We start from the raw sequence: 44,061 nt of genomic DNA, 5'->3' as shown, positions 1-44,061 counted from the left end.
GCCGCACCCCTCCCACCTCCAGCACGACCCCGTCCGCCCGGACGGCAACGGCCCGCACCCCGGGATAGGCGGACGGCTCGGGGGCCACGCCGCCCCTCCCCCACACGTACCGCGCCTCGTGCTCGGCGCCGCCCTCATCGGCGTACCGCCGGCTCGCGGGCACCGAGGGCAGGTTGCGCCAGCCGCCGACCCGCGCCGCGACCCGTGGCCGGCCCGGCGCGTCCCGTACCGCCTCGGCCAGCGCGGCGGCCAGCGCCGCGTACCCCGCACCGTCCGGTGCCGCCTCGGCGGCCTCAGGGGCGGTGGGCTCACCAGTCGGCTCGCCGGTCAACTCGCCGGTCAACCTCGCGAGATGCCGCTCGTAGAACCCGGTGTCCATGCGCGCCCCGCAGAAGTCGGGATGCCGCAGCGAGCGCACCAGCAGGTCCCGGTTGGTGACCGGCCCGTGCACCGTCGCCGTCTCCAGGGCGCGGGCCAGCTTCCGGATCGCGCCCTCGCGGGTGGGCGCCCAGGCGATGACCTTCGCGAGCATCGGGTCGTAGTGGACCCCGATCTCGCTGCCGTCGGCGACTCCGGCGTCCACCCGGACATCGCCGGGCACCTCCAGCCGCCACAGCCTGCCCGTCTGCGGCTGCCAGTCCCGCGCCGGGTCCTCCGCGTACAGCCGGGCCTCCACGGCGTGGCCCCGCGCGGGCGGCGGTCCCCCGGGCGGGAGGGGAGCGCCTTCCGCGACGGCGATCTGGTGCGCGACCAGGTCGATGCCGTGGACGCACTCCGTCACCGGGTGTTCGACCTGGAGCCGGGTGTTCATCTCCAGGAAGAGGGGTCCGCCCTCGGGCGGGACGAGGAATTCCACGGTTCCCGCGCCCACGTAGGCCACCGCGCGGGCCGCGGCCACGGCAGCGTCCTCCAGTGTGCGCAGCACCTGGCCGCTCAGCCCCGGCGCGGGCGCCTCCTCGACGACCTTCTGGTGGCGCCGCTGCAGGGAGCAGTCCCGGGTGCCCAGCGCCCATACGGCACCGTGCGCGTCGGCGAGCACCTGGACCTCGACATGCCGGGCCCGTTCGATGTACGGCTCGACGAACACCTCGCCGTCCCCGAAGGCCGAGGCGGCTTCCGCGCCCGCCGCGGCCAGTTCACCCTCGAGCGCGGCGAGTTCGCGGACGACCCGCATGCCGCGCCCGCCACCGCCCGCAGCCGCCTTGACCAGCACGGGCAGGTCGGACTCCCGGATCCGGTCCGGGTCGAGGGGCGCCGGCAGCGGCACCCCGGCCTCGCCCAGCAGCTTCTTGGCGGCGGTCTTGGACGCCATGGCCTCGATCGCGGCGGGCGGCGGGCCGATCCACACCAGCCCGGCGTGCTGGACGGCGCGGGCGAAGCCGGCGTTCTCGGAGAGGAAGCCGTAGCCGGGGTGCACGGCATCCGCGCCGGCGGCCACCGCCGCCTCGACCACCAAGTCCCCGCGCAGATAGGTGTCGGCGGGTGCGCTGCCCGGCAGCCGTACGGCGGCGTCGGCCTCGCGGACGTGCGGCGCGTCGGCATCGGCGTCGGAGTGCACGGCGACGGTGGCGATGCCCAGTTCGCGGCAGGTGCGGAAGATGCGCCGGGCGATCTCACCGCGGTTGGCGACCAGAACGGAACGGATCATTCGCTGCTCCCTCTCCCACTGCGCGCGGACACAGCGGCTCACATCCGGAAGATGCCGAAGCCGCCGCGGGCTCCGGACACCGGCGCGGTGTGGATGGCGGACAGGCAGATGCCGAGAACGGTGCGGGTGTCGCGCGGGTCGATGACGCCGTCGTCGTAGAGCCGTCCCGACAGGAACATCGGCAGCGACTCGCTCTCGATCTGCTGCTCGACCATGGCCCGCAGTCCGGCGTCGGCCTCCTCGTCGAAGGGCTTGCCCTTGGCGGCGGCCGACTCGCGCATCACGATCGACAGCACACCGGCGAGCTGCTGCGGGCCCATGACGGCCGACTTGGCGCTCGGCCAGGCGAACAGGAAGCGAGGGTCGAAGGCGCGACCGCACATTCCGTAGTGGCCCGCGCCGTAGCTGGCGCCCAGCAGCACCGACAGATGCGGCACCTTCGAATTGGAGACGGCGTTGATCATCATCGAGCCGTGTTTGACGATGCCGCCCTGCTCGTACTCCTTGCCGACCATGTAGCCGGTGGTGTTGTGGAGGAAGAGGAGGGGGATGTCGCGCTGGTTGGCGAGCTGGATGAACTGGGTCGCCTTCTGCGACTCCTCGCTGAACAGCACCCCCTGTGCGTTGGCGAGGATGCCGACGGGGTAGCCGTGCAGCCGCGCCCATCCGGTCACCAGGCTGGTCCCGTACAGCGGTTTGAACGCGTCGAACTCCGAGCCGTCCACGATCCGGGCGATCACCTCGCGCGGGTCGAACGGCACCTTCAGCTCGCCGGGCACGATGCCCAGCAGCTCCTCGGGGTCGTACAGCGGCTCCCGTACGGTCTCCGGGTCCGGGTCGGGGTGGGCCTTGCGCCAGTTGAGGCGGGCGACGACGCGGCGGGCCCGGCGCAGCGCGTCGGGCTCGTCCAGCGCGTAGTGGTCGGCGAGCCCTGAGGTGCGGGCGTGCATGCCGGCGCCGCCCAGCTCCTCGTCGTCGGCCTCCTCACCGGTGGCCATCTTCACCAGCGGCGGGCCGCCGAGGAACACCTTGGCGCGCTCCTCGACCATGATCACGTGGTCCGACATACCGGGTATGTAGGCGCCGCCTGCCGTGGAGTTGCCGAACACGACGGCGATGGTCGGAATGCCCGCCTCCGAGAGCCGGGTGAGGTCACGGAAGAGGGCGCCGCCCGGGATGAAGATCTCCTTCTGGCTGGGCAGATCGGCCCCGCCGCTCTCCACCAGATTGACGCAGGGCAGCCGGTTCGCGTACGCGATCTCGTTGGCCCGCAGCGCCTTCTTCAGCGTCCACGGGTTGCTGGCGCCGCCGCGTACGGTCGGGTCGTTCGCGGTGATCAGGCACTCGACGCCCTCGATGACGCCGATGCCGGTCACCAGCGAGGCGCCGGTGGTGTAGTCGCTGCCCCAGGCGGCGAGCGGGGACAGCTCCAGGAAGGGGGTGTCAGCGTCGAGAAGCAGCTCGATGCGTTCACGGGCCAGGAGTTTGCCGCGCTCGCGGTGGCGGGCCACGTACTTCTCTCCGCCGCCCGCGAGGGCCTTGGCGTGCTCGATCTCCAATTGTTCGAGCTTGCCGAGCATGGCGGCGCGGTTGTCCGCGTACTCCGGGGCCTGCACATCGAGGGCGCTGGGGAGGGCACTGCTGGGGGTGCCGGCAGGGGCGCTCATGGCAGGAAGACCTCCGGTATGTCGAGGTGGCGCGCGCGCAGCCACTCGCCGAGCGCCTTGGCCTGCGGGTCGAACCGGTGCTGCGAGGCCACCCCTGCGCCGAGGATGCCGTCGATCACGAAGTTGAGGGCTGCGAGGTTGGGGAGGTGGTGCCGGGTGACGTCCAGCTGCCGTGTCTCCGGGAGGAGTTCGCGGAGCCGGTCGACGGTGAGCGTGTCGCACAGCCATGCGTGGATGTCCGGGTCGGCGTCCCGCGCCCAGACGCCGATGTTGGCGCTCCCGCCCTTGTCCCCGCTCCGCGCCCCGGCGACGAGGCCGAGCGGGGCGCGCCGGGTCCGCGGGCTCTCCCGCTGTCGCGGAGCTCGGGGTACAGGGCGCGCAGGCTCCCGGTTCGGGGAGGGGGCGGGGCCGGAAAAAGAGACGTCCACCCGCGTACCGTCCGGCAGCACCGCGACGTGCGGCACCGCCTCAGCGGACACGTACGCCGCCTCGAACACCCCGTACGGCGCCCCTCGCGACGGCGGTGCCGTCACATGGAAGCCCGGGTAACTCGCCAGCGCCAGCTCGACAGCCGGGCCCGAGACGGCGCGGCCCACCACGCTCTCGTCCGGGTCCCGTACCACCAGCCGCAGCAGGGCGCCGGCCTCCTCCTGGACATCCGCGTCCATACGGTCCGTACGCACCAGGCTCCAGCTCACCTCCCGCGGACGCCGCACCCCGGGCCGCGCCAGGGCGGCCTCCATCTGTTCCTGTACGAGCGCCGCCTTGGCCGGCACGTCGAGCCCGGTCAGTACGAAGGTGACCTCGTTGCGGAAGCCGCCGAGCCGGGTGAGGCCCACCTTGAGCGTGCCGGGCCGCGGCTCGCCCCGCACGCCCTCGATACGGACCCGGTCGGGGCCCGCCTGGCTGAGCCGTACGGAATCCAGCCGGGCGGTCACATCGGGGCCCGGATAGCGCGGGCCCGCGGTCTCGTAGAGGAGCTGCGCCGTGACGGTGCCGACGGTCACGGCGCCGCCGGTTCCCGGGTGCTTGGTCACCACCGACGAGCCGTCTGCGGCGATCTCCGCCAGCGGGAAGCCCGGGTGGCGTACGTCGATGCCGTCCCGCACGAAGAAGGCGTAGTTGCCGCCCGTCGCCTGGGCCCCGCACTCCAGCACATGCCCGGCGACCACGGCACCGGCGAGCCGGTCCCAGTCGTCGTCCGCCCACCCGAAGTGCGCGGCGGCGCACCCGCTGACCAGCGCGGCGTCGGCCACCCGCCCGGTGACCACCACATCGGCACCGGCCCGCAGACACGCGGCGATCCCGGCGCCGCCCAGATACGCGTCGGCGGTCAGCACCCCCTCGCCCCAATTCCCCTCGCCCAGCAGATCGTCACCCTCGACATGCGCGACCCGCGCGGGCACGCCGACCCGCTCGCTCAACTCCCGTACGGCGTCGGCGAGCCCGGCCGGGTTGAGCCCGCCCGCGTTGGTGACCAGCGCGACGCCGCGCTCGCGGGCCAGGCCCAGTCCGTCCTCCAACTGCCGCAGAAACGTGCCGGCGTAGCCGCGCGCCGGGTCCTTCAGCCGGTCGCGGCCGAGGATGAGCATGGTGAGCTCGGCGAGGTAGTCGCCGGTCAGTACGTCCAGCGGGCCGCCGGTCAGCATCTCGGTCAGCGCGGTGAAGCGGTCGCCGTAGAAACCGGAGGCGTTGCCGATCCGCAGGGGCTCGCGCGGAGCACTGTCCGGGGTGCTCACGCCTCGTCCTCCAGCACCCTCCGGCCTGGGGGCACCCCCGGCCGAAGGCTGGGGGAGGGTGCGCGGCCCACCCCGGGCGGGCCCGCGAACGCCTGCGCGATGCCCAACCAGCGCTCGGCGTCGGGCCCTTCGGCCCGCAGTCCGGTGTCGTCGCGGTGCACCCGCTGGGTGACCAGCAGGCAGAAGTCCAGGGCGCTGCCGGTCACGCTCTGCGCCGCGCCCTCGGGCCCGTGTGCCCACACCTGGCCGCCGGGCCCGGTCACCTCCACCCGGAAGGGTTCGGCCGGCGGCTCCAGCCCGCGTACGGCGTACGCGAAGTCCCTGGCCCGCACGCCGATCCGTACAACGTGCCGCAGGCGGTCCGTCGGCTCGCGTACGACGCCGAGCGCTTCCGCGACATCCGTGCCGTGCGCCCAGGTCTCCATGATCCGCGCGGTCGCCATGCTCGCCGCGCTCATCGCCGTCCCGTACCAGGGCAGCCGGACGCCAGGCGCGAGTCCGGCCAGCGCCGCCTCCAGCGCCTCGCGTCCAGCCCGCCATCGCCGCAGCAACTCGTCCGGCGGCAGCCGGGCGCCGTCCTCGGCGCCCTCGTCGATGAAACTCCCCGCATCGGGGCGGGCCAGCTGCGCCTCGGCCTCCCGCCGGAAGCCTTCGGGGTCCGTCGCCGCGTGCAGCGCGCGCTGGTCCGTCCAGGCCAGGTGTGCGATCTGGTGCGCGACGGTCCAGCCGGCCGCGGGCGTCGGCGCCCCCCACGCGGTGTGCGGCAGGCCGGCGACCAGCCCCTCCACCTCCGCACTCTCGGCCCGCAGCTCCGCCAGCACCTCGCCGAGCACGCCCTGTGATACGGCCAACTCCCCGCCCTCCCTGTGTCCGTGGGCATGAGAGTGACAGCGCGGGCAAAAACAAGCAAGCGCGCTTGCATGACTTTTTCCCTCGCGGGTGGGCGGTGGTACGGCGATCATGGCCGAATGACGACCGAACGTGTGGGCCAGGAAGCGCTGCTTGCGTTGGCCGAGGGGCACCACGCCCGGACAGTGCGCCCGCTGGGCAGTTCGGAGGCTGCCGGGCACGCGGTGAAGGCATACGCCATCGAGGCGCCGGGCCGTACGGTGACCGAACAAGACGCGCGGGCCGCGCTGCGGATCGCGGCGGACCATCTGGCGTCGGCGCGGTTGCGGGGCTCGCTGGGGCTTTCCGTGCTGCTGCTGCACGCGGGCGGAGACGGCGACTATGTGCTGGTGCACACCTGGATCGAGGGCTACATGTCCGACCTCGCGGTCTTCACCGGACCGGCCGGCGACCTCGGCCAACTGCGGCCCGGCCGCTCAGGGCTCGCCCCGTGCGTGTGGGAGGCGGCAGTGCTGGCCCACGAGCGGGACGCGTTCACCCGGCATGTGCTGGATGGCACCTCGTCCCTGGAGGAGCGGCTGGCCGCCTGGCACGCGGACGTGCTCGAGGGCGAGGTGCGCTGAGCGGGCGGTGCGCTGAGAGAGCGCGGCGGCTTCCGGAGTTCCGGGGGCTACCCCTCCTCCGCCCCCTCCATCAACGCCTTGGCGCCGAGAACCTCGCGTTCCATGTCGGGCCGCAGGGTGCGCCGCAGCACCGGCTCGACCAGCAGGCGGAGGCCCGGCGGGAAGCCCATCTCGATCGTCCGCACCACCCGCGTCACGTCGCCCTCCGGCGTGCAGACGAAGCTCGCCGCGAAGCTGGACACCCGCCGCACGAGGCCGTTGTGCGGCGGAGGCGCGTAGCGGACGTGGACGGCCTCCCCCGGAGTGAGCTCCATCCGGGAGACCACTTTCGGCGCCGGGCCCGGAAGTCCCGGCAGCCGTGAGCGGAACTTGAACTCGGTGACGTTCTCCTCCCGGCGCACCCAGTCGATATGTCCCAGCTTGGCGTCGACCCGGGCGTACCGCTCCGGGTCCATCACCAGCCCCAGGAACGCGTCGGGGGTGCACCGTACGGTCTGCTCCACCGTCACTCGGATCATGAGGGAAACGGTATTGAATCCTCCCCTTCATAGTGAAGGGGATTCCTGGCTCAGGCTGCCTCTGGGAGCAGCGCTCCCGGGGGTCTTACGCCCTCGGCACCAGCCGGGTTGAGACCAGCCCGGTGGAGCATCACGCGGGCGGAGTTCTTGTCTCGGGGGGAGACGGTTCCGCACGCGGTGCACGTGTAGATGCGTTCCGACAGCGGCAGAGCGTGCTTGGTTCTCGCTCCGCACTGCGCGCAGTCCATGGTGGTGTGGGCCGGGTGCACCAGGTGCACGATCCGGCCGTGCTTGCGGGCCATCTCGGTCAGCGCCCGTTTGGTGGCGCCGATCGCCGCGTCGGCGGCCTTGCGGGCCATCGTCGACTTCGCGAGGAACCTGGGCTTGAAGTCCTCCATGGCGATCGCATCGTGGTCGCGGACGACGTTCTTGGCCCATTTGCGCCCGGTGTCCTGACGCTGCCGGGCGATCTTCGCATAGGTCTTCGCCCGCCACTTCTTCGCCTCCCGGTAGCCCTTCGACCCGGCCTGCCCCTTCTTCGGTTTGCGGCGGGCCATCATCCGGTCGTACCGGCCCAGCCTGGCCTGGGCTTTCTTCCCGTGCTGTGGATGCGGGAGGTCGTGGGCGTCGGACGTGGTGGTCGCGATCTCCTTCACGCCCCAGTCCACGCCGATCACCCCGCCGGTCTCCGGCAGGGGCAGTAGCCCGGCCGGGACCACGAAGCTCGCATACCAGTGCCCCAGGCTGTCCTGATACACGCGCACCGAGGAGGGCTCGGCAGGCAGCTCACGAGACCACACGGGCGTCACGACGATGCCCCCGGCCAGGTGCAGACGGCCGTCCTTCAGACGGAACCCGCGCCTTGTGTAGTTCAGACTCGCCAGCGCCTCGCGCTTCTTCTTCCAACCCGGCATCCCGGCCCGCTGCCGCTGCGGAAGGCCCTCCCGGATGTCCTTCAGCGCCTTCGCCCTGGACTTCCCGAAGTCGCGGATGAACTGCTGCTGCGGCACCGAACTGCCCTCACGCAGCCACGGAGTGCGGGCGCGGGCCTCGGTCAGCATCCTGTCCAGCTGCGCCGGACCGCACGTCTGCTTGTCAGCGCCGTCGGGCCGGGTCCTGTTGTGGGCATGGACCTGCTTCGACTTGGCCACGCTCTCGTTCCACACCCACCGGCACCGGTCCCACTCCGCCATCAGCGCGGCCAGCGCGGTCGAGGACACTCGCAGCCGGAACGTCCACCGGGCATGCCCGGCATCCCCCGCCACACCCTCACCCCTTCCACGACCCCCGGACCGAAAATCCGCAGCCTGCCAGCCCCTCGCGGCAAGACCGTACGTGCGACAGCCACACACCCGTACCAGATCACGCGATCACCACTCCAACTGGCGATCACCGGCACACCCGTTCGCATCCCCTGGCCCCGCCGCAGCCATACGGGCGCTCCGCGCTCACGGACCAGAGAGGCGGCCGCGCTCCACGCCGCAACACCGGGATGCGATTCTCCCCCGCAAGCGGGAGGTACCCCCACCCGGCGTGAACGCCGGGGCACCCTCGCAAGAAGGAGGTGACGGCCGCTCCCGTATGCCAGGCCCCCGTCCCAACCGTGATCGGGGGCCTGGCACCGTGCCCGGGATCAGTCGCGCGAGGTCAGCCCCTCCGCCAGCACCTCAGCCAGGTGCCGGCTCTTGAAACCGCCCAGCTGTTCCATCTGGGTACGGCACGAATAGCCGTCGGCCAGCAATTCAGTGCCCGGCTCCGCCTCCCGCAAGGCGGGCAGCAGCTGGTCCTCGGCGCAGGCCGCGGAGACCTCGTAGTGGCCCTTCTCGAAGCCGAAGTTGCCGGCCAGGCCGCAGCAGCCGCCGCTGAGGGAGCCGGTCAGTCCGGCGCTCTCCCGCAGCCGGCGCTCGGCGGCGTCGCCGATGACGGCGTGCTGGTGGCAGTGGGTCTGCCCGGCGACAGGGCGGTCGATACGGGGCGGCTCCCAGTCGGGGGCCTGCTCCTCCAGGGTCTGCGCGAAGGTGCGGACGGCCTTGGCGAGCCGCTTCGCACGCGGGTCGTCGCTCAGCAGCTCGGGGACGTCCGTCTGGAGGGCTGCCGCACACGGCGGCTCCAGGACGGAGACGGGCAGGCCAGCGTCCAGGGCCGGTTCCATCACGTCCAGGGTGCGGCGCATCACCGTACGGGCCCGGTCGAGCTGGCCCGTCGAGACGTAGGTGAGACCGCAGCACACCTGCTTGGGCGGTACGACGGGACGCAGGCCCGCGTCCTGGAAGACCCGCACCGCCGCCGAACCGGCCTCCGGGGAGAGGTAGTTGGTGAAGGTGTCCGGCCACAGGACGACCGGCTTGCCGGTGGCCGAGGCGCGGCCCGGCTGCTTGCGCCACCAGTGCGTGAACGGCGTACGGGGCAGCGCCGGAATGTCCCGTTCGGGGGCCAGCCCGCCCAGCCGCTTGGCGAGCGCCGCCAGCGGGGGCACCTTGGCGCCCGCGTTCAGCAGCGGCACCGTACGGGTGGCGGCGGCCAGCCGCAGCCAGCGCGGCAGCCAGCCCATCGAGTAGTGCGCCATGGGGCGGCGCTTGCCAGGTGTGCCGGCGGCGGCGTCGCCCTCGTAGTAGTGGTGCATGAACTCCGCCTTGTAGGTGGCCATGTCCACCCCGACGGGGCAGTCGCTGCGGCAGCCCTTGCACGACAGGCACAGATCGAGCGCGTCGTGCACCTCCTCGGACTGCCAGCCGTCGGTGACGACCTCCCCGGCGAGCATCTCGTGCAGCAGCCGGGCCCGCCCGCGCGTGGAGTGCTTCTCCTCACCGGTGGCGCGGAAGGACGGGCACATGACGCTCGCCCCCGCCGACTCGTTGCGGCACTTGGCGACGCCCACGCAGCGGCGTACGGCGGCGGAGAAGTCGCCCCCGTCGTGCGGGTAGCCGAACTCCACGTCGACCGGCTTGCGCGGCAGCGGCGCGAAGCGCAGGTTGGCGTCCAGCGGGTCGGGACGGACGAGCACGCCGGGGTTGAGGCCGTCGACCGGGTCCCACAGGTCCTTGAACCGGCCGAAGAGGGCGACCATCTCCTCGCCGTACATCCGGGTCAGCAGCTCGGCGCGGGCCAGGCCGTCGCCGTGCTCGCCGGAGAGCGAGCCGCCGTGCTGCACGACGACATCGGCCAGCGCCACGGAGAAGTCCCGGAACTTGGCGATGCCCGCCTCGCCCAGCAGGTCGAAGTCGATCCGTACATGGATGCAGCCGTCACCGAAGTGCCCGTACGGCAGCCCGCGCAGCCCGTACTCGCGCAGCAGCTTGCGGAAGTCCCGCAGATAGGCGCCGAGCCGGGGCGGGGGCACCGCGCAGTCCTCCCAGCCGGGCCACGCCTCGGCGCCGTCCGGCATCCGGGTGGCAGTGCCGGAGGCGTCCTCGCGGACCCGCCACAGGGCGCGCTGTCCGGCCGGGTCCACCACGAGGGTGTGGTCGGTGGTGCCCTCGCGTGCCGCGCGGCACAGCTGCTCCGCGTTGGCCCGCGCATGCGCCGCGTCGTCGCCGCCGACCTCCACGAACAGCCAGGCCCCGCCCTTGGGGAGGGAGGCGCGGGCCGCGTCGCCGACCAGGTCGTTGGCCATGCCCTCGACGGTCAGGGGGTGGTACTGCAGCAGCCCGGCCGCCGCCTCGGCCGCCGCCGACTCGTCCGCGTAGCCGAGTACGGCCAGCACTCGGGCGCCCGGCGTGGGCACCAGCTTGACGGTGGCGCGGGTGAGCACGCCCAGGGTGCCCTCGCTGCCGGTGAAGGCGCGCGCCCAGTCCTCGCCCTTCTCGGGGAGGAGTTCGTCCAGCGCGTAGCCGGAGATCCGGCGGGGCAGCTCGGGGAACCCGGTGCGCAGCCGGGCCAGTTCGCCCTGGACGAGGGAGGTGGCGCCGCTGCGCAGCCGCTCGGGCACGCCCGCGCCGCCCCGCGCCAGCCGGGCCCGCTCGCCGCCGTAGGTGAGCACTTCCAGCTCGTGCACGTTGTCGGCGGTGGTTCCCCAGGCGACCGAGTGGGAGCCGCAGGAGTTGTTGCCGATCATCCCGCCGATGGTGCAGCGGGCGTGGGTGGAGGGGTCGGGCCCGAAGGTGAGCCCGTAGGCGCCGGCGGCGTTGCGCAGGTCGTCCAGGATGACGCCGGGGCGTACGACAGCCGTGCGGCTGTCCGGGTCCAGATACTCGATGGTGCGCTGGTGCCGGGTGAAGTCCAGCACCACGCCCAGCCCGGTGGCCTGCCCCGCGATGGAGGTCCCGGCCCCGCGCGCCACCACGGGGACGCCCTGCTCACGGCAGACGGCCAGCACGGCCGCCACATCGTCGTCGTCCTTCGGCGCCACCACGCCCAGCGGCACCCGCCGGTAGTTGGAGGCGTCCATCGTCATCAGCGCTCTGTCCTGGGCACCGAACTCCACCTCGCCGCCGCGCACTGCTGCGCGCAGTGCCTTCTCCAGCTCCCGGGCGACCGATGCGTCTGCCGCGTCCGCCGCTTCTGCCCTACGTGCGTCTCCCATGCGCACAGAGTGCACGCTGACCGGGGCCGGGCGCTGCCCCTGCGGGATCTTTCGTGTCTGTGGTCCGCGTCACGCTGCCGCTCGGCCGTCGAAAAGCGTCTGACCTGGGGATCAGCCGATTTTTGTCAGCCCGCCGATCCGGAACAAGACGGGTCGCGAAGCTGTCCAGCTTGGCCATTGATGGCCGCCTGCGGAGGGTTCGCGCTCACTTCCGCGTACGGCTCACCCCGCGTACGGATCGGGCGCCGTGAACGTCTCCAGCAGCCGGGGCGGCGCGGCCTGCTGCCAGGAGTCGACGACGATGTCCCGCAGCTCCGTCATGTCCTCCAGCGCCACCAGCCGCGCCCGCACCCAGTTGGAGCCGGCCTCGTGCGGCGGCACCCAGAACTTCTCCGGCTCGGCGGCGATCAGCTCGCCCCGCTCCAGGCGCGGGCAGCGCACCGCGAACGAGGACTCGTCGTCCGGCATGGTGAGGAACATCTTCCCCGCCACCCGGAAGGTCGGCATGGACCACGCCTCCACCTCCTTGGTCTCGGGGAGAGCAAGGGCGAGGCGCCGTACGTCGTCGGGGCCGGGCCGCCGGGCACTGGGTCTGTGACCTGCTGTCATACGCCCAGCTTATGAGCCGCGGCCGGCTTTGGGGGTCCATCTTCCGTCTCAGGCGCTGGAACGCTGACGAGGCGATCTGGACGGCGGCACTAGGCTTGCCCCGTGGCTGATCTCCAGATTCCCGCTGACCTCAAGCCCGCCGACGGCCGTTTCGGCTCGGGCCCCAGCAAGGTGCGTCCGGAGGCGCTCAGCGCCCTGGCTGCGACCGGTACCTCCCTCATGGGCACCTCCCACCGGCAGGCGCCCGTCAAAGACCTGGTCGGAAAGGTGCGCGAAGGCGTACGGAGCCTCTTCTCGCTGCCCGAGGGGTACGAGGTCGTACTCGGCAACGGCGGCTCCACCGCCTTCTGGGACGTGGCGACCCACGGCCTGATCGAGCACAGGTCCCAGCACTTGTCGTTCGGCGAGTTCTCCTCCAAGTTCGCCAAGGCCGCCAAGCAGGCGCCGTGGCTGGGCGAGCCCAGCGTGATCCAGAGCGACCCGGGCACCCACCCCGAGGCCCGCGGCGAGCAGGGCGTCGACGTCTACGCGCTGACCCACAACGAGACCTCCACCGGCGTCGCCATGCCGCTGCGGCGCGTGCCGGGCGCCGACGACGGCTCCCTCGTCCTGGTGGACGCCACCTCCGGCGCCGGCGGACTGCCCGTCGACATCACCGAGACGGACGTCTACTACTTCGCGCCGCAGAAGTCCTTCGCCGCCGACGGCGGGCTGTGGATCGCGGTCTTCTCCCCCGCGGCCATCGAGCGCGCGGAGCGGATCACCACCTCGGAGCGCCACATCCCGGCGTTCTTCGATCTGCAGACGGCGATCGACAACTCGCGCAAGAACCAGACGTACAACACCCCGGCGCTGGCCACGCTCTTCCTGCTGAACGACCAGCTGGAGTGGATCAACGGGCAGGGCGGGCTGGAGTGGGCCGTCTCCCGCACCGCGGACTCCTCCTCGCGGCTTTACGGCTGGGCGGAGAAGGCGTCGTACGCGGCGCCGTTCGTCGCCGACCCGGAGCAGCGCTCGCAGGTCGTGGGCACGGTCGATTTCGCCGACGGGGTGGATGCTGCGGCCGTGGCCAAGGTGCTGCGGGCGAACGGTGTCGTGGATACCGAGCCCTATCGGAAGCTGGGGCGCAATCAGCTGCGGGTCGCCATGTTCCCGGCCGTCGAGCCGGCGGACGTCGAGGCGCTGACGGCTTGCATCGACTGGGTGATCGAGCGCCTCTGAGCTTCGCGCAGGCTGGGGAGGGGGTGCCCCTGTTCCACCGTTGCAGGCTGCGGGTGCGCTGTGGTTGCGCGCGCAGTTCCCCGCGCCCCTGACGGGGCAACGCCCCATGCGGGGTAGCATCCGTTCCCGGCCCGCCGGGTACGGGCATCCCCATGAGCACCCCCACCACTGGCTTTCAGCTCTTCGCACGGGAGCGACACGTACGGCTGACGACGTACGAGCGGGAGGGCACCCCCGTCGGCCACCCCACGCGGATCGCCGTCGAGGGCGACCGCGCATACGTACGCATCCACGCGCGCGCCAGGCAGCGGGAGCACATCGAGCGCTACCCGGAGGTGGAGCTCGCCGCTGCCACCCTCACCGGCACCCCCGCAGGGGCGCCGATGAAGGCGCGGGTGCGGGAGCTGCGGGACAGCGAGGCGCGGCACGCCGCCGCGCAACTGGCCCGCAGACACCCGCTGACGCAGGGCATCCTCGTACCGCTCGGCTACCGGCTCATGCTCGCCCGGCCGGTCCACTACGAACTGCGGCTGGTCGGCGAGTAGCCGCTGCGGCCGTCACCTGCCGAGGCGCTGGAACCGGCCTACGGCCAGCGGCAGGAAGACGGCCGTGAGCGCCAGCGGCCACACCACCGCCATCAGCGCCGAGTGCTCCTCGATCCAGCTGCCCCCGCTCGGCAGCGGGTTGCCGTACAGCTCGCGCACCGCGTTCGCGGTGGCCGAGACGGGGTTCCACATGGCGATGGCGCCGAGCCAGTCGGGCATCTCGGACGGCGGGGTGAAGACGCTGGAGACCATGCCGAACGGGAAGGCGACGGCGAACAGGTTCCCCGCCGACTCCTGGTTCCTGGCGAGCAGGCCGAGCAGCACGCCGACCCATATCAGCGCGAACCGCAGCAGGAGCAGCAGCGCGAACGCCCACAGCGTGGCGAGCGGGCCGCCGTCCGAACGCCAGCCGACGACCAGCGCGATGACCGCCAGTACGGCCAGATCGAGCGCCGCGTGCAGCACGTCGGAGACGCCGCGCCCGGTGACCACAGCGGACGGCGCCATCGGCATCGAGCGGAAGCGGTCGGTGACGCCGCGCTCCTTGTCCACGACGACGGCCATGGCCGTGTTCATGAAGCCGAACGCCATCGTCATGGCGAACATGCCGGGCATCGCGTAGTCCTTGTAGTCCACCCCCTCGCCGACGTCCATGGCGCTGCCGAAGACGTAGACGAACAGCAGCACGGACACGATCGGGAAGCCGAGCTGCCAGGCGATCAGGGAGGGCTGTTTCACCAGGTGGGTCAGGTCGCGGCGGACGATCGTCCAGCAGTCGGCGGCGGCCCAGTACAGCCGCCGTCCCACACCCTCCCGCTCCGCGGTCTGTGCGACGGCGCTCATACGGTGACCTCCAGGTGCTCCGTGCTCTCCCGCTGCTCGGCGCGGTTGCCGGTCAGGGCCAGGAAGACCTCGTCCAGGGTGGGGCGGCGCAGGCCGATGTCGGCGACGGCCACTCCCTCGTCCTGGAGCCGGCGCGCCACCGCGGTGAGCGCGGCCACCCCGTCGGCGACCGGCGCGTGGACGCGCAGCTCGGCGGCGTCGGTCTCCGGCTCGGCCCCCTGGGCCGCGACCCGCGCCACGGCCGCCCGGACGGCGGGCACCTCGCGGGGCTCGGCGGCGACGACCTCGATCCGGTCACCGCCGATCGCCCGCTTGAGCCCGGCCGGGGTGTCCTCGGTGACGTTGCGGCCCCGGTCGATGACGGCGATCCGGTCGGAGAGCTTGTCGGCCTCGTCCAGATAGTGGGTCGTCAGTACGACGGTGGTGCCCTGCTCGGTCAGTCCGCGCACGGCGTCCCACACCTCGCTCCGGCCGCGCGGGTCGAGTCCGGTCGTGGGCTCGTCGAGGAAGAGCACCTCGGGCGCCAGGATCATGCTGGAGGCCAGGTCGAGCCGGCGCCGCATACCGCCGCTGAAGCCCTGCGGCTGCTTGTCGGCCGCCTCGGCGAGCCCGAACTGGTCGAGCAGCTCGGCCGCCCTGCGGCGGGCGCGGTCGGCACCGAGGTGGAAGAGGCGGCCGAACATCTCCAGGTTCTGCCGGGCGGTGAGGATCTGGTCCACCGCGGCGTGCTGCCCGGTGAGACCGATCCTCCGGCGCACCGCGCGGGGGTCGCGGCCCACGTCGTGTCCGCCGACGGTGGCGCGGCCCCCGTCGAGCCGGATGAGGGTGGACAGGGCGCGTACGGCGGTGGTCTTGCCCGCGCCGTTCGGGCCGAGCAGCCCGAAGACGGTGCCGCGGGGGACGGTCAGATCGAGGCCGTCCAGCGCGTGCTTGTCGCCGTAGGTCTTGCGGAGCCCTTCGGCGACGACGGGGTGCTGTTCCGTTGATCGTGGTCGTGGTCGTGGTGGTGCGGTCATCTCTCCCCTTCTCGAATCTGGGTACGCTGTACCCAGATGAAAAAGCGTACAGCCTACGCAGATCTGCGCAAGGGAATTTCCTACGATGGCCGCACCATGACGACAGAGCACAGCGCCGACACAGAGCACACCGCCGCCGGCGAAGGACTCACCCGGCTCGTCCGCAGCCTCGACCTGCTGTGGGGCCGCGCAGGGCAGGACCGTCCCGCGCGCGGGCCCAAGCCCGGCCTGACCCTCGCGCAGATCGTGGCCACCGCCGTCGAACTCGCCGACCGCGAGGGCCTGACCGCCCTGTCCATGCGCCGCGTCGCGGGCGAACTGGGCGTCGGCACCATGTCCCTGTACCGCTACGTCCCCGGCAAGGACGAGCTCGTCGCCCTCATGTGCGACCACGTCCTCGGCTCACCGGGCGAGCTGGAACAGTCCCGCGGCAAGGACTGGCGCACCACTCTGGAGCTGATCGCCGAGAGCTCCTGGGAGCTCTACACCACCCACACCTGGCTCATCCAGGTCAACCAGGCCCGCCCGGTCCTGGGCCCCAACTCCATGGCCGACCTGGACTTCGCCCTGACGGCACTGGACGGCCTCCCGCTCAGCGGCCAGGAGAAGATGAACATCCTGGTCGCCGTCGACAACCTCGTCATGGGCGCAGCCCGCTCCCACGTCCTGTACCAACAGGCGGCGCAGCAGTCCGGCGTCAGCGACGAGGAGTTCTGGCACACCCAAGAGCCCTACATCGTGCGTGGCATGGAAGAGGGCGGCTTCACCCGCCTGGCCGCCCTCCCCGACGACGCCTTCGCCACCGACCTCGCCGACAGCACCCGCTTCGCCGTCCGCGCCCTCCTGGACGGCTTCCAACTCCTGCTGGACCAGCGCAGGTCGGCCCCGCCCCGGCAGTAGCCTCCAAAGCGTCACCCCCTCAGGGGGTGACGCTCCTGGAAGGGGACCGGGGCCGCCCGGGGATGGCGGGACTCTTGCCGCAGTCCGAGAACTTCGAGTTCGATTCGAGTTCGGCGAGCCGGTTGAAGCTTCGGGGAAGGTCTCAAGCCGACGCGGAAATTCGGCTTAGCCCCGTCCGCGGCTCCAAGGCACCCCACTCCCTGACAGGCAACCTCTCTGCGTCCGTTTCGTTCAAGATGACGGCGACGGTGACCCATTACCGTCACCGTCATGAACGGCACCGACAAGGAATCCCGCCACCTCAGCGTCCACATCGACCGCCCCGTCGAGGATGTCTACGCCTACGCCTCGGACCCGGCCAACCTCCCCGCGTGGGCCCACGGTCTGGGTGGCTCCATCGAGAAGGTGGACGGTCAATGGGTGGCGGAGTCCTCCCCCATGGGCCGGGTCCTGGTGACCTTCGCACCCGTCAACGAGCTGGGCGTGCTCGACCACGACGTCACGCTGCCCTCCGGAGAAACCATCTACAACCCGGTCCGCGTGATCGCCGACGGCCCCCAGAGCGAGGTGGTGTTCACCCTTCGCCGCCGGCCGGGAATGAGCGACGCGGACTTCCAACGCGACGCCGCCAAGGTCACCGCCGACCTGTCCCGGCTCAAGGGACTGATGGAGTCCGCGTAGGTGAGCCCGCGGGAAACCCGCGCCGAACCCGCACGTCGATTCACGTCTCCGCTTGGGCCGCCTGCACCTCAGCGCGTTTCGCTTCCGCCACGCCGTCGGGGAAGGCGGCAAGCAATTCAACGGCCTCGCTTCGATGTCGCTGTGCCTCTGGAGACGCTCCCTGGCTGGTCAGCGCTTCGGCGAGGCGGGCGAGGGAAAGCGCCAACGACCAACTGTCGTTCCTGGCACGGAACGTCGAGCACGCGCGCCGGTGGAACGCGATGGCGTCCTCGGCGCGCCCGAGCAGGAGATATGCCTCGCCGGTTGTGTCCCACGCGGCGGCCTGCAGATCGGTACGGCCGACTCGTTGGAACAGTACAGCGGCCTGTTGCAGATGCCCAAGAGCGTCGGCGCCGTTCTCCTGGGCCAGGCAGACACGTCCCAGTTCCAGGAGAGCGAGGGCCTCGAAAAGGGTTCCATCGGCCTCACCTGCGATGGCCAATGCCTGCTCGGCCAGCTGGTTCGCCTGCGAAGAACGGCCGGCTCGCCGATGAACGGCCGACAGAAGCGTGAGCGCTTCAGCCCGCTCCAGCGGCTCGTCCGCGTCAGCCAGAAGGGAGGCTGACCGGCTCAGCCACGACTCCGCCTGGTCGAGGTCGTCCTGTTCCAGAAGCGCCCATCCGAGGTTGCGGCTGAAGGCCCCGACGTAGACGGGATCATCGAGTCCACGCGCCTGCTCCAGCGCCCGCTCGAAGCAGGCTGCGGCGTCATCGACGCGGTGGGCGAGCATATACGCCACCCCCATGCCGTTGGCGGCCCGCGCGTGTCCGAAGGTGCTGCCGAGTTCCCGGAAGATGCTCAGGGCGGCGTCGAAGCACTCTTCGGCCTCGGACAGCCGGAAGAGATGCCGGTAGGCGATGCCCAGATTGTCGAGAGTGATGGCTTCCCCGTACCGGTCACCCGCCCTACGGGCGGACTCGAGAGCTACTCGCTGGGCGGGCAGCCAAGCGTCGGCCGGCTCCCGGTCTGCGATGACCATCGTCAGAACAGCGGGAATCTGCCAGGCGATCCGGTCCATCCCGGCAGAGCTCGCGATGCGGACCGCCGTGGCGAGGTTGTCGCGCTCGGTTTCGTACCAGGCGATCGCCGCTTTCCCGTCGTCGAAGGCCGTCGGGCGAACGCGGTCGTCCACCGCTTCGAGCGTGAGCTGCATGGTGTACGCACCCGAGCCCGCTCGAGCGGCGGCAGCGGCGGAGTGCAGGTACCAACCGAGGACCCGCTCCAGCGCAGCGCGCCGGTCGTCGGCCGATTCCTCACGCTGCGCCTGGTCAATGGCGTAAGCGCGCAGCAGGTCGTGGAATTGGTAGCGGTCATGCCCGCACTCTTCCAACAGGTGCACACTGGCGAGGTTGTCGAGGTGACGCCGGGCATGGGAAGGGGTGGATCCCGAGAGAGCCGCGGCGGCCTCCACCCGGAAGTCGGGACCGGGATGCAGGCCCAGTAGCCGGAACATCCGAGCAGCTTGCGGGGTGAGGGCGCGATAGGACCAGGCGAACACCGTACGCACTGCGTCCGCTTCGCCGGCCCCCTCCTCGCCCGCCTCCTCGCCGGTCGCCGACAGTGCGTCCCACAGCCCGGACTCGTCGCGCAGGTCCGTGATCAGGTCGCGTAGCGGCATTCTCGGGCGGGCCGCGGCTCGTTCGGCCACAATCCGCAGAGCGAGCGGCAACCGCGCGCAAAGGCGTGCCAGTTCGGCGAGTTCCGCGTCGTCGTCCTCGGCGCGGTACCCGGCGATGATGCTGCGCAACAACCGGACGGATTCGGCTTCCGACAGCGTCTCCACACTCACACGATATGCACCTTCCCGTGCCACCAAACCCGACATTCGTGTACGACTCGTCGTGACGACCAGGCAGCCCGGAGAACCCGGCAGCAGCGGACGGATCACCCCGGCGGTAGCGGCGTTGTCCAGCACGACGAGCACGCGCCGGTCGGCCATCACCGACCGGAACAGTTCTGCGCGCGATTCCTCACCGGCCGGGATACGCCCCACCGGCACATCCAGCGCGCGCAGAAACCGGCCGAGAACATCCGTGACGGTCATCGGTGGTCCAGGATCGTATCCGTGCAGGTTGACGTACAACTGGCCGTCGGGGAAGTGCCCCTTCGCACGGTGCGCCCAGCGGACGGCGAGCGTCGTCTTGCCCACACCGGCCGTACCGACGACAACGGCGATGCGTAACGCCTCCGAATCCTGATGAGCGCCCGGAGGGTCGTCCAGCAGACCGTCCAGCGCCCGCAACTCGGCAGCCCTGTTGACGAAGCCCCGTACGTCCCCCGGCAACTGCGCGGGGCGGGGCGCGGGAGCGAGCGCCGCCGCGTGAACGTGCAGGTCGCCGCTGACCTGGCCGGCTTGGACGACGCTGCTCGCGGAGCCCGAGAGGTCGTTGTGGGTGCCGGCGTGCGGCCCGGCCGCCGGCACCCGCCCATGCTCGCCCTGTCTCTCCGTCACGTCCCCGTCCCCTCCTCGCCGGCCGCCCTCAGCCGGACTACCCCTGAACCGATACACCGAACCGAGTAATCCGTCAGGGGGAAACTTCGAATGGCTTGTTCTTACCGCTATCACTTGCTAGATGCAGAGTTGAGCACCGGTAGGGGCGTCTGATCAGTAGAGTGCCCGGGAGATGCCGGGGAGACAGGGAGACAGGGGGAAGAATATGAGGATTACGTTCGTCGGTGGCTCCACCGGTCAAGGGGGTTCACCGCGGTTGTACCGGGACGAGGAAAGCGGCGACTTCATCGTCCAGGGCTATGTGATCAACGACCCGGCCGATCTGACGCAGATGAAAATCCCCAGCGGCGAAACTGTCGTCCGAGTGCCGGCCTCTCTTTTCGCCTACTTGCCGAAGGACGAGGCGAATGGAGTCTCTTGACGCGGAAGGCTGGGCCCGGCTGTTCAATGACTGCCAGGTGTCGGCCTGCCACCTGGAAATGCGTGACCACTATGCGGTGGCGGAGGAAAGGGCCGATGTCGAGAAGTGGCGGGCCGGTGAGTGGGGCCCCGAGCAGGATGCCGCGAGCAAGGCCGGCTGGCTGGATCTGATGCGGGCCACCTCGGCACGCGGGGTACGGATTCGCCGCACCCGGATCATTTCCGAACCAGTAACCGAGTACATTCAATTCGAGCACGAGGGAACGCCGCAGAACATCGCGGCCGGGGAAGAGGTGCGCTGGCTGCCTCGCTCACGCGCCTCCGGCCTTTCGCTGCCGGGCAACGACTGCTGGATCTTCGACAGTGCGACCGTACTGTTCAACCATTTCACCGGGGATGGCGGCTGGGTCGGCAACGAACTGAGCACCGATCCCCAGGTCGCAGAGCTGTGCACGAAGGCTTTCGAATCGGCCTGGAAACTGGGCATTCCGCACAGTGAGTACACCTTGCCCCACTCAGCAAGCTGAGTACCGCCGCTCCGCTTTACGAGGAGAACAGTGAGATGTCGACCCCGCTGCGCATCGGTGTGATCTCTTCCGGACCCGCCGAGTTCTCCACGATCCATGCGGCTTGCACGGACGCCGGTCACCTCCCGGTCGGCTACTTCTACGGCCGTTCCCTCCGCTCAGGTGGCCCGAATCTCCCCGACGCCGGCGAGACAACGGCATCGATTCTCGAAGCCGTTCCTCCCGGAATGGACCTGCTGCTCCCGGGCAACATCGACGGCCTCGCTCTCGCGCTGCAGGGTTACCGGCCCGACCTGCTGATCGTCTTCGGCTTCGCCTGGAAGCTGCCCTCTTCCGTACTGGCCGTTCCGCGACTTGGCGCGCTCAACATTCATGTGTCCATGCTGCCGAAATACCGGGGCCCTGCGCCGCTCCTCTGGGCAATCCGCAACGGCGACCCGACCAGCGGAATCACCATCCACCGGATGGACAGCGGATTCGACACCGGAAACATTCTCGCCCAGCAGGACGGAATTCGCCTCACCGACGACATCAGTTGGGCAACCTACTGCGCCGAGGCGATGCCGGTCGTCCGTGATCTGCTGCGCAGATCGCTGGAGCGGGCAGCAGCCGGGGACGCCGGGGAGCCACAGGATCACTCCAAGGCCAGCTATGCGGGGTTCATGGAAGCCGCGTTCTCCCTCGTCCGCTGGTCCGACAGCGCCGAGACGATCCACAATCAGGTCAGGACACACCGCTTCATGCGCTCGCCCGACCGTCCCGTCGCCAAGGTCGGCGACAGCTGGCTGCACCTCATCCGCACCAGTCTCGAGCCGGCCGGCGGGCTCTCGGTCGTGTGCGGCGACGGCAGGCCGCTGTGGATCACGGAGTCGGCAGCGGGGCAGCCGCCGAGAGAGGCACAGGGAGTCGACGCATGATGCCACCAGGAACATGGCGGCGAGTTGACCGGTGTACGGCGGGCCTCAGTCGCGGCCGCGGCTGAAGAGGCGGCGCAGGCCGAACCAGGCGATCAGGGCGGCGATGAAGGTGCCGGCGCCGAGGGTGAGGTTGCGGTTGTCGTCGGAGGACGAGCCGTTGTCGCCGCCGCCCTTCGAGGACTTGGGGCTCCGCTCGGACGATTCCCTCGCGCCGGGCGGCTCCGCCTCGCCGTGCAGGCGGACCGGCTCGACGCCGCTGCCTGCGCCCTCGGAGCCGTACATCAGCGTCCGTCCGTCGGGGGCGAAAGTGACCGACTCGCCCTGCCGTTGGAGCGGCACGGACACGGAACCGATCTTTTCCGGCTTGCCGTTGCGCCACTTGTAGGCGTAGGAGCTGAAGTAGCCGCGCAGCACCAGCCGGGAGCCGTCCGGTGAGAACGCGCCGTCGGTGGCCTCGAAATCTATCTTCGCGACGCGGGTGAAAGTGTTGACGCCGCCGGGGTTCAGCTTCTCGGGGCCCGCGTAGAGGCCGCCCTTGCCCTTGTCGCTCTTGCTGGCGATGTAGACGCGGCCGGTCTTCGGATGCACCATCAGCGACTCGGCGTTGCGCGGGCCGTCGGCGTACCGAACGGTGTAGCGGGTGGGGGTGACGGTCACATCGCCGCGCAGCCGCTTCGGTTCGGGGAAGCGGTAGATCCACACCTCGGACCAGGAGCCGTCCAGGTTGTCGCCGATGTCGCCGACGTAGACATTGCCGTCAGGGCCGACGGAGATCCCCTCGACGTCCCTGGGCTTGATGCCGCTGAGCGTGACGCGGCTGACGGTCTTGCCGGTGCGGCTGTCGACGGCGTAGACGTACGGGCCGTCGTCGGAGTCGTTGTGGGTCCAGTAGATGCCCTGGTGCGCGCGGCCGGCGGCCAGGCCGCTGGACTCGGTGATCCGGGAGTCGCGGATGGTGAAGCCCTGCGGCCCGTCCTCGGCGACGGCCGACGGGGCCGCCGTCATCCCGGCCAGCACCACGGCCACCAACCCGGTACCGACCCCGAACCCGACCCCACGCATACGCACAGACATGGCACCCAGTGTCCAGCATCACGGTGCGGCCCTGCGCGCCATCCCTCAGGATGTGCGAATGCGTGTTCTCTTCGTCGGCGACTCGATGACGATCGGAGCCGGGGGAGATCACACCTGGCGCTACCGGATGTGGCAGCACCTCACACGCACCACCCCGCACGGGAGCTGCGCGATCGTCGGCCCCCGCACCGCGCTGCACGAGGACAGTCACGCCTACGCCGACCCCGGCTTCCCGCACCACGCGCGGGCCCATCTCGCGGGCTGGGGCGCGGGGTGGCTGCACATGGCGCCGGTCATCGAGGAGACGGTCGCGACGTACCGCGCCGACACCCTGCTGGTCTCGCTCGGGCTGATAGACCTCGGCTTCTACGCCGACGCTGAGCAGACGCTGGCCAACGCGGAGCTCTTCCTGGCCCGGGCACGCGCCGCCAACCCGACTGTGCGGGCGGTGCTGTTGCCCGTCATCCCGAACGTGCGGGCGGCCACCGACCCGGAGTTCGCCGCGGAGTGCGTACGGTTCAACACCCTGCTGGCCAAGGCGGTCGCGGAGCTGTCGGAGCCGCGTTCGCCGTTGCTGCTGGCCTCGGCGCCCGCGGACTGGTCGCCGGAGCGGGACACCTACGACGGGACCCACCCCTCCGCAGAGGGGGAGCACCGGATGGCCGCCGCCTTCGCCGAGGCGCTGCACCAGGCGTGGGACGTGGGCGGGCCGTACCGCGCCGCACCGGCTCTTTGACCGTATCCCGGGCGGATTCCGGTTCAAGTCCGGTTAAATGCGGCAAAATCCAGCCAGGTGACGTACCTTTCGCGTCGGAACCTCGCACGGGCTCCGGGCGAGGACGCCGACAACGGCGCCGCTGGGCCAGACTGGCGCCTTGTGTGCCACGAACGCCCCCAGTGCGGCGGTTCAGTACCGCACCGGGAGCGCTCGCGGCATCCCCCGACTAATGCGCGCGTGCGCGCACTAAGTCCGGGAACAGTAATCGCAATCCGAGCCTCTACGCAACGTGGATCCATGACTGCCCCACGACCGCACGGATCGACCCGTCCCGGCGGGCGGACCGCCCGAACCCGCGCCGCAGTGCTGAAAGCCGCCTGGGACGAGTTGGGCACCCGGGAGTTCTCCGACATCACCATCGACCGGATCGCCCGGCGCTCGGGGGTGCACGCCGCGACGATCCGGCGCCGCTGGCGCACCATCGAGGGCGTCATAACCGACATGCTGGGCCAGCACAGCGGGACCATCCCGATCCCCGACACCGGCAGTCTGCGCGAGGACCTGCACACGGTGACGCGGTCCATCGCCGAGTTCTACGCCCTGCCGCGCAACCGGCGCCTGGTCGAGGCCGTCGTCACCTCGGCGGCGCGCGAGCCGGGGGCGGCGGAGGTGATGCGGGCGGTGTTCAAGAACCGGATCAAGCAGGTGTCCGTGCTGTTGGAGCGGGCCGTCGAGCGGGGTGAGGTGCCTGCCGACACCGACGCGGAGGAAGTCATCGCGGCCATCGGCGCGCCCTTCTACTACCGCCTGCTGATCACCCGCCGCCCCATCGACACCGAACTCGCCCGCATCAGCGCGGAGTCCGCGTACCTCGCGGCCGTGGAGGGCGTCTTCCGCACGGACGCCAGCCCTGACTAGCACTTGCCCGGCACGGGGGGGGACTGCGCTTGCCCACCCTGGGCCTTGGGGGGTACCCCCCGCTCGAAGAGCTTGGGGGAGCAGACTGCCCAAGCTTCGCGGGGCCCAACCAAGAACCCCGCGAACAAACACCCTTGCTTCGAGCGCACTCCAGCCACCTAGCGTGGCGGCATGGAGTACACGCAACTCGGCCGCACAGGACTGAAGGTCAGCAGGCTCGTCCTCGGCACGATGAACTTCGGACCGCAGACGGACGAGGCCGACAGCCACGCGATCATGGACGCCGCGCTGACGGCGGGCGTCAACTTCTTCGACACCGCCAACGCCTACGGCTGGGGCGCCGACAAGGGCCGCACCGAGAAGATCATCGGCAGCTGGTTCGCCAAGGGCGGGGAACGCCGCGACAAGACCGTACTGGCCACCAAGGTCTACGCGAACATGGCGCCCGACGGCGAGACGCCCTGGCCGAACCACGACAAGCTCTCCGCAGTCAACATCCGCCGCTCCGTCGAAGCCAGCCTGCGCCGCCTGGGCACCGACTACATCGACCTCTACCAGTTCCACCACGTCGACCGGGCCACGCCCTGGGACGAGATCTGGCAGGCGATGGACGTACTCGTCCAGCAGGGCAAGGTGCTCTACGTCGGCTCCAGCAACCACGCCGGCTGGCACATCGCCCAGGCCAACGAGACCGCCGCACGCCGCGGCTCGCTCGGCCTGGTGAGCGAACAGTGCCTCTACAACCTCGCCGAGCGGCGCGCCGAGATGGAGGTGATACCGGCTTCGGAGTCGTACGGACTGGGCGTCATCCCCTGGTCACCGCTGCACGGCGGACTGCTGGGCGGCGCGCTGCGCAAGGCCCGCGAGGGCGGCGGCGGCCGTACGGCCTCCGGGCGGGCGGCGACGGCGCTGGAGGACGCGTCGGTGCGGGCGCAGGTGGAGTCGTACGAGAACCTCGTCGCCGAGCACGGCCTGGAACCCGGCGAGGTGGCCCTCGCCTGGCTGCTGACCCGGCCGGGCGTCACGGGACCCATCGTCGGGCCCCGAACCGCCGACCAGCTCGGCTCCGCGCTGCGCGCCGTCGGACTGAAGCTCGGCGATGAACTGCTCGCCTCACTGGAGAAGATCTTCCCCGGCCCCGGCCCCTCTCCCGAAGCCTTCGCCTGGTAACCGGACCGCCGGTCCGGTCGTCTGCCCGGTCGGCTGCCCGGTCGCCCGGTCGGCTGCCGGTCAGGCGACCGGTTCAGCGGCCGCCCAGGGCCGACGCCAGGATGACGACGAGGAAGAGCACCGCCAGCACACCCGTCACAATGCGCATTCTGGTCTTAGCGTTCACGCCGACAACGGTAGCCGGGGCCGGATACGGCTCCGGCACGGGCCCATCCGTCACGGGCCGAGGGGCCAGCGCTCCAGCGGCTCGTAACGGGGCTGCTCCCCCGGCACCCCGCTGCGCGGCGGCACGCTGTGGACCAGCAGCAGCTCCCCCGCGGTCCAGCTGGAGCCCTGGAAGGGCGCCAGCTGGGTGACGTAGGGGCGCAGATCGGTCGTCCGCCGCCCCTTGGCGCGAGCCAGCGTCAGGTGCGGGCGGAACGAGGGGTGCTCGTCGGGAGGGAGCAGCCCCGCGCGACGGCCCGCCGCTGTGGTGGCTGCCGCCAGCTTCTTGAGGGCTTCGCGGTCGGCGTCCGCCATGTGGAGGCCCGCCCACAGGGTGCGGTCACCGAAGCGGCCTGCCCCTTCGAGGCGCACCGGGACGGGACCCTGCGCCCTGTGCGCCGCGCGGGCCAGGCGCGTGGAGAGGTCACGCGCCTGCTCCTCGTCCACCTCGCCGTAGAAGCTCAGCGTGAAGTGCCAGCTCTCGGGCTGCGTCCAGCGGAGCGCCTCCGCGCCGGGAAGCCCTTTGAGGGCGTCGACGGCCCGTTCCAGTTCTCGCACCACATCCGGTGGGGGCCACAAGGCTGCGAACAGTCTCATGGTGCGCAGCCTGCCATGGGTGCGTACGTTCGTCGGCGGCCGCAGCCCGTTACGCCGGCTCCCTCACCTCCGCGCGGCGGACGAACCGCAAATGCGGTGCCCCCCTCCGCAGGCTCACCGCCGGGCGCAGCCCGGCCACGCGGGCCAGCACCAGAGCCACGGCGACAGCCGCCACCGCGGAGATCACTCCACCCGCGACAAACCCCATCCGCGGCCCCCAGGCGTCGGTGATCCAGCCCATGATGGGCCCGCCGATGGGCGTACCGCCGACGAAGACCATCATGAACAGGCTCATCACGCGCCCGCGCATCGCCGGGTCGGAGGCGAGCTGGACACTGGAGTTGGCGGTGACGTTGAACGTCAGCCCCGCCAGCCCGATCGGCGCCATGAGCGCGGCGAACAGCCAGTAGGAGGGCGAGAGCGCGGCGAACAGCTCCAGTACGCCGAAGACCAGCGCGGCCCCGGCCATCAGCCGCATCCGCGACTGTCCGCGCCGGGCCGCCAGCAGCGCTCCGGCCACCGAGCCGACGGCCATCAGGAAGTTGAGGGTGCCGTAGGTGCCGGCACCGGCGTGGAAGACCTCGCTGGTGAAGGCCGTGAGCCAGATGGGGAAGTTGAAGCCGAAGGTGCCGATGAAACCGACCAGCACTATCGGCCACAGCAGCTCGGGGTGCCCACCGACATAGCGCAGCCCCTCGCGCAGCTGCCCCTTGCCGCGCTGCACGGGCTTGCTGGTGTACAGCTCTGACGTACGCATCAGCAGCAGCCCGACCAGGGGCGCGCCGAATGACAGGCCGTTGATCAGGAACGCCCAGCCGCCGCCGACCGCGGAGATCAGTACGCCCGCGACGGCCGGACCGACCAGCCGGGCGCTCTGGAAGTTCGCGGAGTTCAGCGAGACGGCGTTGCGTATCTGCGTCGGGCCGACCATCTCGGAGACGAAGGTCTGCCGGGTCGGGTTGTCCACCACGGTGGCCAGTCCGAGCGCGAAGGCGAGCGCGTAGACGTGTGCGACCTGCACGTTTCCGCTCAGCGTGAGCGCTGCCAGCACCAGCCCTATGACGCCCATGGTCGACTGGGTGACGAAGAGCAGCTTGCGCTTGGAGCAGCGGTCGGCGATGACGCCGCCGTACAGCCCGAACAGCAGCATGGGGAGGAACTGGAGCGCCGTGGTGATGCCGACGGCGGTGGAGGAGCCGGTGAGGCTGTGCACCAGCCAGTCCTGGGCGATGCGCTGCATCCAGGTGCCGGTGTTGGAGACGGCCTGGCCCATCGCGAAGAGGCGGTAGTTGCGGATCTTCAGGGAGCTGAACATGGAGGGCTTCGCGCCGGTGCCCGGCTCGCCGCCCTGACCGGTCGGCCGCTGGTCGGACCGCGTCTGACCGGTCGGCCGCTGGTCGGACCGCATCTGACCGGTCGGCCCCTGGTCGTGCGGCCCCTGCTCGTGCGGCTCGGTGTCGTCGGCTGTGGATGGTGCGGGTGCGGAGTGTGCTCCGTGGCCCGTACTCAAAGCGGCGTCGCCTCCTGTTCCGGTTCGTACTCCTTACAGATGTGCCAGCTTCTCCAGCACTGGTGCGGCCGCGCGCAGCGTCGCCCATTCGTCCTCGTCCAGCTCCTGGACCAGCTCGGTCAGCCAGGCGTTCCGCTTCTCGCGGGCCGCGGCCAGCATGGACTCGGCCTGTTCGGTCTGGGTGACCACCTTCTGCCGGCGGTCCTCGGGATGTGCGTCCAGCCGGACCAGCCCCTTGGCCTCCAGCATCGCGACGATGCGGGTCATCGACGGCGGCTGCACATGCTCCTTGCGTGCCAGCTCGCTGGGGGTGGCGGAGCCGCAGCGGGCGAGGGTGCCGAGCACGGACATCTCCGTAGGGCTCAGCGACTCGTCGACGCGTTGGTGCTTCAGCCGCCGGGAGAGGCGCATCACCGCGGCACGGAGCGCGTTGACGGCCTCCTTGTCGAGCGGGTCTTCGCCCTGCGGGTCCTCGTAAGGGCCGTCGTGCGGGCCGTCGAGCTGGTCGAGCGAACCCGGTGGCCCGTCCGCGAACCGCGGAGCGGGGAGCTGTTCCGACATATCCTTAGCCTAACTCATTACCTGGCCTAAAGACCACCGTGTTTACCTGGCAGTGGCTCACACGTACGAGTGAGTCAGGCCACGTTCGCCGGACAGCGGCCGGGGTGGGTTCGCGACCGTTGTCGTATGAACAGCCTGACTCCGCCGTGTGACAACGACCACCACGAGCAGCCCGAGTCGCAGGTGCTCAGCCTGCGTATAGAGGCCGACCTCTTCGAGCGGCTGAACGGCCATGCCGCCAAACGCGGAATGAGCGTCCAGGACTATGTGGTCCGGACGCTCGTTCGCGACGACTTCGACGAGCGCTTCAAGGCGTCCGTCGAGCGGACCGAGCGGTTCTACGGCCACTCGGCCCGCGGCACAGGCGGCCTCAGCTGACCGCCTCGGCTGACCGGCCTCAGTAGACCCGCGTCAGCTGACCCGCCTCGGTTGACCCGCCTCAGCTGACGCCGAGCAGTTGCTCGATCGGGTTCAGCAGGAAGTAGACGAGGAAGCACAGGCCGACCACGTTCAGCAGCCAGGGCGTCTCCCGCGCCCGTCCGACGGCGGCCCGCAGCACGATGAAGGCGATCACGCCCATGCCGATGCCGTTGGTGATGCTGTAAGTGAACGGCATGGAGACGATGGTGAGAAAGGCCGGGATGGCGACGGTGGAGTCACCCCAGTCGATCTCCCGCACGTTCGACGCCATGATCAGGAATCCGACGACCAGCAGCGCGGGGGTCGCGGCCTGCGAAGGCACGACCTTCGCGAGGGGGGTGAAGATCAGCGCGAGCAGGAACAGCCCGCCCGTGAACACATTGGCCAGTCCGGTGCGCGCGCCCTCGCCGACACCGGCGGTCGACTCCACGAAGCAGGTGTTGGCCGAGCAGGAGCCGACCCCGCCGGCCGCCACCCCGACACCGTCCAGGAACAGGATGCGGCCCATCCGCGGCAGCTGGCCGTGGTGCTGATCGTCGGCCAGACCGCTCTCCTCGCCGACGCCGATGATCGTGCCCATCGCGTCGAAGAAGCCCGACAGCAGCACGGTGAAGACGAACAGACAGCCGGTCAGCCACCCCACCTCGTGGAAGCCGCCGAACAGCGAGATATCCCCGATCAGCCCGAAGTCCGGGCTGCCCACCACCGAGTCCGGCACCGCGGGCACCGTCAGACCCCAGGCGGCGTCGGGGATCTCGGCCACGGCGTTGATCACGATGGCGACGACGGCCATCGCCACGATGCCGATCAGGATGGCGCCCCGCGTCCTGCGCACCGTCAGCACATACATCAGCACCAGTCCGAGCACGAACACCAGCACGGGCCAGCCCTGGAGCCGGCCGTCCACGCCGAGGCCGAGCGGGACGCTGGTGTGCGCCTTGTCCGGGTTGCGGGTGACGAAGCCCGAGTCGACCAGGCCGATCAGCGAGATGAACAGGCCGATGCCGATGGCGATGGCCCGGCGCAGCCCGTTCGGGATGGCGTCCATCACCCGCTGCCGCAGACCCGAGGCCACCAGGATCATCAGCACGATCCCGGCGAGCACCACCATGCCCATCGCGTCCGGCCAGCTCATCCGGGGTGCGAGCTGGAGCGCGACGACGGCGTTGATGCCCAGGCCCGCGGCGAGCGCGATGGGCACATTGCCGATGACGCCCATCAGCAGCGTGGTGAGCCCGGCCATCAGCGCGGTGGCCGTCACCAGCTGACCGTTGTCGAGATGGTGGTGGAACTTGTCCTCGCCCGCTCCGAGGATGATCGGGTTCAGCACGATGATGTAGGCCATCGCGAAGAACGTGGCCAGTCCGCCCCGCAGCTCACGGCTCACGGTCGAGCCGCGCTCCGAGATCTGGAAGAACCGGTCCAGTGCGGAAGGAAAGGCGGGCGGGGTCCCCTGCGGGGCTCCCTCGGAGTCGACCGGACCGGCCGAAGCGGACATGCGTTGACCTCGGATACGTGCGAAGGCGTACGTACGGAGACGTACGTACGAGGACTTGCGGTCTCAGACGGCGCCGGCTGAGAGGACTGGATCAGCTTGGGTCATCAGACGAAACAAACCGGCCATATCCAGTCCGGCTCAGTATGAACAACCGAACAGGATGATCGCCAACTCCGCCCGCACCTCCTCGGCGCCGCCTCGCTACGCTGGGCCGGGGGAACAGGTCACGGACGAGGAGCCACGGCGATGAGCCTCATGGACAGATGGACCAGCGGCGACCGCGAGGCGCCCGAGCCGCTGGAGGGCAACGTCGTCGCCACCGTCGTCACCGGCACGCTGGTCTGGCTCGTACTGCTCCTGGTCCAACTCCCCTTCTACAGCTGGTTCGCGGACCACGGTCACACCTGGTGGCTGTGGACCTGTGCGGTGGGCGCGGCGCTGGGCTGCGTGGGCATCTGGTACGTCAGGGCACGGGACAAGGCGATCAAGCGGGCGCAGGACGACTGAGCCCTCCCCCGATGAGCCCCGGGTGAGCCCCGGCGTGCGAGCCGGGCGCGGGCGTGCCCGCCCCGTACCGTCGAAACATGACAAATACGGGCGGAGGTGGCGGAGGTCTCAGCAGCGCGGAGGTGTCCGAACGGATCGAGCGCGGCGAGGTCAACGACGTTCCGCCGCGCAGCAGCAGATCGGCCGCCGACATCGTCCGCGCGAACGTCTTCACCCGGTTCAACGCGATCATCGGCGTACTGTTCCTGATCATTCTCGTCGTCGGCCCGGTCCAGGACGGCCTCTTCGGCTTTGTGATCCTCGCCAACACCGGCATCGGCATCGTCCAGGAGCTGCGCGCCAAGCGGACCCTGGACAACCTCGCCATCCTCGGGGAAGCCCGCCCACGAGTGCGGCGGGACGGCCGCAGCACCGAGGTCCCCACCGATCGCATCGTCCTGGGTGACCTGATGGAGCTGCGGCCCGGCGACAAGTGCGTGGTCGACGGCGAGGTCGCGGAGGCCGACAGCCTCGAGGTGGACGAGTCGCTGCTGACCGGCGAGGCCGAACCGGTGCTCAAACACCCCGGCGACCAGCTGATGTCCGGCAGCTTCGTGGTCGCGGGCAGCGGCGCCTTCACCGCGACCAAGGTGGGCCGCGAGGCGTACGCGGCCCGGCTCACCGAGGAGGCCAGCCGGTTCTCCCTCGTCCACTCCGAGCTGCGCGGCGGCATCAGCCGGCTGCTGAAGTACATCACCTGGATGATGCTCCCGGCCGCGGTCGGGCTGGTCCTCAGCCAGCTGGTGGTCGAGCACCACAACCCGACCGAGGCGGTACGCCGGATGGTGGCGGGCATCGTGCCGATGGTGCCCGAGGGGCTGGTGCTGCTGACCTCGGTGGCCTTCGCCATCGGCGTCATCCGGCTGGGCCGCAAGCACTGCCTCGTCCAGGAACTGCCCGCCATCGAGGGCCTGGCCCGGGTGAACGTCGTCTGCCTGGACAAGACCGGCACCCTGACCGAAGGCGGGATGGACGTCACCGAGGTGCGGCCGCTGAACGGGGCCGACGAGGCGCGCGTCGCGCAGGCGCTGCGCGCCCTCGGCGCCGCCGAGCCGCATCCGAACGCCAGCCTCCAGGCCATCATCGAGGCGTATCCGCCGATGCCCGACGGCGCGGGCCGCTGGCAGCCCACCGACACGCTGCCCTTCTCCTCGGCACGCAAATACAGCGGTGCCGCCTTCGCCGAGCCGGACGGCACCCGCAGCGCCTGGCTGCTGGGCGCGCCCGATGTCCTGCTCGCCCCGGACGATCCGGTCCTCGCCGAGGTGAACCGGCTGGACCGGGAGGGACTGCGGGTACTGCTGCTGGCCCGGGCGGCGGACGGGCTCGACGGGCCCGCCTCCGGCACCGACCCCGCCCCTCACGCGCACCCCGCGGCGCTCGTCGTCCTCGAGCAGCGGCTGCGCCCGGACGCCGCCGAGACGCTGGGCTACTTCGCCGAGCAGAACGTACGGACGAAGGTGATCTCCGGCGACAACGCGGTCTCCGTGGGCGCCGTCGCCGCAAAGCTGGGACTGGCGGGCGCCGAAAGCCCCGTGGACGCCCGCGAGCTGCCCGCGGCCGAGGCGGAACGGGCCCGGCAGGTGACCGACGGCACGGTCTTCGGCCGCGTCACCCCGCAGCAGAAGCGGGAGATGGTGGGCGCTCTCCAGTCGTCAGGGCACACCGTGGCGATGACCGGCGACGGCGTCAACGACGTGCTCGCGCTCAAGGACGCCGACATCGGCGTGTGCATGGGCTCGGGCTCCGAGGCGACCAAGGCCGTGGCGCAGATCGTGCTGCTCGACAACAGCTTCGCGACGCTGCCTTCGGTGGTGGCCGAGGGCCGCCGGGTCATCGGCAACATCGAGCGGGTCGCCACCCTGTTCCTGACCAAGACCGTCTACTCGGTGCTGCTCGCGCTGCTGGTGGTCTGCTGGCAGGTGCCCTATCCCTTCCTGCCCCGCCATCTGACGCTGCTGTCCTCGCTCACCATCGGCGTCCCTGCCTTCTTCCTGGCGCTGGCGCCCAACCGGGAGCGCGCCAAGCCGCACTTCGTGCGGCGGGTGCTGCACTACGCCGCGCCGTGCGGGCTGATCGCGGGCGCCGCCACCTTCGTCACGTATCTGCTGGCGCGGCACCACTACAGCGGGCCCGGCTCACTGACGGCCGAGACCAGCGCGGCGACGCTGACCCTGTTCCTGATCGCGATGTGGGTGCTGGCCATCGTGGCGCGGCCCTACACCTGGTGGCGGGTGGTGCTGGTGCTGGCGATGGGGGCCGGCTTCCTGGCGGTGCTGGCGACGCCGCCGCTCCAGCACTTCTTCGCGCTGAAGCTGGCCGGTGCGGTGCTGCCCTGGACGGCGGTGGGGGTGGCGGCCGTTGCGGGCGTGCTGCTGGAGGTGGCCTGGCGGCTGGCGGCCGGGAAGCTCCACACGTAGGTGCCGCACGCGGGTACCTACGGAGGTACCGCGCGCTTCCCGGCCCGCACCTCTCCGCAGCGGTTTACGGCGCGCTGTCGGCCAACTCCGTGCGGCCCTGGGCGCGGGCACAGTGCGCACAGCAGTAGTAGTGCCCCTGCGACTCCATGCCGTGCCCCAGGATGCGGCAGCCGCAGTTCTCGCACACGGGCGCCATCTTGTGGGCCGCGCACTCCAGACAGTCGAAGACGTGCACCTGCCCAGCGGCGCGGACCTCGAAGGTGTGGGGGTAGTCGTTGTCGCAGACCTCGCAGACGGGCATGGACTCTCCTTGGATCGGGTGCCGAGCCGGCACGGATCGGGTGCCGAGCGAGCACATCGTTACCCCGCACACCCGGCCCCGGACCCCGCCTCAGCCAGCCGGGCGCACCCGTTGGAGCGGAACCCCCGGAAATTCCCGTGCCCAATTCCCCCGCCGCCCCGAAATTATCTACGGGCCATTTGAACTGAACTTTCGGAAAGAAAGGCCAAGTTGAAAATCTACGCGCGATGCGGCAAGAATTCGCGGCACCGATTCCATGATTCCCCCCAAGGAGAATTCAATGTCCCGCTCCCGTACTGCGGTCCTTGCCGCCGCGGCCCTCTCGGCCGCCCTCGCGCTGACCGGCTGCGGCCCTGACGACACCGGCGACGGGGGCGGCGACGCCTCGGCAGCAGACTCGGCCCCCGAGGCGAAGCTGGCGTACAAGGTGCCGATGGCCAAGGTGTCGGAGATGGCCCACGCCAAGGGGATGTGGGTGACCGGCAAGAATTTCGTCAAGGCGGACGTGAAGAAGATCGTCGGCTATCCGCTCGCCGGCGGAAAGCCCGCTTGGACGGTGCCGCTGACCGGTGAGACCTGCTGGACCTCGCCGCAGCCGACGAAGGACGGGCTGATAGCCGTCGTCTACGAGAACGGCAAGGAGAACTCCGTCTGCACCGAGGTCGGCGTCATCGACCTGAACCAGGGCAGGATGCGCTGGCACCGGCAGGCGATGGAGGACGGCTCCGCCGCGATGTTCGACGAGGTGACCATCGGCAACGGCACGGTCGCCGCGGGCGGGACCAGCGGCAGCGCGGGATGGACCGTCGGCGGCAAGCAGCTGTGGGGCCCCTCCTCCGACGAACGCTGCCCGGCCGACGGGTACGCCGGGAGCGACGAGAAGCTGATCGCCGTCCGCGACTGCGGTACGACGGACAACCCCCGGCTCAAGGTGCAGACCGTCAACCCCCGCACCCGCGCGGCGAGCTCCACGTTCTCGCTGCCCGCGGGTACGGAGAACGTGCACGTGGTCTCCACCGACCCGCTGGTGCTCGCCGCCGACGACGGCAAGGCGCAGGGCGGCTCCGGCGTCTCCCAGTTCCTGACCGTGGACGACAGCGCGGCCCGCGGCCGGCAGCTCGCCGCCATCCCGGTCAAGGGCGGCAAGTACGGCAAGTACAACGTGGACTGCCCGGCCACCGAGGTCACCGACTGCCAGAACGTCGCGGTCGGCAAGGAGGCCGACGCGCTCTACCTCGGTACCGACAAGCCGCTGAAGTCCGGCTCCGACGCGGACAACGACGTGGTCGCGCTCGACCTGCGTACGGGCAAGCGCAAGGCGCACATCGAGGGCACCGACGCCGGTGAGATGTCGCCCATCGGCCTCGACAAGAGCGGCAACGTGCTCGTCTATCAGAAGGCCAACATGTACCGCGAAGAGGGCGGCGCGGTGTGGCAGCTCGACGCCCGCACCCTGAAGAAGAAGCCGCTCCTGCGGAACGAGGGCTCCGCCTACAAGACGGAGACCTCGTTCGAGATCGGCGACTCCCGCGTGCTGTATTCCGCGGGGCGGCTGTACCTGGGCCACGACGACGCGAGCAAGCCCTCCAGCGGAGGACCGAGCCCGCTGGCCGCGGTCTACAGCACGAAGGGCTAGCCCCGCCCGGCGGTTGCGGGTCTCAGTCGAACCAGCGTGCCGTCGCCAGTTCCGGCGCCCGTGCGGGGTCCTCCAGCAGGGCCGTGAGCTCGAAGCGGCGGGGCCAGGCGCCGGCCGACCAGGCGAGGGCCGAGGCCAGGCCCTCCAGGGTCGCGGCGTGCAGGGTGCCGTCGGGGGTGCGGTGCCAGTCGAGGTCGATGCCGCCGACCCGCAGCTCTTCGTGCTCGCGGTAGCTGTCCGGAACGTTCGGCAGCAGTTCCCGTACGACGGCGGGCACCGTGCGCTCGGTGCCCGCCGACTCGGGCAGCAGCTGGGCGGCCGCGTCGCTCGCGCGCCGTACCTCCAGCAGGGCGGCCAGTTCCCCGGCGTGCTGCGGTGCCACCGGCAGCAGCGCCTGGTCCCGCACCAGGGGCAGCACGTCGGGCGCGTCAGCGACCAGCGCCTCGGCCGCGTCCACCACCGTCGTCGTCCCCTCCCGCACCGCGCGCAGTTCGTCGGGCAGCGTGACCTCGGCGGGGTCGAGCCCGGCCGTGGCCAGCAGGGTGTGGAGGCCGTGCAGTTGCGCGGGGCCGACCGGGAGCTCGGGGTCGGCCAGCCTGCGCAGCAGTTCGGCGGGGCCGCCCGGCTCGGCGAGCAGTGCCCCGGCCGTCGTACGGACGCCGAGCGCGCGCAGCACCCGCTCGTCGGTGACCTCACCCGGGTCGGCCTCCTCGTACAGACCGCGCAGCAGCGGGTCGCCCCCCGCAGCACGCAGCCCCGCGGGGCGGCGGCCGTCCAGCACCGGGTGGCCGCGCAGCCACCAGGCGGTGTACGGGCGTACGTCGGTGACCGTGCCGTCGCCCAGCCGCACCCGCACCGGCGCGACCAGCGCGTCCCGCAGCGGCGGACGCGCCAGCATCGCCAGGGCCTCGGGCCAGTGCGCGTCGTCGACCAGGTCGAGGTCGCGCACGGCCAGCAGTTCGAGTGCCACCGGTGGTACGGAGGCTGCGGTGTCGGCGGTGTCGCCATCCACCGCCAGCTGGTCCAGCACGTCCTCGCACCACACGTCGACAGCGTCGAGCAGCCCCGCGTCGTCGGGCTCGGGGTAGTCGCCGTCCCGGGGCTCGAAGCCGTCCGGGTCCAGCACCACGTCCTCCGCGCGCACCAGCGCGAAGTCCGCCTGTACGCCGACCGCGGTCAGCGGCGCTTCGCCCCAGCGTTCGGCCAGCTGCGGATCGCAGGCGGCCAGTTCGCCCTCGCGCAGTACGCGCGCGAACGCGGAGCCGGGGTAGACCAGTTCGGCGGCGGGCGCCGGTTCCCCGTCCTCGTCCGGCAGCGCCAGGGCGCCCAGCCACGGCTCGTCGCCGGGTGCGAGGTGCGCGTCCCGCACCAGGCCGAGGACGGTCTCGATCAGTTCGTCCGGGTCCAGGGCACCGGCGTCGGCACCGTCGTCCCACGCCTCCTCCGCGTCCAGCGAGGCGGCGACCGCGGCCCGTACCTGAGGGGTCGTCAGCACGGCGCGTGGGGTGGCCGGGGTGGCGCCCAGTTTCTCCAGCAGTGGATGCACGGCGTCCGGGTGCGCTGCCTTCAGACCGAGGCGGGCGAGCTTCTCGGGCGGAACTGCGCCGTCCGGCAGCGGCAGCAGCACATGGCGCGGCCCGACCGTGGTCCGGCCGTCGGCCAGCGGTACCGGCAGCCCGGTCAGCCGGTCGGGGTCGACGCCGGCGAGGGAGTCGTACAGCCGCCACCACCAGCCCGGCTCCCGCTCGACGCCGGTGAGCCGGTCGATGGCCTCGCCCAGCGGGACGCGGGGCACCTCCAGGACGCGCAGCTCGGTGCGGCGCTCCAGTCCTGCGGGCAGCAGGCTGGGGAAGAGCTCGGCCATGACGGCGACCGTCGCTGCGCCCGCGCCCTCGACGATCTCGGCATCGCGCGGCCGGAGCGCGTATGGCTCCCCTGCCCCGGCTTCGTCCCCGCGCCCGGTGGCCGCGCTCGCCAGGAACGGGACCTCCGGGAGCCGTTCCAGCACCAGGGCGCGCAGCTCGCCGTCGAGTTCACCCGCGCCGAGCGGCCCTGGCACCAGGTCGACGGTGCTGGTGGCCACCGGCCGCCAGTCGCGCAGCAGCGCCGCGTACGCGTCGGCGGCGCGGGCCAGCAGAAAGCGGGTCAGCGGGCCGGGCGCCACATGGCGCCGGGAGGGCTCCAGCGGGAAGGAGCCGAGCAGCAGCGCGGGAAAGCCCAGCGGCTCGTCGGTGGGCGTCGGCGCATGCAGACACGCCGCCGTACGCGGCTTGGCGGGGGCGCCCTCGCCGTCCACCGGCACTGCCCACGTCACCGACCAGCCGGGCCTGGCCCGCTCCTCCACGGGGCGGTCGGCGAGCAGTTCCGGGCCGGCGACGCCGCTGTCGCCCGCCAGCCGCCACCTGGTGGCACCCGCTGCCGAGTCCTCGATCCGGACGTAGCCGTCCTCCTCGTACCGGGTGAGGGTCCGGGCCGGTCCTTCGCCGGTCTCGATGACGACCTCGGCCAGGCCGGGCAGCGCGAGCAGCAGCGCGTCGTCCACGGCAGCCAGCAGCCGCCGGGTCAGTGCCAGCGCCGCCTCGTCCCGCAGCGGGAGCAGTACGGCGGTGTCGTACCCGGCGGGCACGGCGGACTCCTCGTACGGCGCGGGGAACGGCAGCCGCAGCAGCGGTACGTGCCCCTCGCGCCGGTCGAGCTCTTCCGCGAGTTCGGGGTTGGCGGCGGCGGTCTGCCGGGTCAGCTCCCGGGCCTCCGCCAGCGACCAGCGCACACCGTCACCCCCCAAGGTGGTGACGGCGGGCTCGTCGGTGACGGCCAGCACCGCCGAGAAGCCGACGCCGAAGCGGCCCACGGCGCCCCGGTCGGTCTCGGCGCGCTTGGCGGAGGCACGCAGCGTGGACAGCGACTCGACGCCCGCGGCGTCCAGCGGCTCACCCGTGTTGGCCGCGGTCAGGGTTGACCCGGCCAGGGTGAGCCGGAGCCGCCCCGGCACCCCCGCGCGGGCCGCGGCGTCCGAAGCGTTCTGGGCCAGCTCCACCACCAGCCGGTCCCGGTAGCCGCCCAGCGCGAGATCCTGCTCGGCGTTGGCGTCCTCCCGAAAGCGGGCGCTGGACGCCTTCCAGGCGTCCAGCACGCTTTGCCGCAGTCGTTCGGTCCCGAACGTGTCCCTCACGAGGCTGGCCTCCTCGGCATGTGCATCCTCCCCTTGACCCCCGTTACGCGCCGTCCGCACCTGCGGGTGCGCTGTGGTTGCTCGCGCAGTTCCCCGCGCCCCTTCGGGGCGCAACTGCTCCCGCAAGCTTGGGCAGTCTGCGCCAGGGGCGCAGGGTGGGCAAGCGCAGCCCCCTCGCGGGGTACGCGAGATCCAGAGGGCAAGCCTCAGTCGCCGAACGGGTCCGCGACAGTTTCGTCGATCACCGGCGGCGGAGGCTGGGGCGTACGCGGCATCACCGCAGCCTCGGAGTGCCCGCCGCAGCCGAACGCGAGGGAGACGACATGGCCGTCGGCGGGGCTGTACTCGTTCGCGCACACCCCGAACGCCTGCCGCAGCGACCCCGCGAGCGGCACCAGGAAGCCGCAGCTCATACAGCTGGCGGGGGCCGCCTGGGCCATCGGTGTCTTGGGGCCGTGCGACTCCTCCCAGCGGTCGGCCGCAGCGTGCAGCCCGTACCGGGAGAGCACCCGGGGCCGCCCCATGCCCAGTTCCTCGGCGACGGCGCCGATGGCGGCGCGGGAGGGGCCCCGCGCCTCGGTCCCCTCCTCGGCGACGGCCGAGTCGGCCGGCGGCGCCTCGGCACCGGAGTAGCCGGGCTCCAGCCGCAGGTCGTCGGCGTCGGTGGGCAGCAGGTCCCCGGGGCCCAGGTCGCCGGGGCGCAGCCGCTCGCTCCAGGGCACCCACTCGGGGGCCAGCAGCGCGTCGGGCCCCGGCACCAGCACGGACTCGTCGACGGTCACGTTCTTGGCGCGGGAGGCCCGCGCGACGGTCACCGCCCAGCGCCACCCCCGGTACCCCGGCTCGTTCGCCTCGAAGAAATGGGTGGCCACACGGTCGGCGTGGGCGTCGGCGACGGCTTCGAGCCAGGCGCCGACGGTGCCGGGCGCGGCCGCTTCCTCGGCCGCGGCCCGTGCCAGCTCGACGGCCTCCGCACACAGTCTGTCGAGGGCGCGCCGGCTCCGCGCGCCACGGCTCGTACTCCGCGTCGCGGCACTCATGCAGCACTCACAAGAATCGTCTCTCCTACGCCGTCGCGCCGTTGTCGGCGTGCGCTGCCCATACGGCCACGAGTGGAGGGGCGGGGTCGGGGACGGAGCGGGACCTGGTGGCCGCTGCGACGTCCGCGCCCGCGCTCAAAGGCCATACGGTGCGCACCGTTCACCCACGCTACCCCACGGGGTCACCCGGGGAATCCGCAGCCAGCCGTCCCCGCACGCCCGGGACCCGCGGACGCGAGGAGAGCGGGAGGGAACTGAACGGCGTGTTTCGGGGCACACTGACGGCGTGCCTGTCGACAAGCCCGGCAAACGCAGCACACGCGGCAAACTCCGCGGCGTGGGACGCGCCGCGGGGCGCGCCGCTGGTGCGCTGCGCCGCCCGCCTGTCGCACTGGCCCGCCGCATCCGCCGGGCCACGCACGCCGAGGGAGCGGGCGAATCCGGGCTCGGCAAGCTGATCGAGCTGCACGCCGTCAACTCGGCCGGCGACATGCTCGTCACGGTGGCGCTCGCCTCCACCGTCTTCTTCTCCGTCCCCACGGGTGAGGCCCGCGGCCGGGTGGCGCTGTACCTGGCCGTGACGATGGCGCCGTTCGCCCTCCTCGCGCCCGTGATCGGCCCGCTGCTGGACCGCATCCCGCACGGGCGGCGCGCCGCGATGGCCGCCGCGATGCTGACCCGCGCGCTGCTCGCGCTGACCATGGCGGGCGCCGTGGCGACGGGCGGGCTGGAGCTGTACCCGGCGGCGCTGGGGGTGCTCGTCTCCTCCAAGGCGTACGGAGTGGTCCGCTCCGCCGTGGTGCCGCGCCTGCTGCCGCCGCGGATCTCGCTGGTCAAGGCCAATTCCCGGGTCACGCTCGCCGGGCTGCTGGCCACCGGTGCCGCCGCACCCGCCGGGGCCGGACTGCATCTGCTGGGCGAGCGGTGGCCGCTGTACGGGGCTTTCGCGGTGTTCCTCGTGGGGACGTTCCTCTCGTTCTCCCTCGACCACAAGGTCGACTCCGCCAAGGGCGAGCGGCCTGCGCGGCTGGCGCCCACGGCGCAGGAGACACCGGCCGAGCAGCAGCGCGGCCCCCGGCCCGGGCTGCGGACGGTCGGAGTCTCCGTCCTCAGTGCGCTGCTCGCCAACTCCTCCCTGCGCGCGCTCTCCGGCTTTCTCACGTTCTTTCTGGCCTTCCTCCTGCGCGAGCACCCTTTCGAGGGACTGGGGGCCGTCGTCTCCTTGGGGTTCGTCGGGGTCGCCGCAGGCGCGGGCAATGCGCTGGGCACCGCGATCGGCGCCTGGCTGCGTGCCCGCGGCCCGGAGGTGATCATCATCTGCGTGCTGTTCTGCGCACTCGGCGCAGCGCTCGTCGCGGTCGCGCTGTACGGCACCGCGACCGTCACGGCCGTCGCCGCCACCGCCGGGATCGTGCAGGCACTCGGCAAACTCTCACTGGACGCCCTCATCCAGCGCGACGTCCCCGATCAGGTGCGCACCTCCGCCTTCGCGCGCTCCGAGACGCTGATGCAGATGTCCTGGGTCGCCGGCGGCGCCCTCGCCATGGCGCTGCCACTGATCGGCCGGCTGGGCATGGGCGTCGCGGCGGCGGTGGTGGCCGCCGGGGTGATCACCTCCGTACGCGGCCTGCTGGGCGCCGCCCGCCGCGGCACGCCGCACCCCCGTGCGGCGTAGGGAAGAAACACGCCCGGAAGAGATGCGCCCCGAAGGGGCGCGGGGAACTGGGCGACAAGCCACAAGAGACCCGCAGACTGCGGACGACGGACAGGGGCACCCTCTCACCGGCACAAGCTCCGCGGGGCACGCCGCACCCCCGCGTCCCACCGCGGTGCGGGCCCGATAGCCTGCCCGCATGAGCAAGCTCGCGCGGCAGGGCCGCATGTCGTCACAGTCGCGGCGGGGCGTGCGCACCGCCACCGCCCTCGGTGCCGTCTCGCTCGGCCTCGTCACCCTCTCGGCGTGCGAGGAACCGCGCCCGATGATGACCGCGACGGTCGGCAGCGACTCGGTCTCCACCGAAGCCGCCTGCTACGACGACGGGAAGGCCATCCCCTACGTCAACGGGAAGGGCCGCCCCAAGGGCGAACTGCGCAAGTGCCTGGCCAAGCCGGCCGACAAGACGATCTCCGTCGGGGCAGGCGACAAGCTGCGGATCGGCGTCGACCCGAAGACCGCCGACGCCGGCTGGCTCGTCCTCGTCAACGGCGACGCCGTGCTCTCCCAGCCGCTGAAGAAGACCTACTACTCCTTCCCCGGCGAGGCGTTCTTCACGGAGCAGTCGCCCTCCGGCCAGCCCTCGGCACCGAGGAAGAAGGTGCGGGTGACCGTCGTGCAGTCCTCCGGCGGCGACTTCAACGGCATCTGGCACGTCAACCTGAAGAACACCGCAGGCGAGTAGCCCCTCTCTTCCCCGAGGAGGAGCCGCATGCTGGGAACGTACCGACGCGTGCTGGTGGTCGCGGCGGTCCCCGCCGAGCGCGAGGCCGTACTGGCCGCGACCGGCGGCGGCCGCGCCCCGCACCTCGATGTGCTGGCCGGCGGCGTGGGCCCGGCGGCGGCAGCAGCGGCGACCGCCACGGCGCTGGTCACCGCCGCCCATCAGTCGAACCCCTACGACCTGGTGATCGTCACCGGCATCAGCGGCGGCTTCGCGGCGAACGGCATCGACGTCGGCGACACCGTCGTCGCCGACCGCATCGTCGCCGCCGACCTGGGCGCCGAGACCCCGGACGGCTTCGCCTCCGTCAGCCTGCTGGGCTTCGGCACCGCCGAACACCTCCCGCCGCCCGAGCTGGTACGGGAAGCGGCCGAGGCGACCGGCGCCCGCACAGGACCGGTACTGAGCGTCTCCACGACCACCGGCTCCCAGCACCGTGCCGAGCAGCTGCTGGCCCGGCACCCGGGCGCGGCGGCTGAGGCGATGGAGGGCTTCGGCGTCGCGGAGGCCGCGACAGCACACGGCGAGGGGGTGCCGGTGCTGGAGCTGCGCGCCGTCTCCAACGCCGTAGGGCCAAGGGACCGTGCGGCCTGGCGCATCCCCGAAGCGCTGGCGGCTCTCACCACCGCCTTCGGCAAGCTGGTCCCCTAGCACCGCGCAGAAGGACTCACCATGAACACGAACACGAAGGCCATAACAGCGCCGCTCTCCATCGCCTACTCGCCCTGCCCCAACGACACGTTCGTCTTCGACGCGTGGGCGCACGGACGGGTGCCCGGCGCGGCTCCGCCCGAGGTGACGTTCGCGGACATCGACGTCACCAACGGCATGGCCGAGCGCGGCGAGCTGGACGTGCTGAAGGTGTCGTACGCCGTACTGCCCTGGGTGCTCCAGGAGTACGCGCTGCTGCCGTGCGGCGGGGCGCTGGGCCGGGGCTGCGGGCCGCTGGTGCTCACCAGGGAGGCGGACGATCCCGCGTCGCTGAGCGGCAAGCGGGTCGCGGTGCCGAGCGAGCGTTCGACGGCGTATCTGCTGTTCCGGCTGTGGGCCGCCACCGAAGTGCCCGGCGGGGTGGGCGAGATCGTGGTGCTGCCGTTCCACGAGATCATGCCCGCGGTACGGGACGGCGCGGTGGACGCCGGACTCGTCATCCACGAGGCGCGGTTCACCTACCAGGAGTACGGGCTGCACAGCCTCGCCGACATGGGTGAGCACTGGGAGGCCACGACGGGGCTGCCGATCCCGCTGGGGGCGATCATCGCCAAGCGGTCGCTCGGCGACGGGACGCTGCGGGCGCTGGCCGACGCCATCCGGACCTCGGTGCGGATGGCGTGGCAGGACCCGTCCGTTTCGCGGCCGTACGTACTGGAGCACGCGCAGGAGATGGACCCGGCGGTGGCCGAGCAGCACATCGGGCTGTACGTCAACGAGTTCACGGAGGAGCTGGGCGCGGACGGCTATGCCGCCGTCCGCGGGTTGCTCACCCGTGCTGCTGAGCAGGGGCTTGTGCCGGGCCTGGAGCCTGAGGCGCTGGCTTTTCCGTAGCGCTGCCCCGCGCGACGGCGGACTTCCGCCGTTGGTGCGGGGGTCAGACGTCCAGTTGGTCGGCTACCGCGCGGAGCATGCCGGCGATTTTGCGGCCGTGCTGCTTGTCGGGGTAGCGGCCGCGTTCCAGGGACTGGGAGACGCCGTCCAGCAGTGTCGTCAGGTCCTGCACGATGGAGGCCAGCTCGTCCGGCTTGCGGCGCTGTGCTGCTGCGACGGAGGGAGCCGGGTCCAGCAGGGTGACGGAGAGCGCCTGGTCGCCGCGCTGTCCGGCGACGACGCCGAACTCCACGCGCTGGCCCGGCTTCAGCGCGTCGACGCCGTCCGGGAGCACCGACGAGTGCACGAAGACGTCACCGCCGTCGTCGCGGGAGAGAAAGCCGAAGCCCTTCTCGCTGTTGAACCACTTGACCTTGCCGGTAGGCACGTCTGTCCTCGTCCTCGTACTCGTCCGGATGCACCGGGCTGCGGCTGCTGGAAACTGCTGACTCTGAACTGGCTGACTCTGCTGCGCCGGGGCGGGGGAGGCCCCGAGACGTTCCCCGAACCCCGACCCC

Annotated in this window: 39 protein-coding genes; 19 read left to right on the top strand and 20 right to left on the bottom strand. The window is 71.5% G+C overall.

Going from position 1 to position 44,061, the window contains the following annotated elements; translation table 11 throughout:
- From ITI46_RS09665 to ITI46_RS09650, 4 genes are all read right to left on the bottom strand, one after another.
- Positions 1-1,648: ATP-binding protein (locus tag ITI46_RS09665; RefSeq protein WP_209239033.1), on the bottom strand; the 1,648-nt coding region annotated here is incomplete at its 3' end.
- A gap of 38 nt (positions 1,649-1,686) precedes the next feature.
- On the bottom strand, positions 1,687-3,315 hold the full coding sequence (locus ITI46_RS09660) for an acyl-CoA carboxylase subunit beta (RefSeq protein WP_209239032.1): 1,629 nt from the start codon (positions 3,313-3,315) through the stop codon (positions 1,687-1,689).
- Positions 3,312-5,054: an acyclic terpene utilization AtuA family protein gene (locus ITI46_RS09655; RefSeq protein WP_209239031.1), complete on the bottom strand. Its 1,743-nt coding sequence runs from the start codon at positions 5,052-5,054 to the stop codon at positions 3,312-3,314. The genes ITI46_RS09660 and ITI46_RS09655 overlap by 4 nt, the downstream gene beginning before the upstream one ends.
- Positions 5,051-5,905 carry a TIGR03084 family metal-binding protein gene (locus ITI46_RS09650; RefSeq protein ID WP_247745726.1) on the bottom strand — a complete coding sequence of 285 codons (855 nt, stop codon included), beginning with the start codon at positions 5,903-5,905 and terminating at the stop codon, positions 5,051-5,053. Before ITI46_RS09650 ends, ITI46_RS09655 begins: the two co-directional genes overlap by 4 nt.
- A 117-nt stretch (positions 5,906-6,022) precedes the next feature.
- On the opposite strand from ITI46_RS09650, the gene ITI46_RS09645 reads away from it, so the two are divergent.
- The gene (locus ITI46_RS09645; RefSeq protein WP_209239029.1) at positions 6,023-6,526 is read left to right on the top strand and encodes a hypothetical protein; all 504 of its coding nucleotides are present in this window, start codon (positions 6,023-6,025) and stop codon (positions 6,524-6,526) included.
- Between the two features lie 47 nt (positions 6,527-6,573).
- Here ITI46_RS09645 and ITI46_RS09640 read toward each other — a convergent pair whose 3' ends face one another.
- The 4 genes from ITI46_RS09640 to ITI46_RS09625 form a co-directional block, all read right to left on the bottom strand.
- The gene (locus ITI46_RS09640) at positions 6,574-7,044 is read right to left on the bottom strand and encodes an SRPBCC family protein (RefSeq protein ID WP_209239028.1); all 471 of its coding nucleotides are present in this window, start codon (positions 7,042-7,044) and stop codon (positions 6,574-6,576) included.
- A gap of 50 nt (positions 7,045-7,094) precedes the next feature.
- Positions 7,095-8,309 (bottom strand): RNA-guided endonuclease InsQ/TnpB family protein, encoded by a 1,215-nt coding sequence (locus ITI46_RS09635; protein ID WP_209239027.1) that lies wholly within the window; start codon positions 8,307-8,309, stop codon positions 7,095-7,097.
- A 368-nt stretch (positions 8,310-8,677) separates the two neighbouring features.
- Positions 8,678-11,566, bottom strand: a complete 2,889-nt coding sequence (locus ITI46_RS09630) for an FAD-binding and (Fe-S)-binding domain-containing protein (protein WP_209239026.1) — start codon at positions 11,564-11,566, stop codon at positions 8,678-8,680.
- A gap of 222 nt (positions 11,567-11,788) precedes the next feature.
- Positions 11,789-12,175: an MmcQ/YjbR family DNA-binding protein gene (locus tag ITI46_RS09625; RefSeq protein ID WP_209239025.1), complete on the bottom strand. Its 387-nt coding sequence runs from the start codon at positions 12,173-12,175 to the stop codon at positions 11,789-11,791.
- A gap of 102 nt (positions 12,176-12,277) precedes the next feature.
- Between ITI46_RS09625 and serC the strand changes: the two genes are divergently transcribed.
- A complete protein-coding gene (gene serC, locus ITI46_RS09620) occupies positions 12,278-13,396 on the top strand; it encodes a phosphoserine transaminase (protein ID WP_209239024.1) in 1,119 nt (372 codons plus the stop codon).
- A 152-nt stretch (positions 13,397-13,548) separates the two neighbouring features.
- Positions 13,549-13,941 (top strand): PNPOx family protein, encoded by a 393-nt coding sequence (locus tag ITI46_RS09615; RefSeq protein ID WP_209239023.1) that lies wholly within the window; start codon positions 13,549-13,551, stop codon positions 13,939-13,941.
- Between the two features lie 12 nt (positions 13,942-13,953).
- On the opposite strand, the gene ITI46_RS09610 is transcribed toward ITI46_RS09615, so the two are convergent.
- Both ITI46_RS09610 and ITI46_RS09605 read right to left on the bottom strand, forming a co-directional pair.
- Positions 13,954-14,784 (bottom strand): ABC transporter permease, encoded by an 831-nt coding sequence (locus tag ITI46_RS09610; RefSeq protein ID WP_209239022.1) that lies wholly within the window; start codon positions 14,782-14,784, stop codon positions 13,954-13,956.
- Positions 14,781-15,800 (bottom strand): ATP-binding cassette domain-containing protein, encoded by a 1,020-nt coding sequence (locus ITI46_RS09605; RefSeq protein ID WP_209239021.1) that lies wholly within the window; start codon positions 15,798-15,800, stop codon positions 14,781-14,783. Before ITI46_RS09605 ends, ITI46_RS09610 begins: the two co-directional genes overlap by 4 nt.
- A 96-nt stretch (positions 15,801-15,896) precedes the next feature.
- Here ITI46_RS09605 and ITI46_RS09600 point away from each other — a divergent pair, with 96 nt between their 5' ends.
- Complete coding sequence (locus ITI46_RS09600; RefSeq protein ID WP_209239020.1) at positions 15,897-16,700, top strand: TetR/AcrR family transcriptional regulator; 804 nt, start codon at positions 15,897-15,899, stop codon at positions 16,698-16,700.
- Between the two features lie 270 nt (positions 16,701-16,970).
- The gene (locus ITI46_RS09595) at positions 16,971-17,381 is read left to right on the top strand and encodes an SRPBCC family protein (protein WP_209239019.1); all 411 of its coding nucleotides are present in this window, start codon (positions 16,971-16,973) and stop codon (positions 17,379-17,381) included.
- A gap of 40 nt (positions 17,382-17,421) precedes the next feature.
- On the opposite strand, the gene ITI46_RS09590 is transcribed toward ITI46_RS09595, so the two are convergent.
- Entirely contained in the window at positions 17,422-19,872 is a 2,451-nt protein-coding gene (locus ITI46_RS09590) for an ATP-binding protein (RefSeq protein ID WP_209239018.1), read from the bottom strand.
- A gap of 205 nt (positions 19,873-20,077) precedes the next feature.
- Here ITI46_RS09590 and ITI46_RS09585 point away from each other — a divergent pair, with 205 nt between their 5' ends.
- Genes ITI46_RS09585 through ITI46_RS09575 form a run of 3 tightly spaced genes read left to right on the top strand, consistent with a single transcriptional unit; the run spans position 20,078 to position 21,736 of the window.
- Positions 20,078-20,293 (top strand): hypothetical protein, encoded by a 216-nt coding sequence (locus ITI46_RS09585; protein WP_209239017.1) that lies wholly within the window; start codon positions 20,078-20,080, stop codon positions 20,291-20,293.
- Positions 20,280-20,819 carry a DUF6879 family protein gene (locus ITI46_RS09580; protein WP_209239016.1) on the top strand — a complete coding sequence of 180 codons (540 nt, stop codon included), beginning with the start codon at positions 20,280-20,282 and terminating at the stop codon, positions 20,817-20,819. The genes ITI46_RS09585 and ITI46_RS09580 overlap by 14 nt, the downstream gene beginning before the upstream one ends.
- A gap of 35 nt (positions 20,820-20,854) precedes the next feature.
- A complete protein-coding gene (locus tag ITI46_RS09575; protein ID WP_209239015.1) occupies positions 20,855-21,736 on the top strand; it encodes a methionyl-tRNA formyltransferase in 882 nt (293 codons plus the stop codon).
- 45 nt (positions 21,737-21,781) lie between these two features.
- On the opposite strand, the gene ITI46_RS09570 is transcribed toward ITI46_RS09575, so the two are convergent.
- The gene (locus tag ITI46_RS09570) at positions 21,782-22,810 is read right to left on the bottom strand and encodes a hypothetical protein (RefSeq protein ID WP_372451884.1); all 1,029 of its coding nucleotides are present in this window, start codon (positions 22,808-22,810) and stop codon (positions 21,782-21,784) included.
- 58 nt (positions 22,811-22,868) lie between these two features.
- Between ITI46_RS09570 and ITI46_RS09565 the strand changes: the two genes are divergently transcribed.
- The 3 genes from ITI46_RS09565 to ITI46_RS09555 all read left to right on the top strand — a co-directional run bounded on the left by ITI46_RS09565 (position 22,869) and on the right by ITI46_RS09555 (position 25,616).
- On the top strand, positions 22,869-23,546 hold the full coding sequence (locus tag ITI46_RS09565) for a GDSL-type esterase/lipase family protein (RefSeq protein ID WP_209239014.1): 678 nt from the start codon (positions 22,869-22,871) through the stop codon (positions 23,544-23,546).
- Positions 23,547-23,825: 279 nt separating this feature from the next.
- The gene (locus ITI46_RS09560) at positions 23,826-24,446 is read left to right on the top strand and encodes a TetR-like C-terminal domain-containing protein (protein WP_209239013.1); all 621 of its coding nucleotides are present in this window, start codon (positions 23,826-23,828) and stop codon (positions 24,444-24,446) included.
- Between the two features lie 171 nt (positions 24,447-24,617).
- The gene (locus ITI46_RS09555; protein ID WP_209239012.1) at positions 24,618-25,616 is read left to right on the top strand and encodes an aldo/keto reductase; all 999 of its coding nucleotides are present in this window, start codon (positions 24,618-24,620) and stop codon (positions 25,614-25,616) included.
- A 216-nt stretch (positions 25,617-25,832) separates the two neighbouring features.
- Here ITI46_RS09555 and thpR read toward each other — a convergent pair whose 3' ends face one another.
- From thpR to ITI46_RS09540, 3 genes are read right to left on the bottom strand one after another with little or no spacing between them, the layout of a single operon-like run.
- Positions 25,833-26,417, bottom strand: a complete 585-nt coding sequence (gene thpR / locus ITI46_RS09550; protein ID WP_209239011.1) for an RNA 2',3'-cyclic phosphodiesterase — start codon at positions 26,415-26,417, stop codon at positions 25,833-25,835.
- 49 nt (positions 26,418-26,466) lie between these two features.
- On the bottom strand, positions 26,467-27,927 hold the full coding sequence (locus tag ITI46_RS09545; RefSeq protein WP_209239010.1) for an MFS transporter: 1,461 nt from the start codon (positions 27,925-27,927) through the stop codon (positions 26,467-26,469).
- A 33-nt stretch (positions 27,928-27,960) separates the two neighbouring features.
- Positions 27,961-28,338 carry a MarR family winged helix-turn-helix transcriptional regulator gene (locus ITI46_RS09540; RefSeq protein ID WP_229376035.1) on the bottom strand — a complete coding sequence of 126 codons (378 nt, stop codon included), beginning with the start codon at positions 28,336-28,338 and terminating at the stop codon, positions 27,961-27,963.
- A gap of 276 nt (positions 28,339-28,614) precedes the next feature.
- Between ITI46_RS09540 and ITI46_RS09535 the strand changes: the two genes are divergently transcribed.
- Entirely contained in the window at positions 28,615-28,866 is a 252-nt protein-coding gene (locus ITI46_RS09535) for a hypothetical protein (RefSeq protein ID WP_209239008.1), read from the top strand.
- Between the two features lie 61 nt (positions 28,867-28,927).
- On the opposite strand, the gene ITI46_RS09530 is transcribed toward ITI46_RS09535, so the two are convergent.
- Positions 28,928-30,406 carry an NCS2 family permease gene (locus ITI46_RS09530; RefSeq protein ID WP_209239007.1) on the bottom strand — a complete coding sequence of 493 codons (1,479 nt, stop codon included), beginning with the start codon at positions 30,404-30,406 and terminating at the stop codon, positions 28,928-28,930.
- Between the two features lie 246 nt (positions 30,407-30,652).
- Here ITI46_RS09530 and ITI46_RS09525 point away from each other — a divergent pair, with 246 nt between their 5' ends.
- Together ITI46_RS09525 and ITI46_RS09520 are read left to right on the top strand one after the other, a co-directional pair.
- Positions 30,653-30,913 (top strand): DUF2530 domain-containing protein, encoded by a 261-nt coding sequence (locus ITI46_RS09525; protein ID WP_209239006.1) that lies wholly within the window; start codon positions 30,653-30,655, stop codon positions 30,911-30,913.
- A gap of 77 nt (positions 30,914-30,990) precedes the next feature.
- Positions 30,991-33,372 (top strand): cation-translocating P-type ATPase, encoded by a 2,382-nt coding sequence (locus ITI46_RS09520; RefSeq protein WP_209239005.1) that lies wholly within the window; start codon positions 30,991-30,993, stop codon positions 33,370-33,372.
- Positions 33,373-33,436: 64 nt separating this feature from the next.
- On the opposite strand, the gene ITI46_RS09515 is transcribed toward ITI46_RS09520, so the two are convergent.
- The gene (locus ITI46_RS09515; RefSeq protein ID WP_209239004.1) at positions 33,437-33,673 is read right to left on the bottom strand and encodes a metallothionein; all 237 of its coding nucleotides are present in this window, start codon (positions 33,671-33,673) and stop codon (positions 33,437-33,439) included.
- 280 nt (positions 33,674-33,953) lie between these two features.
- On the opposite strand from ITI46_RS09515, the gene ITI46_RS09510 reads away from it, so the two are divergent.
- A complete protein-coding gene (locus ITI46_RS09510) occupies positions 33,954-35,309 on the top strand; it encodes a hypothetical protein (protein ID WP_209239003.1) in 1,356 nt (451 codons plus the stop codon).
- A gap of 22 nt (positions 35,310-35,331) precedes the next feature.
- On the opposite strand, the gene ITI46_RS09505 is transcribed toward ITI46_RS09510, so the two are convergent.
- Both ITI46_RS09505 and ITI46_RS09500 read right to left on the bottom strand, forming a co-directional pair.
- Positions 35,332-38,481, bottom strand: a complete 3,150-nt coding sequence (locus ITI46_RS09505; RefSeq protein ID WP_209239002.1) for a sacsin N-terminal ATP-binding-like domain-containing protein — start codon at positions 38,479-38,481, stop codon at positions 35,332-35,334.
- A gap of 206 nt (positions 38,482-38,687) precedes the next feature.
- On the bottom strand, positions 38,688-39,521 hold the full coding sequence (locus ITI46_RS09500) for a DUF3027 domain-containing protein (protein ID WP_209239001.1): 834 nt from the start codon (positions 39,519-39,521) through the stop codon (positions 38,688-38,690).
- A 286-nt stretch (positions 39,522-39,807) separates the two neighbouring features.
- Here ITI46_RS09500 and ITI46_RS09495 point away from each other — a divergent pair, with 286 nt between their 5' ends.
- From ITI46_RS09495 to ITI46_RS09480, 4 genes are all read left to right on the top strand, one after another.
- Positions 39,808-41,196: an MFS transporter gene (locus tag ITI46_RS09495; protein WP_209239000.1), complete on the top strand. Its 1,389-nt coding sequence runs from the start codon at positions 39,808-39,810 to the stop codon at positions 41,194-41,196.
- Between the two features lie 178 nt (positions 41,197-41,374).
- Complete coding sequence (locus tag ITI46_RS09490) at positions 41,375-41,920, top strand: DUF2771 domain-containing protein (RefSeq protein WP_209238999.1); 546 nt, start codon at positions 41,375-41,377, stop codon at positions 41,918-41,920.
- Between the two features lie 27 nt (positions 41,921-41,947).
- Entirely contained in the window at positions 41,948-42,610 is a 663-nt protein-coding gene (locus ITI46_RS09485) for a futalosine hydrolase (protein ID WP_209238998.1), read from the top strand.
- A gap of 21 nt (positions 42,611-42,631) precedes the next feature.
- On the top strand, positions 42,632-43,504 hold the full coding sequence (locus tag ITI46_RS09480; protein WP_209238997.1) for a 1,4-dihydroxy-6-naphtoate synthase: 873 nt from the start codon (positions 42,632-42,634) through the stop codon (positions 43,502-43,504).
- A gap of 43 nt (positions 43,505-43,547) precedes the next feature.
- Here ITI46_RS09480 and ITI46_RS35455 read toward each other — a convergent pair whose 3' ends face one another.
- The gene (locus ITI46_RS35455; protein WP_099882193.1) at positions 43,548-43,931 is read right to left on the bottom strand and encodes a cold-shock protein; all 384 of its coding nucleotides are present in this window, start codon (positions 43,929-43,931) and stop codon (positions 43,548-43,550) included.
- Positions 43,932-44,061 lie beyond the last annotated feature (130 nt).

Source organism: Streptomyces oryzae, from assembly GCF_017676365.1.
Lineage (GTDB): Bacteria > Actinomycetota > Actinomycetes > Streptomycetales > Streptomycetaceae > Streptomyces > Streptomyces oryzae.
This window is presented reverse-complemented; position numbering and strand designations above follow the sequence as displayed.

What these genes read in the sequence shown, in the direction of transcription:
- ITI46_RS09660 (WP_209239032.1), bottom strand. Translation starts at nt 3,315, where the DNA reads ATGAGCGCCCCTGCCGGCACCCCCAGCAGTGCCCTCCCCAGCGCCCTC.
- ITI46_RS09645 (WP_209239029.1), top strand. Translation starts at nt 6,023, where the DNA reads ATGACGACCGAACGTGTGGGCCAGGAAGCGCTGCTTGCGTTGGCCGAG.
- ITI46_RS09640 (WP_209239028.1), bottom strand. Translation starts at nt 7,044, where the DNA reads ATGATCCGAGTGACGGTGGAGCAGACCGTACGGTGCACCCCCGACGCG.
- ITI46_RS09630 (WP_209239026.1), bottom strand. Translation starts at nt 11,566, where the DNA reads ATGGGAGACGCACGTAGGGCAGAAGCGGCGGACGCGGCAGACGCATCG.
- ITI46_RS09625 (WP_209239025.1), bottom strand. Translation starts at nt 12,175, where the DNA reads ATGACAGCAGGTCACAGACCCAGTGCCCGGCGGCCCGGCCCCGACGAC.
- ITI46_RS09615 (WP_209239023.1), top strand. Translation starts at nt 13,549, where the DNA reads ATGAGCACCCCCACCACTGGCTTTCAGCTCTTCGCACGGGAGCGACAC.
- ITI46_RS09610 (WP_209239022.1), bottom strand. Translation starts at nt 14,784, where the DNA reads ATGAGCGCCGTCGCACAGACCGCGGAGCGGGAGGGTGTGGGACGGCGG.
- ITI46_RS09605 (WP_209239021.1), bottom strand. Translation starts at nt 15,800, where the DNA reads ATGACCGCACCACCACGACCACGACCACGATCAACGGAACAGCACCCC.
- ITI46_RS09600 (WP_209239020.1), top strand. Translation starts at nt 15,897, where the DNA reads ATGACGACAGAGCACAGCGCCGACACAGAGCACACCGCCGCCGGCGAA.
- ITI46_RS09595 (WP_209239019.1), top strand. Translation starts at nt 16,971, where the DNA reads ATGAACGGCACCGACAAGGAATCCCGCCACCTCAGCGTCCACATCGAC.
- ITI46_RS09585 (WP_209239017.1), top strand. Translation starts at nt 20,078, where the DNA reads ATGAGGATTACGTTCGTCGGTGGCTCCACCGGTCAAGGGGGTTCACCG.
- ITI46_RS09580 (WP_209239016.1), top strand. Translation starts at nt 20,280, where the DNA reads ATGGAGTCTCTTGACGCGGAAGGCTGGGCCCGGCTGTTCAATGACTGC.
- ITI46_RS09575 (WP_209239015.1), top strand. Translation starts at nt 20,855, where the DNA reads ATGTCGACCCCGCTGCGCATCGGTGTGATCTCTTCCGGACCCGCCGAG.
- ITI46_RS09570 (WP_372451884.1), bottom strand. Translation starts at nt 22,810, where the DNA reads ATGTCTGTGCGTATGCGTGGGGTCGGGTTCGGGGTCGGTACCGGGTTG.
- ITI46_RS09565 (WP_209239014.1), top strand. Translation starts at nt 22,869, where the DNA reads ATGCGTGTTCTCTTCGTCGGCGACTCGATGACGATCGGAGCCGGGGGA.
- ITI46_RS09560 (WP_209239013.1), top strand. Translation starts at nt 23,826, where the DNA reads ATGACTGCCCCACGACCGCACGGATCGACCCGTCCCGGCGGGCGGACC.
- ITI46_RS09555 (WP_209239012.1), top strand. Translation starts at nt 24,618, where the DNA reads ATGGAGTACACGCAACTCGGCCGCACAGGACTGAAGGTCAGCAGGCTC.
- thpR (WP_209239011.1), bottom strand. Translation starts at nt 26,417, where the DNA reads ATGAGACTGTTCGCAGCCTTGTGGCCCCCACCGGATGTGGTGCGAGAA.
- ITI46_RS09540 (WP_229376035.1), bottom strand. Translation starts at nt 28,338, where the DNA reads ATGCGCCTCTCCCGGCGGCTGAAGCACCAACGCGTCGACGAGTCGCTG.
- ITI46_RS09535 (WP_209239008.1), top strand. Translation starts at nt 28,615, where the DNA reads ATGAACAGCCTGACTCCGCCGTGTGACAACGACCACCACGAGCAGCCC.
- ITI46_RS09530 (WP_209239007.1), bottom strand. Translation starts at nt 30,406, where the DNA reads ATGTCCGCTTCGGCCGGTCCGGTCGACTCCGAGGGAGCCCCGCAGGGG.
- ITI46_RS09525 (WP_209239006.1), top strand. Translation starts at nt 30,653, where the DNA reads ATGAGCCTCATGGACAGATGGACCAGCGGCGACCGCGAGGCGCCCGAG.
- ITI46_RS09520 (WP_209239005.1), top strand. Translation starts at nt 30,991, where the DNA reads ATGACAAATACGGGCGGAGGTGGCGGAGGTCTCAGCAGCGCGGAGGTG.
- ITI46_RS09515 (WP_209239004.1), bottom strand. Translation starts at nt 33,673, where the DNA reads ATGCCCGTCTGCGAGGTCTGCGACAACGACTACCCCCACACCTTCGAG.
- ITI46_RS09510 (WP_209239003.1), top strand. Translation starts at nt 33,954, where the DNA reads ATGTCCCGCTCCCGTACTGCGGTCCTTGCCGCCGCGGCCCTCTCGGCC.
- ITI46_RS09500 (WP_209239001.1), bottom strand. Translation starts at nt 39,521, where the DNA reads ATGAGTGCCGCGACGCGGAGTACGAGCCGTGGCGCGCGGAGCCGGCGC.
- ITI46_RS09490 (WP_209238999.1), top strand. Translation starts at nt 41,375, where the DNA reads ATGAGCAAGCTCGCGCGGCAGGGCCGCATGTCGTCACAGTCGCGGCGG.
- ITI46_RS09485 (WP_209238998.1), top strand. Translation starts at nt 41,948, where the DNA reads ATGCTGGGAACGTACCGACGCGTGCTGGTGGTCGCGGCGGTCCCCGCC.
- ITI46_RS09480 (WP_209238997.1), top strand. Translation starts at nt 42,632, where the DNA reads ATGAACACGAACACGAAGGCCATAACAGCGCCGCTCTCCATCGCCTAC.